At 61.8% G+C, this 56809-nt stretch carries 54 protein-coding genes and 2 tRNA genes (1 of these 56 cut by a window edge); 8 read left to right on the top strand and 48 right to left on the bottom strand.

Translation table 11 applies throughout. The features are described 5' to 3' along the window. The 14 genes in view from AAA069_RS07405 to cobM are tightly spaced (at most 42 nt apart) and all read right to left on the bottom strand, a layout consistent with a single transcriptional unit that may run on beyond the window. Nucleotides 1–1391: the 5' portion of a cobyric acid synthase gene (locus AAA069_RS07405; RefSeq protein ID WP_349127981.1), read on the bottom strand. It extends 109 nt beyond the left edge of the window; only the first 1391 of its 1500 coding nucleotides appear in the window; it begins with the start codon at nt 1389–1391; its stop codon lies beyond the left edge, outside the window. After that, nucleotides 1384–2607, bottom strand: a complete 1224-nt coding sequence (locus AAA069_RS07400; protein WP_349127980.1) for a histidinol-phosphate transaminase — start codon at nt 2605–2607, stop codon at nt 1384–1386. Before AAA069_RS07400 ends, AAA069_RS07405 begins: the two co-directional genes overlap by 8 nt. Continuing rightward, nucleotides 2604–3578 (bottom strand): adenosylcobinamide-phosphate synthase CbiB, encoded by a 975-nt coding sequence (gene cbiB, locus AAA069_RS07395; RefSeq protein WP_349127979.1) that lies wholly within the window; start codon nt 3576–3578, stop codon nt 2604–2606. Before cbiB ends, AAA069_RS07400 begins: the two co-directional genes overlap by 4 nt. Continuing rightward, a complete protein-coding gene (locus tag AAA069_RS07390) occupies nt 3578–4579 on the bottom strand; it encodes a histidine phosphatase family protein (protein WP_349127978.1) in 1002 nt (333 codons plus the stop codon). Before AAA069_RS07390 ends, cbiB begins: the two co-directional genes overlap by 1 nt. Continuing rightward, nucleotides 4576–5385 carry an adenosylcobinamide-GDP ribazoletransferase gene (locus AAA069_RS07385; RefSeq protein WP_349127977.1) on the bottom strand — a complete coding sequence of 270 codons (810 nt, stop codon included), beginning with the start codon at nt 5383–5385 and terminating at the stop codon, nt 4576–4578. The genes AAA069_RS07390 and AAA069_RS07385 overlap by 4 nt, the downstream gene beginning before the upstream one ends. Further along, nucleotides 5340–5882: a bifunctional adenosylcobinamide kinase/adenosylcobinamide-phosphate guanylyltransferase gene (locus AAA069_RS07380; protein WP_349127976.1), complete on the bottom strand. Its 543-nt coding sequence runs from the start codon at nt 5880–5882 to the stop codon at nt 5340–5342. The genes AAA069_RS07385 and AAA069_RS07380 overlap by 46 nt, the downstream gene beginning before the upstream one ends. A 2-nt stretch (nt 5883–5884) precedes the next feature. Then, on the bottom strand, nt 5885–7105 hold the full coding sequence (cobT, locus tag AAA069_RS07375) for a nicotinate-nucleotide--dimethylbenzimidazole phosphoribosyltransferase (protein ID WP_349127975.1): 1221 nt from the start codon (nt 7103–7105) through the stop codon (nt 5885–5887). Continuing rightward, nucleotides 7020–8402, bottom strand: a complete 1383-nt coding sequence (locus tag AAA069_RS07370) for a cobyrinate a,c-diamide synthase (protein WP_349127974.1) — start codon at nt 8400–8402, stop codon at nt 7020–7022. The genes cobT and AAA069_RS07370 overlap by 86 nt, the downstream gene beginning before the upstream one ends. After that, nucleotides 8399–9646 (bottom strand): precorrin-6y C5,15-methyltransferase (decarboxylating) subunit CbiE, encoded by a 1248-nt coding sequence (cbiE, locus tag AAA069_RS07365; RefSeq protein WP_349127973.1) that lies wholly within the window; start codon nt 9644–9646, stop codon nt 8399–8401. The genes AAA069_RS07370 and cbiE overlap by 4 nt, the downstream gene beginning before the upstream one ends. Next, nucleotides 9634–10377: a precorrin-3B C(17)-methyltransferase gene (gene cobJ, locus AAA069_RS07360; RefSeq protein WP_349127972.1), complete on the bottom strand. Its 744-nt coding sequence runs from the start codon at nt 10375–10377 to the stop codon at nt 9634–9636. The genes cbiE and cobJ overlap by 13 nt, the downstream gene beginning before the upstream one ends. Then, entirely contained in the window at nt 10377–11468 is a 1092-nt protein-coding gene (locus tag AAA069_RS07355; RefSeq protein ID WP_349127971.1) for a cobalamin biosynthesis protein, read from the bottom strand. The genes cobJ and AAA069_RS07355 overlap by 1 nt, the downstream gene beginning before the upstream one ends. Nucleotides 11469–11510: 42 nt before the next feature. Next, nucleotides 11511–11744, bottom strand: a complete 234-nt coding sequence (locus AAA069_RS07350) for a hypothetical protein (RefSeq protein WP_195363986.1) — start codon at nt 11742–11744, stop codon at nt 11511–11513. Further along, on the bottom strand, nt 11737–12921 hold the full coding sequence (gene cbiD, locus AAA069_RS07345) for a cobalt-precorrin-5B (C(1))-methyltransferase CbiD (protein WP_349128001.1): 1185 nt from the start codon (nt 12919–12921) through the stop codon (nt 11737–11739). Before cbiD ends, AAA069_RS07350 begins: the two co-directional genes overlap by 8 nt. 1 nt (nt 12922) lies before the next feature. Next, on the bottom strand, nt 12923–13714 hold the full coding sequence (cobM, locus tag AAA069_RS07340; protein ID WP_349127970.1) for a precorrin-4 C(11)-methyltransferase: 792 nt from the start codon (nt 13712–13714) through the stop codon (nt 12923–12925). Nucleotides 13715–14172: 458 nt separating this feature from the next. On the opposite strand from cobM, the gene AAA069_RS07335 reads away from it, so the two are divergent. The 6 genes from AAA069_RS07335 (at nt 14173) to AAA069_RS07310 (ending at nt 21236) form a co-directional block, all read left to right on the top strand. Next, nucleotides 14173–15099 (top strand): sirohydrochlorin cobaltochelatase, encoded by a 927-nt coding sequence (locus tag AAA069_RS07335; protein WP_055286465.1) that lies wholly within the window; start codon nt 14173–14175, stop codon nt 15097–15099. Between the two features lie 145 nt (nt 15100–15244). After that, nucleotides 15245–15778, top strand: a complete 534-nt coding sequence (locus tag AAA069_RS07330; RefSeq protein ID WP_195363984.1) for a hypothetical protein — start codon at nt 15245–15247, stop codon at nt 15776–15778. Nucleotides 15779–15782: 4 nt separating this feature from the next. Then, complete coding sequence (locus tag AAA069_RS07325; protein WP_349127969.1) at nt 15783–17354, top strand: ABC transporter substrate-binding protein; 1572 nt, start codon at nt 15783–15785, stop codon at nt 17352–17354. Nucleotides 17355–17376: 22 nt separating this feature from the next. Next, entirely contained in the window at nt 17377–18399 is a 1023-nt protein-coding gene (locus AAA069_RS07320) for an iron ABC transporter permease (protein WP_195503389.1), read from the top strand. Next, nucleotides 18400–19614 carry an ABC transporter ATP-binding protein gene (locus AAA069_RS07315; protein ID WP_349127968.1) on the top strand — a complete coding sequence of 405 codons (1215 nt, stop codon included), beginning with the start codon at nt 18400–18402 and terminating at the stop codon, nt 19612–19614. It abuts the gene before it with no gap. 188 nt (nt 19615–19802) lie between these two features. Continuing rightward, nucleotides 19803–21236: a radical SAM protein gene (locus AAA069_RS07310; protein ID WP_349074244.1), complete on the top strand. Its 1434-nt coding sequence runs from the start codon at nt 19803–19805 to the stop codon at nt 21234–21236. A 188-nt stretch (nt 21237–21424) separates the two neighbouring features. Here AAA069_RS07310 and AAA069_RS07305 read toward each other — a convergent pair whose 3' ends face one another. The 10 genes from AAA069_RS07305 to AAA069_RS07260 all read right to left on the bottom strand — a co-directional run bounded on the left by AAA069_RS07305 (nt 21425) and on the right by AAA069_RS07260 (nt 32255). Next, on the bottom strand, nt 21425–22036 hold the full coding sequence (locus AAA069_RS07305; RefSeq protein WP_175406030.1) for a TetR/AcrR family transcriptional regulator: 612 nt from the start codon (nt 22034–22036) through the stop codon (nt 21425–21427). 116 nt (nt 22037–22152) lie between these two features. Continuing rightward, nucleotides 22153–23460, bottom strand: a complete 1308-nt coding sequence (locus tag AAA069_RS07300) for a lysylphosphatidylglycerol synthase transmembrane domain-containing protein (protein WP_138112440.1) — start codon at nt 23458–23460, stop codon at nt 22153–22155. A 150-nt stretch (nt 23461–23610) separates the two neighbouring features. Further along, nucleotides 23611–23687, bottom strand: a tRNA-Glu gene (locus AAA069_RS07295). 22 nt (nt 23688–23709) lie between these two features. Beyond that, nucleotides 23710–23786, bottom strand: a tRNA-Glu gene (locus AAA069_RS07290). Nucleotides 23787–23913: 127 nt separating this feature from the next. After that, on the bottom strand, nt 23914–25308 hold the full coding sequence (locus AAA069_RS07285; protein WP_138112438.1) for an HD domain-containing protein: 1395 nt from the start codon (nt 25306–25308) through the stop codon (nt 23914–23916). A gap of 164 nt (nt 25309–25472) precedes the next feature. Next, nucleotides 25473–26405 (bottom strand): 1-phosphofructokinase, encoded by a 933-nt coding sequence (locus tag AAA069_RS07280; RefSeq protein WP_138112436.1) that lies wholly within the window; start codon nt 26403–26405, stop codon nt 25473–25475. Nucleotides 26406–26594: 189 nt separating this feature from the next. Then, on the bottom strand, nt 26595–27527 hold the full coding sequence (locus tag AAA069_RS07275) for a 1-phosphofructokinase family hexose kinase (RefSeq protein ID WP_006233969.1): 933 nt from the start codon (nt 27525–27527) through the stop codon (nt 26595–26597). Nucleotides 27528–27601: 74 nt separating this feature from the next. Continuing rightward, a complete protein-coding gene (gene ptsP / locus AAA069_RS07270; protein WP_035138206.1) occupies nt 27602–29305 on the bottom strand; it encodes a phosphoenolpyruvate--protein phosphotransferase in 1704 nt (567 codons plus the stop codon). Between the two features lie 133 nt (nt 29306–29438). Continuing rightward, nucleotides 29439–29702, bottom strand: a complete 264-nt coding sequence (locus AAA069_RS07265; RefSeq protein ID WP_022094575.1) for an HPr family phosphocarrier protein — start codon at nt 29700–29702, stop codon at nt 29439–29441. Nucleotides 29703–30251: 549 nt separating this feature from the next. Next, nucleotides 30252–32255 (bottom strand): fructose-specific PTS transporter subunit EIIC, encoded by a 2004-nt coding sequence (locus AAA069_RS07260; protein WP_349127967.1) that lies wholly within the window; start codon nt 32253–32255, stop codon nt 30252–30254. Between the two features lie 273 nt (nt 32256–32528). Between AAA069_RS07260 and AAA069_RS07255 the strand changes: the two genes are divergently transcribed. Continuing rightward, complete coding sequence (locus AAA069_RS07255; protein WP_349127966.1) at nt 32529–33386, top strand: MurR/RpiR family transcriptional regulator; 858 nt, start codon at nt 32529–32531, stop codon at nt 33384–33386. A 59-nt stretch (nt 33387–33445) separates the two neighbouring features. Here the strand turns inward: AAA069_RS07255 and AAA069_RS07250 are convergent, their stop codons facing one another. The 14 genes from AAA069_RS07250 to alaS all read right to left on the bottom strand — a co-directional run bounded on the left by AAA069_RS07250 (nt 33446) and on the right by alaS (nt 46620). Next, entirely contained in the window at nt 33446–35074 is a 1629-nt protein-coding gene (locus AAA069_RS07250) for a DNA repair protein RecN (protein ID WP_349127965.1), read from the bottom strand. Further along, on the bottom strand, nt 35064–35924 hold the full coding sequence (locus AAA069_RS07245; protein WP_349127964.1) for an NAD(+)/NADH kinase: 861 nt from the start codon (nt 35922–35924) through the stop codon (nt 35064–35066). Before AAA069_RS07245 ends, AAA069_RS07250 begins: the two co-directional genes overlap by 11 nt. Continuing rightward, nucleotides 35921–36724 (bottom strand): TlyA family RNA methyltransferase, encoded by an 804-nt coding sequence (locus AAA069_RS07240; RefSeq protein WP_349128000.1) that lies wholly within the window; start codon nt 36722–36724, stop codon nt 35921–35923. Before AAA069_RS07240 ends, AAA069_RS07245 begins: the two co-directional genes overlap by 4 nt. 8 nt (nt 36725–36732) lie before the next feature. Beyond that, nucleotides 36733–36999 carry an exodeoxyribonuclease VII small subunit gene (locus AAA069_RS07235; RefSeq protein ID WP_154515533.1) on the bottom strand — a complete coding sequence of 89 codons (267 nt, stop codon included), beginning with the start codon at nt 36997–36999 and terminating at the stop codon, nt 36733–36735. Between the two features lie 2 nt (nt 37000–37001). Continuing rightward, nucleotides 37002–37586, bottom strand: coding sequence for a transcription antitermination factor NusB (nusB, locus tag AAA069_RS07230; protein ID WP_117583457.1), 585 nt, complete (start codon nt 37584–37586; stop codon nt 37002–37004). A gap of 3 nt (nt 37587–37589) precedes the next feature. Beyond that, the gene (locus AAA069_RS07225; RefSeq protein ID WP_117583456.1) at nt 37590–37952 is read right to left on the bottom strand and encodes an Asp23/Gls24 family envelope stress response protein; all 363 of its coding nucleotides are present in this window, start codon (nt 37950–37952) and stop codon (nt 37590–37592) included. 24 nt (nt 37953–37976) lie between these two features. Further along, on the bottom strand, nt 37977–38540 hold the full coding sequence (gene efp / locus AAA069_RS07220) for an elongation factor P (RefSeq protein WP_117583455.1): 564 nt from the start codon (nt 38538–38540) through the stop codon (nt 37977–37979). A gap of 160 nt (nt 38541–38700) precedes the next feature. Then, nucleotides 38701–39831 (bottom strand): Xaa-Pro peptidase family protein, encoded by a 1131-nt coding sequence (locus tag AAA069_RS07215; RefSeq protein ID WP_349127963.1) that lies wholly within the window; start codon nt 39829–39831, stop codon nt 38701–38703. A gap of 131 nt (nt 39832–39962) precedes the next feature. After that, on the bottom strand, nt 39963–41072 hold the full coding sequence (locus AAA069_RS07210; RefSeq protein ID WP_349127962.1) for a hypothetical protein: 1110 nt from the start codon (nt 41070–41072) through the stop codon (nt 39963–39965). Further along, a complete protein-coding gene (locus AAA069_RS07205) occupies nt 41069–41602 on the bottom strand; it encodes a shikimate kinase (protein ID WP_349116686.1) in 534 nt (177 codons plus the stop codon). Before AAA069_RS07205 ends, AAA069_RS07210 begins: the two co-directional genes overlap by 4 nt. A gap of 8 nt (nt 41603–41610) precedes the next feature. Beyond that, nucleotides 41611–42108, bottom strand: coding sequence for a YqeG family HAD IIIA-type phosphatase (locus tag AAA069_RS07200; protein ID WP_349127961.1), 498 nt, complete (start codon nt 42106–42108; stop codon nt 41611–41613). A 2-nt stretch (nt 42109–42110) separates the two neighbouring features. Then, complete coding sequence (gene mltG / locus AAA069_RS07195; protein ID WP_349127999.1) at nt 42111–43133, bottom strand: endolytic transglycosylase MltG; 1023 nt, start codon at nt 43131–43133, stop codon at nt 42111–42113. 391 nt (nt 43134–43524) lie between these two features. Next, on the bottom strand, nt 43525–43953 hold the full coding sequence (ruvX, locus tag AAA069_RS07190) for a Holliday junction resolvase RuvX (protein ID WP_349127960.1): 429 nt from the start codon (nt 43951–43953) through the stop codon (nt 43525–43527). 9 nt (nt 43954–43962) lie between these two features. After that, the gene (gene alaS / locus AAA069_RS07185) at nt 43963–46620 is read right to left on the bottom strand and encodes an alanine--tRNA ligase (protein WP_349127959.1); all 2658 of its coding nucleotides are present in this window, start codon (nt 46618–46620) and stop codon (nt 43963–43965) included. A gap of 194 nt (nt 46621–46814) precedes the next feature. On the opposite strand from alaS, the gene AAA069_RS07180 reads away from it, so the two are divergent. After that, nucleotides 46815–47054: a hypothetical protein gene (locus AAA069_RS07180; RefSeq protein ID WP_118237448.1), complete on the top strand. Its 240-nt coding sequence runs from the start codon at nt 46815–46817 to the stop codon at nt 47052–47054. Between the two features lie 6 nt (nt 47055–47060). On the opposite strand, the gene AAA069_RS07175 is transcribed toward AAA069_RS07180, so the two are convergent. The 10 genes from AAA069_RS07175 to lspA form a co-directional block, all read right to left on the bottom strand. Further along, entirely contained in the window at nt 47061–48473 is a 1413-nt protein-coding gene (locus AAA069_RS07175; RefSeq protein ID WP_349127958.1) for an AI-2E family transporter, read from the bottom strand. After that, nucleotides 48470–49261 (bottom strand): RNA polymerase sigma factor SigF, encoded by a 792-nt coding sequence (locus tag AAA069_RS07170; protein ID WP_118237452.1) that lies wholly within the window; start codon nt 49259–49261, stop codon nt 48470–48472. Before AAA069_RS07170 ends, AAA069_RS07175 begins: the two co-directional genes overlap by 4 nt. 1 nt (nt 49262) lies before the next feature. After that, the gene (locus AAA069_RS07165) at nt 49263–49640 is read right to left on the bottom strand and encodes an ATP-binding protein (RefSeq protein ID WP_161144949.1); all 378 of its coding nucleotides are present in this window, start codon (nt 49638–49640) and stop codon (nt 49263–49265) included. Beyond that, a complete protein-coding gene (locus tag AAA069_RS07160; RefSeq protein WP_238057330.1) occupies nt 49633–50220 on the bottom strand; it encodes a hypothetical protein in 588 nt (195 codons plus the stop codon). The genes AAA069_RS07165 and AAA069_RS07160 overlap by 8 nt, the downstream gene beginning before the upstream one ends. Nucleotides 50221–50320: 100 nt before the next feature. Then, nucleotides 50321–51670: a replication-associated recombination protein A gene (locus AAA069_RS07155; protein ID WP_225093522.1), complete on the bottom strand. Its 1350-nt coding sequence runs from the start codon at nt 51668–51670 to the stop codon at nt 50321–50323. 60 nt (nt 51671–51730) lie between these two features. Further along, complete coding sequence (locus AAA069_RS07150) at nt 51731–52978, bottom strand: HD domain-containing protein (protein WP_349127957.1); 1248 nt, start codon at nt 52976–52978, stop codon at nt 51731–51733. A gap of 31 nt (nt 52979–53009) precedes the next feature. After that, nucleotides 53010–53432, bottom strand: a complete 423-nt coding sequence (locus AAA069_RS07145) for a prepilin peptidase (protein ID WP_349127956.1) — start codon at nt 53430–53432, stop codon at nt 53010–53012. 81 nt (nt 53433–53513) lie between these two features. Then, nucleotides 53514–54809, bottom strand: coding sequence for a glycosyltransferase family 2 protein (locus tag AAA069_RS07140; protein WP_225093520.1), 1296 nt, complete (start codon nt 54807–54809; stop codon nt 53514–53516). Between the two features lie 82 nt (nt 54810–54891). Further along, complete coding sequence (locus AAA069_RS07135; protein ID WP_225093519.1) at nt 54892–55905, bottom strand: RluA family pseudouridine synthase; 1014 nt, start codon at nt 55903–55905, stop codon at nt 54892–54894. Continuing rightward, nucleotides 55905–56432, bottom strand: a complete 528-nt coding sequence (gene lspA, locus AAA069_RS07130; RefSeq protein WP_238057327.1) for a signal peptidase II — start codon at nt 56430–56432, stop codon at nt 55905–55907. Before lspA ends, AAA069_RS07135 begins: the two co-directional genes overlap by 1 nt. Nucleotides 56433–56809 lie beyond the last annotated feature (377 nt).

Raw genomic sequence — 56809 nt, 5'->3', positions numbered from 1 at the left:
GCGCCCTCAGCACCCACGACGCTCTCGGGCAGGCCGCGCATGCGCGCGAGCGAGCGCGCGAGGGCGAGTGCCACCCCCGGTTCGTCGAACAGGCCGTGGAGATAGGTTCCGAACACGTTTCCGCAGGCCGCGCCTTCTGGTTTGCCGCCAATCGTGCCCGCAGGGGCGCAGGAGACGGTCGTTTCGCCGTCGTGAATCTCGTACCCACGCGCCGTCATGCCGTTCCACACCGAGAACGCGCCTTGGGCGCCCGTGATGCGCAGCTCCGACTGGGCGAGGCGCTTTTCCTCCTTGAACACCGTACTTGCAGGGATGAGTCCGAGCCCGCGCGCGGTGCCAGCGCCTTCCCTGCCGTGCGGGTCCGAAAGCTCGTCTCCCAAAAGCTGGTAGCCTCCGCATATGCCGAGCACCGGCGTGCCCGCGCCCGAAAGCGCGCGTACACAGGCTCCGATGCCGCTAGCCGCAAGCCAGCGCGCGTCGTCGACCGTGGACTTCGAGCCGGGAAGCACCACCAGGTCGGGTCGGCCCAGATCGGTCGTCGAGGAAACGTAGCGCACGCCCATGCCGGGCACGCGCGAAAGCGGGTCGAAGTCGGTGAAGTTCGACAGATGCGGAAGGCGCACGACGGCGACGTCGATGACGCCGCGCGCCTCGCGGGCAGTTAGGCGCGGCGCGAGCGAGTCCTCGTCGTCCAGGTCGAGCGTAAGATACGGCACGACCCCCACGACGGGAACCCCGCACATTTTCTCGAGCGGAGCCAAACCCGGGCGCAGGATTTCCACATCGCCGCGGAACTTGTTCACCACAAGCCCCCGCAAAAGCGCGCGGTCCTCGGGCGCAAGGAGCGCGACTGTGCCGTAGAGCTGGGCAAACACCCCGCCTGGGTCGATGTCGCCCGCGAGCAGCACGGGGGAGGACACGGCGCGCGCGAGCCCCATGTTGACGATGTCGTTTTCGGCAAGGTTGATTTCGACGGGACTGCCGGCGCCCTCGATGACGATGACGTCGTTTTCCTCCGCGAGCGAATCGAACGCCTCCAAAATCTGCGGCATGAGCGCCTTCTTTCGCGCGAAGTAGTCCCTCGCAGCGAAGGCTCCCTGCGCCTTGCCGGCCACGATGAGCTGGCTTCGGTGATCGCTTTCGGGCTTGAGCAGGATGGGGTTCATGCGCACGTCGGGCGCGATGCCGCACGCCTCGGCCTGCATGATCTGAGCGCGCCCCATCTCGAGCCCGTCGGCCGTGACACCGCTGTTGAGCGCCATGTTCTGGCTCTTGAAGGGAGCCACGCGCAGGCCGTCCTGCGAAAGCACACGGCACAGCCCCGCCGCAAGCAGGCTCTTCCCCGCGTTCGACATGGTGCCCTGGATCATGATGGGCTTCGCCCTACCCACGGGTATCGACCTCCTTCGCCGAGCCTCGGCCGTCCGCGCCCGCCATAGCGCCGCTGCAAGAAGCGCCGCCCCGTTCGTCGGGTTCGCCTTCGCCCGATGCGCCTTCCGCCCGAAGCGCGCGGCTGAACGCCATCGCAAGCCGGGCGTTCTCCTTGCGCGTGCGCACCGCGACGCGGCACCAGAAACGGGACAGTACCGAAAACGAGTCGCACGTGCGGACCAAAACCCCCTGTTTATACAGGCGCTCGGGGATGTCTTTCGCCGGCGTGCGGACTAAAAGGAAGTTCGCATCCGACGGCACGACGGAAAGCCCGAGCGAGGAGAGCTCGTGGGAAAGCCACGCTCGCTCGCCCGCCAATACATCGCGCGTGCGCGAGACGTATTCGACGTCTTCCAGGGCGGCGATGCCCGCGGCTTCGGCGACCGAGGAGACGGGCCACGCCTGCCCCGCCCGGCGAATCCCCTCGATGAGTTGGGCGTTTCCGCTGATCAGATACCCCAACCGCAACCCTGCCATTCCGTAGAGCTTGGTGAACGCGGAGAGCACGGCCACATGGTGCGAACACGCGGCACGTGCGGCCACGCTCCTTTCGCGGGCGTCGGGCGCAAATCCGAGGAAGCACTCGTCCACGACGAGCAGCGCGCCCACCTGCTCGCAGCGGCAAGCCGCGGCATCGATCACGCGGGGGTCGACGAGGCGCCCCGTCGGGTTGTTCGGATTGCAGAGGTACGCCACGTCTCCCGGCCCCTCGATCGCGCGGGCGAAGGAGGCGGGCACGTCGAAGTCATCCGCTTCGGAGAGCGGGAACTCCTGCACGCATGCGCCGTAGTACGATGCCGCCTCCGCATATTCAGAGAACGTCGGCGCGCACACGACGATGCGTTTCGGGCGCACCGCCGCAGCGAGCCGCCAGATGATGTCGGACGCGCCCGCGCCGCAGACGATAGTATCTTCGGAAATGCCCTGGGTGCGCGCTAGAGCGCGAACGAGGGCGAGGCTTTCCCTATCGGGGTAGGCGTCGATTCGAGAAAGCGCCTTGCAAGCTGCGGCGACGGCGCGCGGCGAGGGGCCTGCCGGATTCACGTTCACCGAGAAGTCGATGAGGTCGGAGGCGCCCCCTTCGCAAGCGATGCCGAGCGATTGCGAGCTGCCCCCATGCGTACGGGCGCGCAGGATTCCCCCGGCAGTCCGGGGCGCGGCGTGGTCTTCCCTCATACCATCGCCCCCACGGCGAGCACGACTGCCGCGCGCGCGACGCCGAAGACGACGAGCGCGCATACGGACGCGGCGAGCATGAGCCTTGTCGCCCGGGCGATGTCGCCCCACTCGATATCACGGGACGCGTCGCCTATCGTCGGTTTCTCAACGAGCTTGCCGAAATACACCGCGGGTCCTGCCAGGCGCAGCCCGAGCGCGCCCGCGCACGCCGACTCGGTCTGCGCCGCGTTCGGGCTCGCATGGCGACGCCTGTCGCGGCGCCAGATGCGCGCCGCCCCGCGCGCGTCGAGCCCGACGATCGGGCACACGGTGATCATGAGCAGGGCCGATAAGCGCGAGGGAATCCAGTTCACCGCATCGTCGAGGCGCGCCGAGGCGCAGCCGAAGTCGATGTAGCGCTCGTTTTTGTAGCCCACCATGCTGTCGAGCGTGTTCACCGCCTTGTACGCCATGCCCAAGGGCGCACCCCCGATCATAAGGTAGAAAAGCGGCGCGATGACGCCGTCGCTCGCGTTCTCCGCCACCGTTTCCACGGCGGCGCGCGCAACGCCCTGCTCGTCGAGAACAGACGTGTCGCGTCCCACGATGAGCCCGACGGCTTCGCGAGCCGCGACAAGGCCGCCCTTCGAGAACGCGCGGGCCACGGCCAGGCTCTGGCGGCGCAGCTCGCATGCCGCGAAAATCTGATAGCTCGCCCATGCCTCGGCCACGAAGCGCAAGCCGGGGTGAACCATGCCGCAAAGATGCAGGATTCCCCAGGTCAAAAGCCCACACGCAAGCGGAAGCGCCACGGCGAGCACAAGCCCTGCGGCGCGCGTGCCCGCGGACGTTTGCGGGAATGCGCCCCGCAGGCGGCCTTCGGCCCACGTAATCGCGCGCCCCATGGCGACGACGGGATGGGGAAGCCAGCGCGGGTCGCCGAAGGCAAGGTCGGCCGCGAACCCGGCGGCGACGGCAAGAATCGTCATCACCGGCCATCGCCCCCCGAAGCGGGGCGAACGTCGCGAAGGCAGCGCCCATCCCAGGTGGCGGCCCATGCGCCGCCCGGCTCGGTATGCACGTCGAAATATCCCATTTTCGGGACAGCTAGCTCGGAGAGCAGCGCTTTCACGGTACCCGCGTGAACGACGAAGACGGCGCGCCCACTCCCCTGGGCGCGCTCCGATTCGCACGCCTCCCGAAACGCCGCGACGACGCGGCGGGTGAAATCGCTCTTGCCCTCGCCATGCGGGCAGCGCGTCTCGCACCAAGAGTCTACCCAGGCGCGGTAGTGCGCATCCTCTTTAAGCTCGGCGGCGCTTCGCCCCTCGAAGTCACCGAAATCCATCTCGCGCAGACCGGGGCACGCCATAAGCTCCGCGTTCGGGAAGAGGATGCGCGCCGTCTGGTCGGTGCGGGCCATGCCGCTCGTGATAACACGGAACACGTCACGATCGCACGCGAGGTCGCGCAAAGCGCGCTCGCCCGCGCTCGACAGGGGCTCGTCGGTACCCGCCCCGCTGTAGCGATGGTCTTCCGTGCCCGCCGTGGCACCATGGCGCACGAAGACGACTTCCAAAGGCGCGCCCGCGCCCTGCGTCCCTCGAGGCGCATCGGCAAGGTTTCCTTTGATGACCTGGGGAATCCCGCACGTCATGCGCACGACGACGTCGGCGCGCGCAGCGAGCGCGCATCCCAGGCGCCCCGCGCGCTCGCGCCATTGGGCGTCTTCCGCATGCATAGGGACGACCCCCGAGCCGACCAAGGACAGAATCACTGCGTCGAAGCCGATCAGCCGCTCGAGCGCCCGGTCAGCGTCGAGCGCGCGTACGAGTTCCTCAGCATGGTACGCGACGCGGCCGGCAAAAGCCGCGGGCACGCCGCCCTCCGCAAGCTGCGCCGCGTCGACGAAATCGTCCGCCGCGAACCCGAGCTTTTCGCGCACGAAGGTCCTCTTCCCCGAATGCGCGCCGCCTACCACGAGAATCATAGGAGCATACCCCCCGCCACCAGCATGGCAAGCATCGCGAGCTCGGCCCATTGCAGAAACCATCCGGCCAAATCCCCCGTCACCCCGCCGAAGCGGGACAGGGCAACATGACGGTACCACGCGAGCGCCAAAAGCCCCGCCACCGCCATAAGGGCGCCGACGGCCTGAGCGCACGCGACCATCCCTGCAGCCGAAGCCGCAGCGAAAGCGCAAAGCGGCACGACGATCGCCGCGCGCTTCTTAGCAGGCGAGAGTCCCGCGGCCATGCCGTCCGCCCGCGCGGCAGGCCAGCATTCTACGGCGAGCCCCGAAAGCGCGCGGGAGAACACGAGCGAGCACAGAAGCGCAAGGAACGCCCCCGCCGTAAGCGGCAGCGCGGTGAACAGGGAAAACTGCAGAATAAGGTACACAACAACACCGATGACCCCGAAGGCGCCCGCCCGCGGGTCGTGCATAATCTCGAGCTTTCGCTCGCGCGGGGCCCAACTTGCAAGCGCATCGGAGGTGTCGCAGAGCCCGTCTAGGTGGATGCCTCCCGTCACCGCCACAGGCAGCGCCGCGAGCACGGCCGCGACGATGGTCGCGGGCACGCCGAGCAGGTTCGCCACGTACCCCCACGCCGTCATGAGGAAGCCTTCTGCAAGGCCCACCAGGGGAAACGCGGCAAGCGCATGGGTTGATCCGAAATCGGTCCAGGCCGATTTCGGGACGGGGATGCGCGAGAACGTTCCGAACGCCGCGCCGATTGCCTCTGCTATCTTCACCTTGTAGGTCCTTCGCCTTTCATCCACACGGGAATCCCGCATACCACTTCGACTGCACGATCGGCCAGCGCCGCCACGCCCGCGTTCACGCGCGCGACCGCGCGCCTCCATACCTCGGTCCCCTCATCGTAGCGCATCCCATCGGCGAACACGTCGACGGTGACCACCACCGTATACGCAGCGGCCTGAGCGAGCCGTTCAATGCCTCCGAGCACCTCGCGCGCCACAGCGTCGGGGTCACGTGGGGACAAGCCGCCTTCCGCGAAAAGCTCGTTTGCAACCAGGTTGCCCACGTCCTCCAAAAGAAGCGTGCAGCCGCGCGGAAGCCCGGGCACTGCGGCGCCCACGTCACGCGTGCGCTCGAGGGTGGAAAACCCCTTGCCCTCGCGCAGCGCCCGATGGCGCGCGATGCGGCGGGCGCCCTCTTCCCCGAAGGGCTCCATCGTTGCCATGTACACGCGGGGGCCGTCGTGCCCGAGGCACAGGGACTCGGCATAGGCGCTCTTGCCGCTCGCTGCGGCGCCGATAACGAACGTCACCGTCATTTCCCAGCCTCGAAATGCTCGTAAGCAGCCATGCCAGTCGCCGTGAACGTCTTCCCATCCCGGTACACGCGCAGCGCCGAATCCAGAAGGGGCAGATACGCCATGGCGCCCGCGCCCTCGCCCAAGTGCATGCCCGCGTCGAGGGGTGCCTTAATGCCGAGCTCGCGAAGGAGCTCCTGGCTTGCGGGTTCGCTTGATGCGTGGGTGCCCACGAAGTAGCCCAAGGCATTGGGGCACAGGCGCGCCGCGCACAGGGCCGCCGTGCAGGATATGACCCCGTCGAGGAGCGCCGGCGCCTTCGAGGCCGCGGCCCCCAGATAGAAGCCGCACATCGCTGCGATGTCGAAGCCGCCCACCTTCGAGAGCACGTCGATCGGGTCGGCGGGATCGGGCGAGTTCGCGTCGATAGCGCGCTCGACAACGTCGCGCTTGCGCGCGAGCGAGGCGTCCGAGAGCCCCGCGCCGCGCCCGACGAGGCTCCGCACGTCCGCCCGGATGAGCACTGCGGCCACCGCCGCCGAGGTGGTCGTGTTGCCGATGCCCATCTCGCCCGCGGCGAGAAGGCGTACGCCGGCGCGGGCAAGCCCGCACGCGACGGCGATTCCGACCTCGATCGCGCGCACGGCCTCATCGCGAGACATAGCGAACCCGTGCGCGATGTTGCCGCTCCCCCGCCGCACGTTCGCGCGCACCATGCGCGCGTCTTCTATGCTCCGGGCCATACCAACGTCGACGGGCACGACCTCGGCACCCGCGAACGCCGCCATGCGGCAGGCGCTCGTGGCCCCCTCGCACATGTTGCGCGCGACGGCTCGCGTCACGTCTTGCCCGCTTTGCGACACGCCTTCGGCAACGACCCCGTTGTCGGAGAAGAATACTGCGAGCGCACGGGGAAACTCGGCCACCTCGGCGCTCCCCTGAGCTGCGGCGATACGCGCGACGGCGTCTTCAAAGTCGCCCAATCCCCCCAAGGGGTGCGCGATGGAGTCCCACGCGGCGTACGCGGCGGCGCGGGCGCACTCGTCTGCGGGCGCGATCCGGGAGAGCGCGGCTTCGAGCACGGCGCCCGGAGCCGACGAGAACGCGCGCTCGACTTCCTCGCGGATGCAGGCAAGCGCGGTTTCGGTTGCTTCAGCCATGCCGTCTCCTCTCTGCGAACGACGCTGCGGCAGACGCGAACGCGCGCGCAACGTCGGGGTTCGCAGGATAGTACACATGCGGGAAGCCCACAACCAGGGACGGGGTAGTCGTCATGCACGGCCAGCCTTTGTCGCGCCGGGGCTTCTGCGCCCAGAAGTCGCCGCCCGGGCAGGTGGACTGCCAGTAGTGGAACTCGTGTGCGCGGATGCGTGTGCCGCGCGGCCCGTAGAGCCCGTCGCGTTGGGAAGTGAGATCCACGTACCCGAAATGGGACAGCCTTCCCCCGTTCTCGCTTGCGCCCTCAAGGGCGCCCGCAACAGGCCAACGCCGCCCCTCGCTATCGGCGATTTCGCGCTGCAGGTACAGAAACCCACCGCATTCGGCGACCGTCGGCACGCCGGATTCCACCGCACGCCGCACCGCCTCGCGCATCGGCGCGTTCTCGGAGAGCTGCCGCGCATGGAGCTCCGGGTAGCCGCCTCCCAGATAGAGGGCGCTTGTCCCCCGGGGCAACTCGCTATCACACAGGGGGCTGAAAAAGGCCAGCTCGCAACCCAGGTCCTCGAGCGCGCGCAGGTTCTCCTCGTAGTAGAACGAGAACGCCTCGTCACGCGCGACGGCGACGATGGGCCGCGCTCCCGCGATCGGCTCCAACCGGTAAGGTTCCTCGCGGATATCGGGTGCCGTCGCCGCTATTTCGAGCAAGCGGTCGACGTCGACGCTCTTTTCCACCAGCTCGGCCATCTTATCGATGCGCGCGGAGAGCTGCTCCACCTCGTCGGCGGTCACAAGCCCCAGATGCCGGCTTTCGAGCGAGAACACCTCGTCGGCGGGGATATTCCCCAAAACCGCGACGCCCGCGTGCTTCTCGATCGCAGGCGCCGCATAGGCGCAGGCAGCGGCGCTCGTCTTGTTCAGCACGACGCCGCGCACGTTCGCACAAGGCAGGAACTCGGCGATGCCGCGGATTACGGCGGCGAGCGATAAAGACGCGCCGCGCCCGTTCGCCACTAAAACGACCGGCGTTTCCGTGTCGCGCGCAACCTGGTAGCTGCTCGCGTCGGCCACGCCGGGCGCCATGCCGTCGTAGAAGCCCATGACCCCCTCGAGCACCGCGACATCCGCGCCAGCGGCGCCACGTGCGAGCAGGGCGCGCAGCGTCGGGGCGTCGGTGAAGAAGCCGTCTAAGTTGCCCGAGCGCGCGCCCACGACGCGACGATGAAAGAGCGGATCAATGTAGTCGGGGCCGCATTTGAAGGCCGCGCATGCAAGGCCGCGGCGCGCGAGCGCGCGCAGGAGCGCGCACGTAACGACCGTCTTGCCGCTCCCGCTCGAGGGCGCAGCGACCATGAAGCGCGGGATGGTCGTGCTCACCGGGCGCCGCCTTCCCCACCTGCACCACGCGCGCTGACGAGGAACACGGGGTTTTGCGCCTTCATGAGATGGTGCGAGCCTACAGCCTCGGCGCGGGCGGCCGACACCTGGCACGCCTCGAACCCCTTAAAGCGCGAACCCGAGAGGAGCGCGCACGCCTCAGTGAGCGTCTCAACGGTGACGCATGGCACGCACAGACGAACCTGCGAGTTCTTCTCGAGCGCCGCCTCCACGATGGAGGGAAGCTCGCCCGCGCTCCCGCCGACGAACACGGCGTCGGGGACGGGCAGTTTCGCGAGCGCTTCGGGGGCGACACCGGGGACTGCATGCACGTTGCCGCACCCGAATGCAGCCACGTTCTCCCGGATGAGCCGCACGCCGGCCGCGTTGCGCTCAACCGCCCATACCGACCCCGCTCGCGCGACGAGCGCCGCCTCGATCGACACGCTCCCCGTGCCGGCGCCGACGTCCCACACGGTGTCGGTCGCGGTAAGGCGCAGTTTCGCGAGCGCGACGGCGCGCACCTCCTGCTTGGTCATGGGAACGTCGCCGCGGATGAAAAGCTCGTCGGGAATGCCCGAGGAAGCGTACGGCCAGCGGGAGCTCGCGGCGCCGCCTGCGAACTCGATAAGCATCACGTTCAAGTCGTCGAACGTCTGACCTGCGATTTCACTTGCGGTCGCGCAGGTGATGCGCTCCTCGGGGTACGACAAGCGCTCGGCCACCGTCACGCGCGCGTCCCCGAAGCCCGCCTGCACAAGCTCGCCCGAAAGCCGCGAAGGGTCTTCCCCGCCCGACGTGGCGAGGAAGAGCTCGCCTGAGCGCTCGGCCTCGGCCACAATGTCGCACGCCACGCCGTGAGCGCTCGCGAAGCGCCAATCCTGCCATGGACGCGCGAGGCGCGCGGCGAGATACGACGCTGAGCTTATGCCGGGAACAACGCGCACGTCCACCTGCGCGTCGCCGGAGAGCGCCTCCACCAGGCGGCGCGCGCCGCTGAACAGCCCCACATCGCCCGTCATCACGACCACGGCGCGCCGCCACGACGCCGCATCGGTGAGCGCGGCGACGATGTCCGCCGTCTTCACGAGCTCGCATCTCACCACGTCGGGCGGCACGTCGATGCCGGCAAGCGCGCGATGAGCGCCGATGACCACGTCGGCGATGTCGATCGCGTCGAGCGCCGCGCGCGAGAGCAAGTCGGGGTTTCCGGGCCCCGCCCCGATGATCGTTACCTTTCGCATGGAATCTCCCGATACCCGCGCGGCGTGACCATACGGCCGCCTACGAGCTTCGTGTCAGCGTTGCCGACGAACACGGTGGTGAACATGTCGGCGTCGATCTCCCCCAGCTCGGAGAGCCTGCACATGCCCGGCTGCTGCCCCTCGCGCCCGATGTTGCGTACCCAGCCGCAGAGCGTGTCGGGGGCCTTCCATTCGAGCATAATCTTCGCCGCGCGCGAGAGCCTGTCGGCGCGCTTTCTGCTGCGCGGGTTGTACAAACAGATGCAGAAGTCGGCGCTCGCCACGGCGGCGAGCCTGCGCTCGATGACCTCCCACGGCGTGAGCAGGTCGGAGAGCGACACGACCGCGAAGTCGTGGGCAAGCGGGGCGCCGAGCACCGCCGACCCGCTCTGAGCCGCGGTGGCCCCGGCGATAACTTCCACGTCTACATCGGGGTAGTCCTCCGCAAGCTCCAGCACGGGGCTCGCCATGCCGTACACGCCCGCGTCACCGCTGCACACGAGCGCCACGGCTTCTCCGCTCTGCGCGCGCGAAAGCGCCAAGCGGCACCGTTCAACCTCGTGCATCATCGGCGTCGCGAGATGCGCCGCGTCGGGCACGGCGGCGAGCGCGAGCTCCACGTATTTCGTGTACCCCACAACGATGTCGGCCGCCTCGAGCGCGCGCCGGGCCGCAATCGTCATGCCGTCGGGGCCGCCCGGGCCGATCCCCACCACGAAGAGCTTTCCCATCACCGCTCCTTAAACGAAAGTTCGATAGTTACCTTGGAAAACGCGACGGTCACGCCGCTGTAAGCGAGCTTCGGGAAGACAAGTTTGCCCCCGTCCGCGAGCGCCGCGCGCTCGCACACGTTGTCGACCCCCACCGTCGCGCGCACGAAATCAGATGGCGAAACGCTGCCTTCGACCTGCGACAACTCATCTGCGGAATACGTCGCAAGCGGAATATTGCGCGCGCGGCAGAAGGCGAGCAGACCCTCCTCGTGCGCCTTCACGTCGATCGTCGCCGCCTTGCGCACGGCCGAAGGCGAGATACCCGCCTGCCCGCACGCGAGAAGAAACGCCTCCTCGATCGCTTCGGCGCACGCACCGCGACGGCACCCTATGCCCGCAACGATGCAGGGCACGACAAGGCGAAGCGGCTCGGACGCAGGCGCCTGCGCCCGCACGCCCGCCGGCTTCCCCGTCTCACCGGCGAGCACGACCTCGCCCGTTGTCTCCGCCGCGCAAACGGACGCACCTGCGTTCGCGCCAGCGAACGGCGACACGACGATATCGGCCCGAGCGCGGTCTGACGCAATGTCAACCCCCTCAGGCGGCTGTCCCGAAATCGGCATGTCGGAATAGAGCGCCACGCGCCCGCCCGAAAGCAGCCGCGCCGACACTCGCTTGATGGCCTCGGGATTCGAAACGGCGAGCCCCACACGGCGCGCCCACGTATCCACCGCCCACACGCCGCGGACGTCAGTCGCCGTGGTGATGGCGGGGATGGCCCCTGCCACGCGTGCCACAGTTTGCGCCAGCTCGTTCGCACCGCCCAAATGCCCCGATAAAAGCGGGACGGCAAAGCGCCCCGCCTCGTCGATCGCCACAACCGCGGGATCGTTTGCCTTCGAGGCGACATACGGCGCGATAGCCCGCACGGCGATGCCCGCCGCGCCCACGAACAGAAGCGCGTCCGACGCTTCCCACGCGAGCGCCGTCCATGCGCGCAGGTCGACCTTCCCCTCGCCGAACCCGCGCGAAACAGAAACGTCCCAGCCAGTGTCATCTTCACCTGTCTGCGCGCAATCGGAAAGCGCGCGTGCGGTGCGCTCCGCCAACGCATACCCCCTCTCAGTGAACGCTATGCAGGAAACCCTCATCTAGCGCACCACCATCGTCGAGAAGTAGCTGCCCCGATCGGGCACATCGTCGAGCGAGCGGTACACGCGCTCACCCGGAAGCCCACAGTCCTCAACGAGCTCGGTGCCGTCGAAGGCGCCCTCCTCGCAAAGGATGCGCTTCGTGTCCGCAAGCGAGCGGCGCGCCTTCATGACCACCTTCGTCCCCGGCCAGCCGATTGCGCGGCCCACCCCATACAGCACGCCTTTACTCATACGTCGCCCCCAATTCCCCGATAACTGCATCGGCGCCCGACGTGCGGAAAAGCTCACGGCGCTCCGCGTCGAACACGACCGCGGCGATGTCGCATGCGCCCGCCGCGCGCCGGAGCAACCTGTCCTCGATTGCCGCAGCGAGCGAGGCGCGCGCAGCGTCCCCCACGCCGGCGGCCTCGATTACCTCGAGCGCCGCCGTGGTCGTGACGGACGTCATGATCTCGCGCACGGTCTTCGCGCCCGCGCCGGCCATGGCCGCGTGGGCGGCCAGAATCTCCGCGCGGCAGTCGGCGGTACGCGAATGGGTGTCCATGATGCCGCCCGCGACCTTCACCAACTTGCCGATGTGTCCCACAAGAAGGACATTGGTGAATCCCTCGCGAACGCAGCAATCAATCGCATCGCCCACAAAGTTGGAGATGAAGACCACCGGCGCACCGTTTAGGTGGAAATGCCCCGAGATGAACTGCCCGCCGTAGTTGCCGGGCGTGAGCACGACTCCGCGCCGCCCCATAGCCGCATGCTGCCGGATCTCGAGCTCGATGCTGTCGCGCAAGGCAGCGAGACTGCGAGGCTCGACGATGCCCGTCGTGCCCAGGATGGAGATGCCGCCCTCTATCCCCAGGTGCGGGTTGAAGGTCTTTTCGGCAAGGGAAACGCCCTCGGGTACCGAAATCGTCACAGCAATATTTCCAGAAAAGCCGTGCGCGGCGCACACCTCGCGCACCGCCGAAGTGATCATCGCGCGCGGCGTCGCGTTGATGGCGGCCGCCCCCACCGGCTGCTCGAGCCCGGGCAACGTCACGCGCCCCACGCCCACGCCGCCATCGACGGAAACTTCCGATTCGTGCGCGGGCACGTCCTTGCTGTCCGCAGCACCCGTGCCCGACCCCGAATGTTCCACGCGCGCGTACACGAGCACGCCGTCGGTCACATCGGCATCGTCGCCTGCGTCCTTACGCACGGCGCACTGGGCACACCCCTCGCCGATGCATGCGTCGACCACGTTCGCCTCGACGGGCAGCCCGCCGGGGGTGACGATCGACACGAGGCCGACGGGCTTTCGTGACAAGAGCATCTCGCAGGCCGCCTTCGCCGCGAGCGCGGCGCAGCTCCCCGTGGTGTAGCCACAGCGCAGGCGGGTCGTCCCGGTATATATGTAGTGCTCGAAGGCCACGCTAGCTGCTCGCCTTCCGATAGCCCGTGGCAAACGAAGGGTCGTAAAGCTTGCTGCGCTCGTACGACTCCGCTTGCGCGCCGTTGTGCGAAAACCCGCCGCGAGCTCCGAGCACGCGGCCCACCACCACAAGCGCCGTGCGGTCGATGCCCTCTCGCGCGCCCGCATCGGCGAGCGTGCCCACTGTGCATCGCACCACGCGCTCCTCAGGCCAGGTCGCCTTGTACACGAGCGCGGCCGGCTCGTCGGAGCTGCGGCCCGCGGCCAAAAGCTCGGCGGAAAGCTCGGCGAGCATACCCGAGCTCAGGAAGATGACCATAGTCGAGCCACTTTCCGCCATGGTGCGCATGCCCTCGCCCGCGGGCATGGGGGTACGTCCGGAAAGCCGCGTGATCACAACCGACTGGCTGATTCCCGGCAGCGTGTATTCCTGGCGAAGCGCCGCCGCGGCACCGCAAAAGCTCGACACGCCGGGCACCACCTCGTAGTCCACGCCGCACGCGTCGAGCGCGTCCATCTGCTCCTGGATGGCGCCGTACAGGCACGGGTCGCCCGTGTGCAGACGCACCACTTCCTCGCCCCGCGCATCTGCCGCGCACATCACGTCGAGCACTTCCTCCAAGGTCATGTGCGCGCTGTCGTAGACGATGCTGGATTCCTTGCACTCAGCGAGCAGCTCGGGGTTCACAAGGCTTCCCGCCCAAACGACCACGTCGGCTGCGCGCAGAAGGCGCGCCCCGCGCAGCGTGATAAGGTCGGCGGCGCCCGAGCCTGCGCCAACGATATGAATCATCCGAGCCTTCCCTTCCCGTTTCTCATCGCAACCGTTTACCCCGCCATTCGCGCAGCGGGCAAAACACGGCGCCTGCGGCGGCAATCGGCGCAAATACGCAGGCAGGAGGCGCAATGCCGCCCGCCCTGGCTTTGACACGTTCACAAGTGCCCACTATCATAGTAAAAGATTCGGCAACGAGCATATGACAATCGGATAAAAGGAAATGACCGGCGCGGCGCCCGCACAGCCCGCGCTGGCTTGCGGAGGGAACCAGGTGGGAATCCTGGGCAAGGGACATTACTGTATAGGACGCGCGGGCGAACCACCTCGCGCCCCAAGCCAGACTGCTTCGCCTTTTCCTCACGGCATCGCCGTGGCGTTAGCTCCTTGTGAACCCCGAGGGGTGCGCTTTTCTTTCGCTTGTGCCGACAAGCAACTGTCGCCGGGGGACCGGCAAACCGAGGAAAGGAAAAACCATGTCCGACCAGATGTCACGCCGCGGCTTCATGGGCGCCGCAGCAACCGGAGCCTTCGCGCTCGCCGGAGTCGCGCTCGCGGGCTGCTCCAACACCTCCGCGAGTTCCGAGAAATCGAGTGAAAAGGAGAAGGCCGTGAAGCCGGTCATCCTCGTCACGAGCTTCGGCACGAGCTACAACGACTCGCGCCACATCACCATCGGCGCCATCGAAGACGCTATCCGCGAGAAGTACTGGCAGGACTACGACATCCGCCGCGCCTTCACCGCGCAGATCATCATCGACAAGCTGAAGAAGCGCGACGGCATCACGATCGACAACATGACCGAGGCGCTCGACCGCTGCGTGGAAGACGGCGTAAAGGAAATCGTCGTGCAGCCGACGCATCTCATGGGTGGCCTGGAATACACCGACGTGAAAGACGAGCTCGACAAGTACGCCGACAAGTTCGACAAAATCTCGCTCGGCGACCCGCTGCTCACCTCCGACGACGACTACAAGAAGGTGGCCGCAGCCATTAAGGAGAACATGGCGTCCTTCGACGACGGCAAGACGGCGCTGTGCCTCATGGGCCACGGCACCGAAGCCGATTCCAACGCCGACTATGCCAAGATGCAGGAAGTGTTTAAGAACGAGGGCTTGACGCAGTTCTTCGTCGGCACCGTCGAGGCTGAACCGACCTGCGAGGATGTTATCGCCGCCGCGAGCGCCGCAGGCTACAAGAAGGCCGTGCTCGCGCCGTTCATGGTGGTCGCGGGCGACCACGCGAACAACGACATGGCAGACGAGACCGACCCCGACAGCTGGGCTGCGAAGTTCGTGGCTGCCGGCTTCGAAGTGACGTGCCTGCTCCAGGGTCTGGGACAGAACGTCGCGGTCGACGACATCTACGTCGCGCACGTGGACGACGCCATCGCCAAGCTGTAAACTCGCCGCGCACGGGGGCGCCGGTCGCGTCCCCGTGCAACGGGCATGCGCCTTCCCCGACTGACGGCGCATGCCCGTTGCATTCGCATCCCGCCCGCCCACCGCACGGCGCGGGCGGTCGAAGCGATTGAAAGGAACCCCCTCCATGTTGAAGAAAACCCTCGCCTTCGCCCTGTCGGCGGCGCTTTTCGCGTTCTCGCTCGCCGGCTGCGGCGGAAATTCAATCGACAGCGCAAAGGCAAGCGATGCCGATTCCCAGGAAAAGACCGAACAGGCGGCCGATGCGCCCGAGGGCGCAAGCGCTGCCCCCATCACCGCCGACAAGGTGGCCGACGGCACCTATCCGATCACCGTAGATTCCAGCTCGAACATGTTCAGGATTGTGGATGCCCAGCTCATCGTGGAAAACGGCTCCATGCACTGCGTGATGACACTTTCCGGCACGGGCTACGGCAAGCTCTTCATGGGCACGGGCGACGAGGCTGCCGCCGCGAGCGAGGCCGACTTCATCCCCTATGTGGAAAACGCGGAAGGCAAGTACACCTACGACGTGCCCGTTGATGCGCTCGACGAGGACACCGCCTGCGCCGCGTGGAGCATTAAAAGGGAGCGGTGGTACGACCGCACGCTCGTATTCGAATCCGCCGGCGTCGATCTGCGCGCCGACGCACTGAAGTAACGCCATGCGGTCGATTCTTCCCAAGGGGGAAAACAGGAAGCGCCGCAGCATCGCGGCGCGCGCGATCGCCTGCGTTCTCGTCGCCCTGCTCGCGCTTCCCTTCGCGGGGTGCAGTGCGAGCCCGAACGTGACCGGTGCCACGGCGGGCTCTCAGGAATACACTGTGAGCGTCTCGCTTTCCGGCGGGTCAGGGCGCGCAAGCATCGCCTCGCCCACCACAATTGTGAAGGATGGCGACACCTACACCGCGACCATCACCTGGTCGAGTTCGAACTACGACAAGATGACCGTCGACGGCGTGGACTACGCGCCCGTAAACGACGGCGGCAACTCCACGTTCGAGATACCCGTCACGCTCGACGAGGACATCGCCGTGTCGGCCGAGACCGTCGCCATGTCGACGCCGCACACCATCGACTACACGCTCCACTTCGACTCATCCACCATGAAGGAGAAATCGGGCGACGATGCAAGCGGCGGCTCCCCTGCGGGAACGGCTTCAAGCGCCGCGGCCGACTTCCACAACGCTGATTTGGGCTGCGGCTGGGAGCCGACGGGGGCGCTTCAGCTTGAATACGCCAAGCACTTCACTGTCGACGAGTTCGAAGGCGGCTTGCGGCTTATCTGCGTTTCGAACGGGGAGCGCTTCCTCGTGGTGCCGCAAGATGCGAAGGTACCTGACGGGTTGAGCTCCGACATCGCGGTCATAAGACGCCCCGCCGACAAGGTGTACCTCGTGTCGTCGGCGACGATGTGCCTGGTCGACGCGCTCGATGCGAACGACAATATCTTAATGTCGGGCACGAAGGCCGACGATTGCTCGGTCGCGGGCTTCAAAAGCGCGCTCGAAAGTGGGGCGATCGCCTACGGCGGCAAGTACAGCGCGCCCGACTACGAGCGAATATCGGCCTCGGGCTGCACGCTCGCCATCGAGAACACCATGATCAACCACACGCCCGATGTGAAGGAAAAGCTGCAGAAGCTCGGGCTCGTCGTGCTCACCGAACAGTCGTCGAGCGAGCCCGAAGCACTCGGACGCGTCGAGTGGATTAAGCTTTTCGGCGTCCTGTTCGACAAGGAAGAGGAGGCCGCGCACCTGTTCAACGAGCAGAAGGCCCGCGTCGAGCAAACGTCGGGGCTCGCGTCGTCAGGTAAAACCGTGGCGTATTTCTACATTAACTCGAACGGGGCCGCCGTCACGCGGCGGAGGGGCGACTACGTGGCGCAGATGATCGAGCTCGCAGGCGGCAGCTACGCGCTCGATGACGCACAGACGGCGTCGACGTCAGGTTCGTCAGTAACGCTCGAAATGGAGCGCTTCTATGCGACGGCGAAGGATGCCGACATCATCGTCTACAACGGCACCATCGACGAATCGGTTGCCACCTTGAGCGACTTCGTAAGCAAAAACGCGCTATTGTCGCAGTTCAAAGCCGTGAAGAACGGCAACGTCTGGGTCACAAGCGCCGACATGTACCAGCAGATGACTTCTACCGCCGACATTATCGACGAGCTGCACGGGGCGTTCACCGGCGATGACACGAGTGACTTCCATTATCTGAGGAAGCTCGGCTAGCGCCATGAGAAGCCGGCTTACCATGGCATACGACGAATCGGGGCGCGCCGCGCGGTGTCGCGTCGTGACGGCGCTGCTCGCTGTTGCCCTCATCGTGCTCGTCGGGGCCAACCTGTGCATCGGGAGCGTGCTCGTGCCCGCAGACCACATCCCCGACATCCTTTCGGGCGGCGCGGCCAATTCCATGGAAAGCCAGGTCATCTGGGAGATTCGCCTGCCGCGCGTGCTTTCAGCCATACTTCTCGGCGGGGCACTTTCGCTCTCCGGGTTCCTGCTGCAGACGTTTTTCAACAACCCCATCGCCGACCCGTTCATCTTGGGCGTCTCCTCGGGCGCAAAGTTCGTCGTCGCGCTTACGATGATCGTGCTTCTGGGCGCGAACCAGGCCATGTCCTCGCCGGTCATGGTGGCCGCAGCGTTTCTGGGATCGCTTATCACCATCGGCTTCGTGCTCCTCATCGCACGGCGCATAAGTTCCATGGCCATGCTCATCGTGGCGGGCGTCATGGTGGGATACATCTGCTCGGCGGCGACGAACTTCCTCATCGCCTTCGCCGACGACCAGTCCATCGTGAACCTGCACAACTGGTCTTTGGGTAGCTTCTCGGGTTCGAGCTGGGACGACGTCGCGGTCATCGCGGTCGTGGTGATCACCGTGAGCGCATGCGTATTCGCGATATCGAAGCCCCTTTCCGCCTTCCAGCTGGGAGAAGCCTACGCAAAAAGCGTCGGCGTGAACGTCGCACGCTTCCGCGTGGTGCTCGTCCTTCTAGCAAGCATGCTCTCCGCCTGCGTGACCGCGTTCGCTGGTCCGGTGTCGTTCGTAGGCATCGCGGTTCCGCATCTCGTTAAGTCGGCGCTGAAGTCGTCGAAGCCCATCCGCGTGATTCCTGCGTGCTTCTTGGGAGGCGCCATCTTCTGCGCGGGCTGCGATTTGATCGCACGCACGCTGTTCTCCCCCGTCGAGCTTTCCATCAGCGCCGTCACCGCCATCTTCGGCGCGCCGGTGGTTATCGCACTCATGTTGAAGAAGCGGGTGAGGTAGATGGGGAAATTCGAGCCGCAGCCCAAAACGCTCGGAGGGGAGTCGAACCTCGAAACCCCGGTCGAAACGCAGGCTGACGGAGCGCCGCTTTTCCGCATAAGCGACCTGTCGGCGGGTTACGACAAGAAGGTCGTAGTCGAAGGCGTCGATCTGGAGGTTCGCGCGGGCGACGTCGTGGCGCTCATCGGGCCGAACGGCTCGGGCAAGTCGACCATCTTGAAAACAATCACACGCCATCTGGCACCGCATGCCGGCACGGTCGAGCTCGACGGGCGAGAGATTTCCCGATGGAAGACGGCGGAGTTCGCAAGGAACCTTGCCGTTATGCTGACAGATCGCCCCCGGACCGAGCTCCTCACCTGCCGCGATATCGTAGAGGCGGGAAGGCATCCCTACACCGGGCGAATGGGCACACTCACGCCCGATGACCATAGTCGGGTCGACGAGGCCATGAAAACCGCACATGTGGAAGGGCTCGCCGAGCGCGACTTCATGCAGATAAGCGACGGGCAACGCCAGCGCGTCATGCTCGCACGCGCCATCGCGCAGGATCCGCGTGTGCTCGTGCTCGATGAGCCCACGTCGTATCTCGATATCCGCTACCAGATCGACCTGCTGCGAATACTTCGCCACCTTGCGAAATCGCGGAATGTTGCTGTCATCATGTCCATCCACGAACTCGAGCTCGCGCAGAAAAGCGCCGACAAGGTGATTTGCGTGAAGGACGGCCGGGTCTTCCGCGCCGGCGCACCCGAGGACATATTCACGCGCGAGACGATTGGCGAGCTCTACGGCCTTCAACATGGCACCTTCAACGAGCGCTTCGGCAGCGTGGAAATTGGGCGCCCACACGGCGATGCGCACACGTTCGTCATCGCCGGCGCAGGTACGGGGTCAGCTGTGTTTCGCCAGCTCATCCGGCAGGGCAAGGCGTTCTACGCGGGCATTCTGCACGAAGGGGACATCGACTGCGAGCTCGCGCGCGACCTGGCGACGGAATGCGTGGCCGAGCGCGCCTTCGAGCCGATCGGGGATAAAACCATAGCCCGCGCCAAAGAGCTCCTCGTCCACTGCGCGCGCCTTATCGTGTGCCCCGCCGCCTTCGGCACCATAAACGCCCGCAACGCAGAGCTCGTCGAGTTCGCACGATCGCATGGTATCGAGGTCATGCAAGCGTGCGAAGGCGCATCGGAGGATTCCAATGGATACGCCTAGGCGCGGTCCAAGAAATCGTCCGCATCCCCATCTGACACTATTTCACCGCAACTTAGAAGGTGTCGGCGTATAACGCTTCACCCCAAATTAAATTGATTCGTTGAATAGACACACTACAAATCTTTAGACTTCGTTTAATCCACAAGTGGGTATTATCACACATTAAGCACACGTGAAAGGATATACCCATGTCGCTTACACGGTCAGCAGAGCGTGCAGCGCTCAACAAGCTCATCGATTATCTCGACGACAACCCGCAAGAAAACATCGACAAAATCATGGACCTCGTGAACAAGCTGGTCCCCAATCGCGTATTTCCTGTACAGCGAGAGGCATTCACCAATGTCATCAAGAGCCGCGGCAATTGGTATGACCTGATCATGCGTGTGTTCAGCCTTAATCCCCAGATGCGAACCAAACTGCTTAAGACCCTCATTGTCGACGCCAACCTGCTAGCTTGGCCAGAGCAGGAAAAGAACCGCGAAAAGTACCAGTGCAACGTTCCGTGGGCCATCCTGCTCGATCCCACGAGCGCCTGCAACCTGCATTGTACGGGCTGCTGGGCCGCCGAGTACGGCTACAAGCAGAATCTCTCGTTCGAAGACATCGACTCTATCGTTACGCAGGGCAAAGGGCTCGGTACGCATATCTACATCTATACCGGCGGCGAGCCGCTCGTCCGCAAGCACGACCTGATCAGAATTTGCGAAAAACATCAGGACTGCGTGTTTCTCTGCTTTACCAACTCCACGCTGATCGACGAGGCCTTCTGCGACGATATGATTCGCGTAGGTAATTTTGTCCCCGCCATCAGCGCCGAGGGCAATGAGCACACCACCGACGCCCGTCGCGGCGAGGGTACCTACGCAAAGATCGAGCACGCCATGAAACTCCTGCGCGAGCGCGACTTGCCGTTTGGTATCTCCACCTGTTGGACCAGCGCCAATGCCGATACGGTTGCTACCGAGGAGAACATGGACTGGATGATCGGCGAGGGAGCACTCTTCTGCTGGTACTTCCACTTTATGCCGGTTGGCCGCAATGCAACCCCCGAGCTCATGCCCACGCCCGAGCAGCGCGAGCACATGTATCACTTTATCCGCGAAATGCGTGAGAAGAAGCCGCTGTTTACGCTCGACTTCCAAAACGACGGCGAGTTTGTAGGCGGATGTATCGCCGGCGGCCGCCGCTACCTGCACATCAACGCCGCCGGAGACGTGGAGCCGTGCGTGTTCATCCACTACTCAAACGCCAACATCCACGATGTGAGTTTACTCGACGCGCTGCGCTCTCCCCTCTTTATGAAGTACTACGAGAACATGCCGTTTAACGACAACTACCTCAAACCATGCCCCATGCTCGAGAATCCCGACGTGCTGCCCAAACTGGTCGCCGAGAGTGGCGCAATGAGCACCGACCTAATCGAGAAGGAGTCACCCGAGCAGCTGCGCGAAAAGACCCAGGCTGCCGCCGAGGCATGGTCACCTGTCGCCGACCGCATCTGGAACGACTCCGACGATCCGTTATACGCCAAGCGTCACGAGGACAAGTCGCAGGGCATGGCCGATAGCGACATGCACAAGTTCGAAAAACAGGGCCGCATACTCAAAAACGGCGATTAATGCTGCCCTACACGACAAACGCTCAGAAATGAAGCGGAGCAGTCTCGAGGCTCATCTTCGAGGCTGCTCCGCCTTACCATCAAAACAGTTTTACTAAGTTGCGGTGAAATAGGGACCAGAACGGCCTTCCAATAACCAAAACAATCCCTATTCCACCGCAACTTCTATAAGTTGTTGAATTATCGATGCTATTCGAAGCGAGATTCCAGACTCGACAGACCGTTGAGAGTCAGATCGTTGGCGACCCCAGAGACGCGCTCGATAGGAACCGAACCGTCAGACAGCGCCCACGTGCGATAGATACCGATAATACCCGACAGCAAAAACGCCAGATAGTAGTCGAACATCTCGTCCTTGAGACCTTGGGGCAGCAGATCGCGTTCGGCAATCTCGTGCTCGAGCGGCGCACGAAGACGAGCCATAAAATCATCGAGCGGAATGTTCTCGATCAGCTGACGATTGAGCACCAAGTTGTTGCACAGTGCCTCGTTAACGGTTTTAAAGAAGGTCGCCGCCGCGCCCAGGGCGCGCTCGTTGGTGTCGCCGTCCATGGAAGCAAGCGTTTTCTCGACCGAGTCGACAATCATCTCCACCACATCGACGGCAATGGCATCGAGCAGGCCGTCAACCGTGCCAAAGTGAACGTAAAAGGTCTTGCGGTCGACATTGGCCTCGCGCGCGATGGCACTCACCGTAATGTCTGCCAGCGGCTTTTCCATGAGCAGGCGCTCGAAAGCGGAAAGGATGGCATTGCGGCTGCGAACGATGCGGCGGTCAAGACGCGGTTTGCTGGTTGCCATGGGCATGTCCCTTCGATATGCGAGCATTCATCAACAGATGAGAGATAATCTACGTAAGAGGATTATCCCCCATACAGTACAAATATGCCCCGCATCATGAAGAACGCACGACTGCCCTACTGCGACTTAGGGTGCTTCTTCTTATTGAGTGCCGACGGAGATACGCGAATACCATCGCCTGTCTGGCGCACATAGGCCTTATGAGCCGGCTTAGCGGTCCCAGAAGCCTTCTGAGCGTGCTTCTTGGGATCAACGGTAACAGCATTAGTGGGGTGCGGCTTAGTGGGCGCAGAGGGCGTCTGAGGCGTGCGGCCGAGCTTGCGCATCACGCGATCCCAGCGCGCATGGATGCTCTCGTTGTGGGCGCTCTTAAGTCCCAACAGGGGCGCAGCCAAAATGGTCGGCGCAATAAACGTAATGAGACGCCACAGCAGATAGCCGGCGGTCGAAGCCGACCCAAAGAAATGACCCAAGAACAATGCAAAGCCGCCCTCAGCGCCACCAGTTCCACCGGGCAGGGGGACCGCAGAGCTCAACAGCTGGACAAAGGCGCTCGCGGCCATGACCGAGAAAAAGTCGACCTCATGGTGGCCAAAGGCAAGCATCAGGAAATACGGCACGAGGTAGAAAAACGCGAGCTGCAGCATGGTGATGACCACCGTGAGCAGCATGGACGAAAAGTGGCCAGCCGAAAGCTTGAACTTCTCAGAGAACGAGTAGATCTCGCCATCGACAAACGTGCGCCAACCCTCGATCTTAGTGGCCGAGACACCAATGCGCTCGAGCCAATTGATGATGCAATGGGCGACGCGCGTGACGGTCTTAGGCATGAGCGCGACGGCGAAGATGCCAAGCAAGATGCAGCAGTGCCCACCAAAGCTAAAGACACACAGCAGCGTCATGTCGCCATAGCGCTCGGCAAAAAAAGGCATGCGAGCAAGCAGTAGGATAGCGCCCCAGGCAACGAGGCCAAACTGATACACGATAAAGCGCGTGAACTGCGTGGCGCCGGCCTCGCCCACGTTTTGGCCGGCCTTGGTCAGGCGATAGATCTGAGCCGGGGTGGAGCCCATCATCATGGGCGTCAGGTTGCCAAAGAAGATGCCACTCGCCTCGACCGAGATCAGGTCGCGGATGCCGACGGGCGAATTGGGATCGAGCCAGACGGCGATCGCATAGGCCACAATGCCAAAGAACAGGTACATGAACATGCAAAGACACGCGACAATGAGCCATGACGCCTGGACGCTCGACATAGCGGCCCAGAACTGCCCCATCTGCCCGGTTACCACCAGATAGACGATATAACCTACCAGCACGACGCCGATAAAGATGGCGCCGCGGCGTGCGCTCTTATTGTCATCTCCGCCCGAGGCCTCAACCTCGACCTGGGGCTTAGACGTATGCTGAGAGGACTCCGTCATGAGACTCCTTCTAACAGTCAAAATATCTTGGATATTGTACCCGTAAGGGCCATAGGCAGAACGCAAAGCTCTGGTTCAAACGGGAATTGCAGACGGTTGTTTAAAAATAAAAAACCCGGCCTTCCATAGGAAGTCCGGGTATCAGATGCGTGGTAGCCCGTACCAGATTCGAACTGGTGATCTCCGCCTTGAGAGGGCGGCGTCCTAAACCGCTAGACGAACGGGCCATAAGCCTCAGCAGAAAAGAAGTGGTAGCCCGTACCAGATTCGAACTGGTGATCTCCGCCTTGAGAGGGCGGCGTCCTAAACCGCTAGACGAACGGGCCACATGACATCTGCACTGCCGTGCTGCAGGGTAATATATTACGGGACAAAAAACGTCAGCGCAAGAAGAAATTCCAAATTGCCGAAAAATTGTCGGCAGGTTATGGAACACGCAGGTAAACTAGGTAGCTAATTCAAGTTGAGATGGACCAAAAGAGCTTCGCGATCGTTGGGAATGTTGTCTTCGATCACGGCGTCGAGGGCGGAGTTGAGAAGCTGCCCCAGTTCCGGCCCGGGCTTGACTCCAGCACGGATCAGGTCGCCGCCGTTGATGGCGAGCATCTTGAGCGTATAGGGCTCCCCCGCCCTCAGCAGCTCGTGCGCCATCGCGCGCATCTCCTCAATCGTCTCAACGTAATAGAAGCACGATGGGGCCTTGCCAAGCGTGTCAGCACGCTTGAGGTCCATGAGCTCGTCAATCAGGCGGGCCGTGTCGACGCCCTCACCCGAAAGCGCGCGCATCATATTGAGCAGGCAGGAGCGCTCGGGGCGCAGCGGCTTATCGTGATATTTGATGAGCAGGCAAACGTCGCGCACCAGGTCGTGCGAGAGTGCCAGGCGATCCATAATGACGCGCGCTTTCTTGGCGCCGAGCTCGGGATGACCGTAGAAGTGTCCGCTGCCGGCGTGATCGACCGTAAAGCACTCGGGCTTAGAGACATCGTGCAAAAACGCCGCCCACATAAGGCTCGACGATGGCGCGACGCCGTCGCACAGCGCCAGCTCCCCTGCCACCGTCAGCACACGGGCGATATGCTCGTAGACGTTAAACGCATGATAGACACTTCGCTGATCAAACCCGCGACCCGCTGCCAACTCGGGCACAGCGGCGCAGATGAGCTCAGGGTAGCGCAACATGGCGTCTCCCCCGTGACCGGTCGAAAGAATGCCCTCGAGCTCAATACCCACACGCTCACGCGCCACGGCATCGAGCAGCGGCGCGCACTCGGCAAGCGCACGCTTGGTCTCGGGCTCAATCATAAAGTCCAGACGGCAGGCAAAGCGCACCGCACGCAGCATGCGCAGGGCGTCCTCGTTAAAGCGACGCTTGGGATCGCCGACAGCGCGAATCAGCTTGCGCTCCAAGTCACCCTGGCCGTCGTAGCGGTCGACAAGCCCGCGCTCGGGATGCCAGGCCATGGCATTGACGGTAAAGTCGCGGCGCGCCAGATCGTCCTCGAGCGAGGCGGCACGCTCCACACTCTGGGGATGGCGACCATCGGTGTAAAAGCCATCCAGACGGTACGTGGTGACCTCGATACGCTCGCCATCGGAAATAGCCGTGATTCCGCCAAATTTAATGCCCGACTCCACAACCGCGATGCCGGCGGCCTCGAGCGCCGCTTTGGACTCCTGCCACAGGCCGCTACAGCACATATCAACATCGTGGCTGGGGTACCCCATCAGGGCGTCGCGCACCCAACCGCCCACGTACCAAGCCTCAAGACCAGCCGCCTCAAGCGCGCGCAGGACGCACAGGGACGCATCGGACGGTTGAGTACCGTTGAGCGAAACATTGCACATGCCTATGGCCTCCTGCGACTATCAAATTGGCTATCGATTGCGTCTGCAAGAAGTCTAGCAAGAAACAGCCTCCACTGCACACGCAAGTCCGATAAACAAAAACGCATCCGTCCTAGTCTAAGACGGATGCGAAATAATCAAACTATTCAGACAAGGTGCCGGAACTAGCAGACCTGGCGAACCTCGATGTGCTTCTTATATTCGTCCACCTTGGCAAAATCACCCAGACCGGGGCACTCGACCACGTTGGCGCCAGTGGCCATCGAAAGGCGCAGGGCGTCCCCGACGCGCTCGGGGGCGTCGTGCCACACGGACAGGAAGGCAGCGAGCGAGGAATCGCCGGCGCACACCGTCGACAGCAGCTTGACGTCGAAGGTGCGGTTGGCAAACCAGATATGCTCGCCGTTGGAGAAGTATGCACCGGCGCCACCAAGGGTCAGCAGCACGTTCTTGGCGCCCTTGGCGTGCAGCTCGGCCATAGCGCCCTTGACGGACTCGTCGTCGCCACCGCTCACCTTGATGCCAAAGATGTCAAGCAGCTCGTCGTCATTGGGCTTGATCAGCAGTGGCTCCAGAGCAATGAGGTCTGCCAGCTGATGGCTCGAGATGTCGAGGACGAACTCGGCCCCCTTGGCCTTGACACGGCGCAGGACCTCGGCCAAGAAGCCCTCGGAAGTGTTGGGAGGCAGCGAGCCGCTGATGACCAGGCAGGTCATGTCATCGAGCGAATCGATAAGTTCAAACATCTCCTGCTCGTTGGCCTCATTGATGGCGGCACCGGCATTGACCATGTTGTACTCGGTGTCGGGACCGGCGTTGAGGAACACATTGACGCGCGTAATACCGTCGGTCCACACGGGCTTGACGGGCACGCCCAGGGCCTCGGCGCCCTTGACGATGAACTCACCCGAGAAGCCGGCGAAGAAACCCAGGATCGTGGTGTCGACACCATAGTGGTCAAGCGTAAACGAGACGTTGAGGCCCTTGCCGTTGGGCGTGTAGACGGCATTGCGGGTACGCGTGACGGTATTGGCAGTAAGGCCGTCGCAGGCGATGTTGTAGTCAATGGCGGGATTTGCAGTGAGCGTGTAAATCATGGATGTTCCTTTCACGAAACAACGTGTTAATGAAAGTATATTCCACGCATCGGTAAAAGGCTAGGACAACTCGGTGAACGGTGTGGAAGCGATGAAGTACGGCAGGACACCTCTCCCCCATGGCGGAACAAAAAAGGCGCCCCGACCGAAACCGGGGCGCCGCATGCGCACGAATATGTCTCGATTCGATTACTGACGATCGAGCTTGCGGACGGCAACGCGCTTGCTGTACTCATCGACGTGACCAAAGTCGCCAATGCCGACGGACTCGGCAACGTTGGCGCCGGTGGCCATAGCGAGCTTCATGGCCTCCTCGACGTTGTCGCGATCCCTGTACCACTTGTGCAGGAACGCAGCGAGGGTGCAGTCGCCGGCGCAGACGGAAGAGACCAGCTTAATGTTGAACTCACGCTTGGCGTACCAGATGTCCTCGCCGTTGGAGAAGTAAGCGTCGCCGCGGCTACCACGGGTGAGCAGCACGTTCTGAACGCCGGCGTCGTGAGCCATCTTCATGGCAACGCGGACCTCGTCGTCGGTGTCGACCGGCACGCCGAAGATGGCCTTCATCTCGTGATGGTTCGGCTTGATGAGCAGCGGCTTCTTGTGAGCGAGCTCCTTGAGCTTGTCGGAGGACAGGTCCAAGACGACATCGGCGCCACGAGCCTGAGCGTGCTCCATGACCTGAGCCAGGAAGTCAGGCGTAGCTTTGGGAGGCACGGAGCCGGAAACGATCAGGCACTCGAGATCGCCCGCGGTGTCCAGGATGTTGTAGAGCTCCTCCTGGTGCTGCGGCGTGATCGGAGCACCCGGGTTCAGGATGCCGTACTCGTGCTGGCCATCGTTGACATAGGTGTTAATGCGCGTGATACCGTCGGTCCAGACCGGGCGGCAGAGGCAACCCAGGTTCATGACCTCCTCGACGATGAACTTGCCCGTGAAGCCGGCGAAGAAGCCGAGCGCGACGGTGTCGACGCCCATCTTCTTAAAGGCGAAGGACACGTCGAGGCCCTTGCCGTTAGCCGTGTAGCTGGCCGAGCCGGTGCGGACGTTCTCGTCGGGCTCAAGCGGAGAGCTCGAAACCGTCATGTCGACAGCCGGGTTAGCGGTTAGCGTGTAGAACATTTACAGTACCCCCTGTATATGTGAGGGCCGCGTGGCCGGCCCATTCCAACCACGCGGTTACCTCTGATACCAAATTAGCGAGCTGCGGACTCGAGCAGTGCCTTGACCTCGGCGGCGGTGTTGCAGGCGAGTGCCTTCTCGGCGAGCTCGTCGCACTCGGCCTTGGTCCACTGGCTGATGGTCTTGCGGGCGCGCAGGATCGACGGAGCGCTCATCGAGAACTCCTCCAGGCCCCAGCTGATCAGCAGCGGCTCGAGCAGCGGATCGGCAGCGGCCTCGCCGCACATACCGACCATGATGCCGGCCTTCACGCCGCTCTCGATGATGTTCTTGAGCGAGCGGAGCACGGCGGGATAGTAAACCTGGTACAGGTTGGAGATGGTGTCGTTACCACGGTCGGCGCACATGGTGTAGCCGATCAGGTCGTTGGTGCCGATGGAGAAGAAGTCGGCAACCTCGGCAAGACGGTCTGCGAGCAGCGAAGCGGCGGGTGTCTCGACCATGATGCCGACCTCGATGTTCTCGTTGAACTTGCGACCCTCTTCGGTCAGCTCGGCCTTGCACTGCTCGACGAGCTCCTTGACAGCCAAGACCTCCTCGACGCAGGTGACGAGCGGGATCATGATCTTGACGTCACCGAAGGCGCTAGCGCGCAGCAGAGCGCGGAGCTGGACCTTGTACTGGTCGGGATTGGCCAGGCAGTAACGCACGGCGCGGAAGCCCATGAAGGGGTTGTCTTCCTTGACCATATGCAGATACGGAATCTCCTTGTCGCCACCCACATCGAGCGTACGGATGATGACCGGAGCACCCTTGAGCGCGCTGGCGACCTTACGGTAGGCGTTGAACTGCTCCTCCTCGGAAGGAAGCTCGGCAGAGTCCATGAACAGGAACTCGGAGCGGAACAGACCGATGGCCTCGGCATCGTGATCGAGCGCGTTGGGCACGTCATCAGGGTTACCGATGTTGCAGGCGATGATCTTCTTGATGCCATCGGCAGTCACGGACGGCTTGCCACGGAAGGCCTCGAGGGCTGCCTTCTCGGCAGCGAAGGCCTCGGCCTTGGCGGTGTAGGCAGCGAGCGTCTCCTCGTCGGGATCGGCCTCAACGATACCCTTGCCACCGTCGACGACAACGGTCATACCGTTGCGCAGCGCGGTGCAGCTGTTGGAAACCGAAAGGACAGCCGGGATCTCGAGGGCACGCGCGATGATCGCGGAGTGCGACGTGCGGCCACCGGTCTCGGTGACGATACCGGCAACGTGGGCCTTATCGATCGTGGCGGTCATGGACGGCGTGAGGTCATGCACGACAACGACGGTGTTCTCGGGCAGGACGGAGAGGTCGACGACCTCCTTGCCCAGCAGCTCGGCCAGAATACCGGTGCGGATGTCGGCGATGTCGGCCGCGCGCAGACGGAACATCTCGTCGTCCATGGACAGGAACATGTTCTCGAACATGGTCGAGGTGTCCATGAGCGCCTGCTCGGCGCAGGTACCGCCGTCAATGGCGGCGTTGATGGCGTCGGTCATACCCGGATCCTGAGCCAGGACAATATGTCCGCTCATGATCTCGGCCTCGGCCTCGCCCACCGTCTCCTTCATGTGGTCGGCCTGAGCCTGGGTCTTCTCGCAGAAGACCGAAAGAGCGGACTGATAGCGCTCCTTCTCTGCTGCCGAATCAGCAACCTCATGCGGCTCAAACGTCAAGTCGGGATCGACGGCGACCATGACGGTGCCGATACCGATGCCCTCGGAAGCGTTGACTCCCTGATACATTCCCATTCCTCTCTCCGTGTCATGTGATAAAGCGTTTTGCCATATCCATGACAAAAGAGCGCAGTTACCTTACAACAGGTCACTGCGCCCCCAAATATGAACTTAGTTGTTCAACATGCGACCCGTTTGAGTTCTACTCGCCAAGACCGCTCTTGATGAGCTCGATGGCAGCAGCCAGAGCCTCGGCCTCGTCAGCGCCGTCACACTTGACCTCGACCTCGGTGCCGCAGGGGATACCAGCAGCCATGAGGGCCATCGGGGACTTGCCGTTGACCTCCTTCTCGGGGGTGACGACCGTCACGTCACAGGCGTACTTGCCCATGGTGGAGGCGAACAGACCAGCCGGACGCATGTGCAGACCCTGAGGATTAACGAGGGTAGCCTTCTCAGAAACCATAGTTGACTCCTTTTTTGTGTTTAACCCCTGTCATGTATGTGGCAGGAGTCAGATTCACGACGTTGTTTATATTAACTCACATCAAACGGTTTTTCATTATGTTTCGGACGAATTGTTGGACAGATGTGTTTGTCGTCCGCTTGCTCGCCCACAGGGGGCCGGGTGCGGCCAGTGAGATTTCCTGCTCTACAGTCCTGCTCGCACGAAGAGCACATTAAGTGCTCTTCGGCTCGTGCGGAACTCGCGATAAATCTCACTGGCCGCGCCCGGCCCCCTGTGGGCGAGCAAGCTGCAGAAACTCGGTCGGTCCAGAGCAATATCGTGCGAACGGAATTCTGGCTAATGATCTGTTCGCGACAAAGACTCGATAGGTAGCCCCCTCTATGCCCTTTTGTAAGTTGCGGTGAAATAGGGACTGCATTTGGAGTTGAATCGTTTAAACAGTCCCTATTTCACCGCAACTTATGGGAGGGATAGAAAAAAGGCGGAGGCCCTGGGGAGGGACTCCGCCTTATATACAGGGGGCGATGTTATTCGCGGGCTGGGGGATTAGACCAGGCGGGCGTTGATCGTCTTGGCGATCTCGGCGGCGTCGGTGGAACCCTTGACGGTGGCACGGAAGTCCTCGTCCATGAGCGCCTCGGCGACCTTGGACAGGATCTTGAGGTGCGTGGTGCCAGCCTGGGCACCCGGGATGAGCAGGGCGATAGCCACGTTAACGGGAGCGCCGTCCATGGTGTCCCAACCGGTCACGCCGGACTCGTCCTTAACGACGATGACGGCAGCCTCGGTAATGGCGTCGGACTTGGCATGCGGGATGGCGAAGCCCTCCATCATGCCCGTGGTGCCCTCGGCCTCGCGAGCCAGGAAGGCGTTCATCACGGCGTCGGCGTCGCTGGCGATACCTGCCTTGACGGCCTGGTTGGAAACGAAGCTCAGAGCCTCGTCACGAGAAGCGAAGTCCTCGGCGACAAAGACATTCTCGACCTTCACGAAGTCGGCAGCCTCGGCCTTGGGGGCCTCGACGGCAGCGGCCTTGGGGGCCTCAACGGGCTTGGCTACAGGAGCGGCCTTCTGATTCTTCTCGAAGTCGTACTTCTTGAAGGCCACGAACAGGATGCCACCGACCACAGCGCCGATGAGGATCGCGAGGACCCACAGCGGACCGTTCTCGACAACAGGCAGGACCAGGAAGCCGCCGTGAGGCGCCGGATCGTGAACGTTGAAGAAGATGGTCAAGATGGAAGCGATGGAAGAACCGAGCATCATGATGGGCATGACGGGCCAGATGTTCTTGGTCATGAACGGAATGGCGCCCTCGGTGATGTGGGTGCAACCAAGGATGAGGTTGACGATACCGGCGTCATGATCCTCCTGGCTGAAGTACTTCTTGCCGACAACGACGGCGAAGGTGGTGATCAGCGGCGGAACGATGCAAGCGGCGGAGACGGCAGCCATGAAGTTGGTGCCGAAGTTGTAGGTCTCGGTGCCGACGCCAGCTTCGAGAGCGGTACCGAGCAGGAAGGTGCCAGTAGCGTAAGCAGCCTTGTTGACCGGGCCGCCCATATCAAAGGCGCACATGCAGCCGATGGCCAGGCCAAGAATCACCGGACCGGAGTTACCGAGGCTCTGCAGGAAATCCATCATACCCTGGTTAATGGCAGCCATGGGGCCGGAAATACCGAGCATGACCAGGCCGACGATGGCGGTAGAGCACAGCGGATACAGGAAGATTGCCTTCAGGCCATTAAGGCTCGCGGGAATTTTAGAGAAAACCTTCTCGAGCAGCAGGATGACATAGCCGGCGAGGAAGCCGCCGACGATGCCGCCCAGGAAGCCGAAGCCCACGCCGGCGCCACCGGCGTCGATCATGCCGGTCTCGGCGTTAACAGGCAGGCCCTGGATGGCAATCATACCGGCAACGAAACCGGGGACGAGCGCCGGGCGCTTGCCGATGGATTCGGCGATGTAGGCGGAAAGCACCGGAACCATAAGGTTCATGGCGATGCCGCCGATGATCTTGAGCATCGCAGCAAAGCTGTTGTAGTCGGCAGCCGTCGAATCAAAGGACGTGATGCCCCACAGGAACGAAATGGCGGTCAGAACACCACCGGCAACGACGAAGACCAGCATGTGGCTGACGCCGTTCATGAGGTGCTTGTAGATGACGTGGCCGATGGACTCCTTCTCCTCGACCTCGTCCTCGACATCGGCGGCAGCGGCAACCGTGTCGTCGCCCTTGGCGGCGAGGGCGCGGTCGATCAGCTTGCCGGCAGTCTCGACGGACAGGGCCTTGGAAACACCAACAGAAACCATGGGCTTACCGGCGAAACGCTCCGCCTGGACATCCTTGTCGGCTGCGACGACGACGGCCTTGGCACCAGCGATCTCACTCTTAGTGAGCTCGTTCTCGACACCGACCTGGCCATGGGTCTCGACCTTAATGGTCAGACCGCGCTCGGCAGCTGCCTTCTCCAGCGCCTCCTTCGCCATGAAGGTGTGCGCAATGCCGGTCGGGCAACCGGTGGCGGCGATGATGTCAAACTTAGCCATGTGTCCCTCCTTCTTGAGTACTGCGCCCGCAGGCGCTCCCCTACACGCGCTTCCATGCGCGTTTTTCCACACCTGAAAGATACCAACCCACCGCTTATATGAGAAGCAATACAGCTCATTTCTCCGGTGAAAGGTTCTTTCATTACCGTAAACGGTCGATGAAAGTTTACCATCAACTATTGAAACGGCAAGGTGTATCTTGTAATCGAAAATGCCCGTATATTACGACATTACAAAACAAGTCCGATTTTCATGCCAGGCAGGAGCCATCCCATGTCCGATAGCAGCAAGAGCGCACTCTCCCTTATTAGTATGCACAGGGGGTACAGCGAGTCCGAGCAGCGCATTGTCGACTATATCCTAGAGCACCAATCCGAGGCCCCGCGTCTGACAGCCGCTCAGCTTTCGCGCGCCGCTGCAACCTCCGAGGCAACCGTTTCGCGCTTCTGCCGCAAACTGGGTTTTGGCAGTTTTCGCAGTTTCCAGTTTTCACTAGCGCGCGATCTGGAAAGCCAGCGCAATGAAGGCCTCACCGACGAGGTCTCGCTCGACAATATGGAGCAGAGCCTCAAGAATATTCTCGCTGCCAAGGTCAGCGAACTCAATGCGACTATCGATGGCATTGATCACGACACGCTGACAGCCGTCGTGCACGCGTTTAAGAACGCAGGGGCTATCGAGTTTGCAGCCGTAGGCAACACCAACGCCGTCGCGCTCGACGCGACGTTTAAGTTTTCGCAGCTGGGCCTTCGCTGTATGGCAAGCACCATCAGCGAGACCTCGATTGGTTTTGCGCTTACGCTGCGCCCCGGAGATGTCATCGTGCTGATCTCGAACTCCGGCAAGTCGCGTCGACTGAATCGCATGGCAAAAGCGGCTCGCGGCTGTGGCGCCACCGTTGTCGTCATCAGCAGCGATAGCAAGTCTCCACTTGCGCGCCTCGCCGACTACACCTTTAATACCGTCAATCACGAAGCGCTGCTGACAACGGGTGACTTCGCATTCTCCAAGATGAGCGCCACGATGATCATAGAGGTCATCTACAACTTCCTGCTGCCCGAAATCGAGGACGCCCGAGAGCATATCAGCTACTACGAAGAGCTCATCCAACCGGATAAGGTCGTGGAGTAAAACGCGAAGTGGGACAAAAAATTCAGTCTATTTTGTCCCACCAACACCGCTGATACGACCTAACCTCGAGCTTCTTCGAGCATCTGCTTTGCGTGCGCCAGGCTAGCCTCGGACTGATCGCCGCTCAACATGCGGGCGATCTCGGCGGTACGCGCTTCGCCGGTTACCTCGTCCAAATGCGTCTGGGGAACATCGCCTGGTTCCTTGCTGACAACATAATGCTTGTCGGCCATGACGGCGACCTGCGCCAAGTGGGTTACGACAATCACCTGATGCGTAGAGGCGAGATCTGCCAGCACGCCCGCGAGTGCACGCGCCGTGGAGCCACCGACACCGGCATCGACCTCGTCAAACACCAGCGTATCGACACCGTCCGCGTTACCGAGGACAACCTTGCTTGCAAGCATGACGCGGCTGAGCTCGCCGCCCGACGCAATGCGGCGCAGGGGGCGCGGCGTCAATCCGGCACCACTGCGATACAAAAGCTCATAGCTCGAAGGCCCCGCCAGCGTCCATTCGGCACGCGGAAGATCGCGCGACTCCCAAACGAGCTCGGCGTCGCCCATCTCCAGGCGCGCCATCTGACGGCCAACCTCGTGGCAAAAGCGAGGGGCTGCGGTATTCCGCACGCGTTTAAGCGCCTTGGCAGCAGCAAAAAGCTCGCGTTCGGCACACCCGAGCGCCTCGCGAGCCTTCTTGATCCGCTCATCACCATCATCGACCAGCGACAACAGCTCTTGTGAGCGGTCGCGCATGGCAAAGACATCGTCCATGGTGGGCCCCCACTGACGCAGCAGGGCCTTAAGATCTGAATAGCGTTCGCGCATACGAGCCAGCTCGCGCGGATCGAAGGCGACTCCATCGCGATAGGTGCGCAGCTCGTTGGCACAATCCTCAAGCGAGATACAGGCATCCGAAAGCGCATCGGCAATGTCGCCCAGCTTTCGATCGACAGTAGCCATACGAGAGAGCTCCGCCACGGCACTGTTCACGGCATCGAGCGCTCCCCCTTCGGCAGCAAGCGATGCATGGGCATCATTGGCCGTGGCCACCAGCACCTCGGCATGCTCGGAGCGCGGCAGCAGCTCCTCGAGCTCCTCATACTCGCCCGGTTTGGGGTCGACCTCGGCGATGCGCTCCAGGGCGAAGCGCGCCTCCTCGACGCGACTCCCCTGCGCACGCGAGGCCTCTTCGACGCGACGGACCTCCTTGGCAGCCGCACGCGATGCCTTAAAGCAAGCACGGTAGTGCTCGAGCGCCTCGAGTGCCGGGCGCCCTGCCCAGGCATCGACCATGGCAACATGATGCGCCGGGTCGAGCAGGCGCTGGTGCTCGTGCTGACCGCAAAGATCCATCATCACGCCGACGCGCTCCGAAAGTTCGCGCACGCTGGCGATGCGGCCGTCAATTTTTACGCGGCTGCGGCCCTCGGCAGAAAGGCTGCGCTGCACGGTGACGCCCTCCGTGTCATGCGGGCCATCAAACAGGCGCGCCTCGACGCTGGCAAGTGCCTCGCCCTCGCGCACCGTCGACGAATCCGCGCGCTCGCCCAAAATGAGCTTGAGTGCCGAGAGCAGCGCGGTCTTACCGGCGCCGGTTTCTCCAGTCAGAACCGTTAGACCCGTGCTCGGAACCAACGTCGCCTCGCGAATGAGTGCAATGTTGGAAACCTGCAGCTCATCGATCATGACGCACTCCATAGAACACGCGGCTCACCGAGTTATAGAAGCTCTCGGGGCCGTAATCCAGCAGCAGCACATCGCCGGGACCACGGCGCACAGCCACACTCTCGACCGTGCCATCGCAGGTAATAAACTGTCCATCGATGGCGATCGCCGGAACGCTCGGGCGATCATCGGACATAAAGATCTCGACGACATCGCTCGGCGAGGTCAAAAAGGCGCGAGCCTGAATGGTATGCGGAGCGATGGGCACACAGACCATGCCCGTGTAATCGGGGCTGACGATGGGGCCGCCGGCGGAAAGCGCGTAGCCGGTGGAGCCGGTCGCCGTCGATACAACCACGCCGTCACCGCGCAGGCGATCGATATGATGGCCGGACACCGTGATGTCGAATTCGACCATATCGGACAGGGGCCCGCGCGTAAGCGCCATATCGTTGAGGGCAAACGTGCGCACGACATCCTTCGTACCGTCTTCGCGCACGGACACGATATCCGCGGCGATGGTAGCGCGACGGCTCACATGCAGCTCACCGGACAGAGCATCGCTCACAACCTGCAAAACGTCGCGCTCCTCGGGGCTCGCGGCCGTCAAAAACCCAAGGTGACCGTAGGACAGACCAAGGATGGGAATCTCGCGGTAGTTGAGAATGCGGGCCGCGCGCAGCAGCGTGCCGTCGCCGCCGAGCGTAATGACCAAGTCGGCATCGTCAACATCGGGCGTACTCTGGATCTTGGAGCGCTGGTCGGCAGCCCATGCGACCTCATAGCCCTGACGCGAAAGCCAAAGCTCAAGCATCAGGCCGCTCTCGACCGCCTCTTGCTTGTAGTAATTGGGAACCAGAAAGACCTTCATAGCGTTGCAGCTTTCTCGCTCAAAAACGATACCTGGGATTGCAGCTCATTGTCGGTGCGTTCGCCGGGGGCAAACCTCGTGCCGTACAGGAAAAACTCAACGTTGCCCTTAGCGCCATGGATAGGCGACACGCACACGTCGCGCGGGAACAGGCCCTTGGCGGCAAAGAGCTCAATCGCCGCCACGAGCGTATCGCAGCGGACGGCGGGGTCGATCACGATACCGCCCTCGCCCACCAGCGCAGACGGTGCCTCAAACTGGGGCTTTACGAGTGTGCAGAACGAACCCGAAGGCTTCAGGCACGCCAGCACGGCATCGATGATATTCGCGATACTCGTAAACGAAACGTCGCACACGGCCAGGTCGATAGCATCGCCGTAGCCGAGCTGAGGCAGCTGCGTCACATTGGTGCGCTCATGGAGCATTACGCGCTCGTCTTGGCGCAACGACCAATCAAACTGGGCGCGACCCACATCGACCGAAACGACTGTGGCGGCACCGCGCTTGAGCAGGCAATCGGTAAAGCCGCCCGTGGAACAGCCCACATCGAGGCAAGCAAGGTCCGCCGGATCAATCCCAAACGCATCGAGTGCACCCTCGAGCTTGAGCCCGCCGCGCCCCACGTAGGGAATACGACCCTTAACGTGCAGAGGCAGACCGGGCGTCACCTTAAGGCCCGGCGAGGTTAAACGCTCGCCGCCACTCGAGACCAAGCCGGCCATAAGAGTGCGAAGGGCATCCGCGCGATCGGCGCAGATGCCCTGTGAAATCAGTTCGTCATCAAGACGCACACGTTTCATGAATGCCATCAACCATTCGTATCAGGAGACGCGGCCTGACTATCCTGGGATTCGTTTGCCGCATCCTCATCGTATTCCTGCTCAAGCTTATCGGCCTCACGAGGCGTCAGCTCAAACTTGTCGACCATATCGACCGCACGGGAGCCCAGCTCGATCGCCTCGTCAAACAGATCGAGCGAACGCTCCAATGAAGTATCCTTGGAGCGAACGGTAGCGATGATCTGGTCCAAGCGGTCCGAGATCTCGTCGAAGTTACGGACGGAACCCTCTGGCATGGCTACTCCTCGACGGTACCGGTCTCGGCCTCGGCGACCTCAGCATCCTCGTCGAGAACGCCGGCCGCAGCCTGAGCGGCGGCAACCTTGGCGGCAGCCTCGGCGGCCTGGGCCTCCTCGCGGGCACGATCCTCGGCCAGCAGTTCCTGATACAGGTCCTCGCCCGGCAGCTCCTCGCTACGAGCGATCTTGCCCAGCACACCGTTGACAAACGACGCGGACTGGTCGGTGCCATAGGCCTTGGCAAGCTCGACGGCCTCGTTGATCACGATGGCGTCCGAGACCTCCTCGTCGGTGAGGAAGCGCATCTCATAGACGGCGATACGCAGCAGATTGCGGTCGGCGCCGGGCATGCGCATAAGATCCCAGTTCTTGGCGACGGAGCGCAGGGCGCAGTCGATGCGGTCGATGTGCTCGTAGGCACCGCGGCACAGCTCCAGCGCGTAGGGGTCGAGGGGACCCTTCGAGATCAGGAAATCGCCCTCGAGGACGCGCTCGAGCGGGCTGTCCGTGGCCTCGGCCTGGAACAGCAGCTGCAGCGCCTGACTGCGGGCAAGCGTACGCCCGCGATAAACCTTAAGGCTCAAAGGTTACTCCTTGGGGAAAACGAGGCCGTCGATGCAAACGTCAACGCGCTCGACCTCGACGCCCACCTGGGCGTCGATGGCGGCGACCACGGCGGCGCGAACAGCCTCGGCGAGTTTCTTGAACGGATAGCCAAAGAACACCACGACGCGCACGGTAAGTGCGAGCTTGTCGCCGATGACCTCGGCCTCGACCGCCGGCTCGGAAGCCGGGGCCTTGGACGAAAGCATCATGGAGACAAGGTTGGTGGCAAGGTCCTTGACGCCCACGGAGGCGATGCCCTCGACATCCGTGACGGCGCGCGAGACGATGGCGGTTAGAACATCGGGCGAAATGCCGATGCCGTCAATCTTGATTTCCTGGGGCATGAGTCCTCCTAGAAGAGTTGGTTGCTAGACGCGGGAGACGAACTTGCCGTCGCGGGTGTCAACCTTAATGACCTCGCCCTCGTTGAGGTACATGGGGACCTGGATGACAGCGCCGGTGTCGATGGTGGCCGGCTTGGTGGAACCCTGGACGGTATCGCCCTTGAAGCCCGGGTCGGTCTGGACGATGGTGGTCTCGATGAACATCGGCGGGGTCACGCCCATGAGCTCGTCGTCGGCGAAGAGCAGCTGGCAGGTGTCATTCTCGCGCAGCCACTTGGCGTTCTCGCCCACCATATCCTCGGGAACGGGAACCTGCTCGTAGGACTCGTTATCCATGAAGATGTAGTCGGCGCCGTCGTTGTAGAGGTACTGGAACTCACGGGTGGTGAGCATGACGCTCTCGAACTTGGTGCCGGCGTTGCAGGTGTTCTCGACGACGCGGCCGCTCTTGATGTCGCGGGTCTTGTAGCGCACGAAAGCGCCGCCCTTGCCCGGCTTGACGTGCTGGAACTCGACGATGGTGTAGACCTTGTCCTTAATGCGGAGACCGAGGCCATTCTTGAAGTCGGCGGTAGAGATAGTAGGCATAGCGACCTTTCTTGTTATTGGCTAGACGCACAAACGTCCAAATTACATACGAGCGAAATTATACACTTGCAGACGGCGGCTGCGGCGAGCGCATAAAAAGAGAACGCGGGACGCCCGAATCGATCCGGACGCCCCGCCTCCAAAAACCCAAATGGATGGTTTAGCAATCGATAATATGCAGGTCGTGCGGGGTCTTGGTGAAGGGCTCATAGCCGTTCTCGGTGACGACGCCGTAGTCCTCCAGGCGCACGCCGCCCACGCCGGGCAGGTAGACGCCGGGCTCCATGGTGATAACCGAGCCGACCTCGATGATATTCTTGCTGCGGTTGAAGTTAGGCAGCTCGTGGATGTCGATGCCCACGCCGTGGCCCAGACCATGGTTGTAGTAATCGCCATAGCCGGCATCGCCGATGATCTTCTTGGAAAGCTTGAAAATGTCGTTGCCCTCGACGCCCGGATGGATGGCGGCGACGCACTCCTCATGGGTGCGGCGCACGAGCGCGTACAGGTCGAGCTGCTCCTGGGTAGGCTCGCCCATCACGACGGCGCGCGTCATGTCGGAACGATAATCGCAGTAACCCGCGCCGTAATCCATGAGGACGAAGTCGCCCTTCTCGATCACGCGGTCACTCGGCACGGCGTGCGGGTTGGCGGTGTTGGGACCGCTCGCAACGATGGAGCCAAAGGCCAGGCTGTCGGCGCCGTTGGCGAACATAAAGTTCTCGAGCTCGTTGCGGACCTGTTTCTCGGTCATACCGGGCTTAATAAAGCCGAGCATGTGCTGGAAGGCGGCATCGGTGATCGACTGCGCGTGGCGCATGAGCTCGATCTCCTCTGCATCCTTGATGGCACGCATCTTGCGGATGTCGTCATGCATCAGCGGCAGCATGCAGGCAACGGAGCGGTCCTCCAGACCACGCTGAATACCCTGGTAGAAGTTAATCTGCATGTCATCCTCGACGGCGCAGACGCGGCATTTGTTGGCCGCAATCTTGCCGGCGACCCAGCCGGGGATGGTGCCCTCGTCCATGTCGTAGACCCAGGGGCTGCCGGCGGGCGTGTTCTCCTCAAAACTGTTGAGATAGCGCGAGTCGGTGTGGAACAGGCACTGATCGGCCGTAATAAACGCGGCGTGAGGGAACTCGAAGGTGTAATCGAAGACGCCCTTCACGCCCGTGAGCCAACGGAGATTGGCCTCGTCGCGCACGACGATGGCGTCGTAGCCGCGCTCGGCCATCAGGGCACGGACGCGCTCGATACGACCGGCAGGACCGGCAGCAAACTCAGACATGCAGATTCCTTTCTTGTTGTCCTCATAAAAGCGGGACGGGTCCCGATCGAAAGACGGATTTGCACGCGATCCGCAACCGATTGAAAACCCGTCCCTCAACATGATACGAAAGACGATGGATGTCAATAAAATTAGAGAAGTTCTTTGCGAGAAGCCAAGTAGGCGTGAGCATGGCGCTCAAGAACCTCGTCCTCAACGCTCGTTAGACGAATGGCGCCAAGTGCCGCGGGCAGCGGCAACATACTGCGGTTCGAGCGGACAAACTGCTGCCTGCGGAACTCCTCGATATATGCGGCGGGCTCCAGATCGAAGGCAAACTCCTCGATACCAAAGTCCTCCAGGCAGTCATCGACCTCAAAGACGTAATCGATATCGAAGTCGCAGGCATCATGTGCTAGGCGCGCCTCAAAGCGCATACCTTCGGACAACAGCTGGTAGGCAGGGACCTGCGAAGCGGCATCGCCCAAGCAGGCGCGCAGGGTACGCTCCCCCGTCTTGCCAAAATCGAGCGCATGGCGGGCGCTCGGGTTCGTGGCCATCAGTACGTCCTTGCGGGCAGTCTGAGACCACTGAACGGCATTGACGAGCGCGACTTCCTCGCCAGCGAGAATCTCGGGGACGGTCTCGGTAAACTGATTCCAACGGGACTTGCTGCTCGAAAGCATGGTGCCAACAAGTACCGCATAACCGAGCTTGAGGTCCTCAGGGTCCGCTTCGCGAACAAGTTCGAGGTCACACACGACCAAGCCCGGCTCGGGACGGAACGCGATAGCGGGAAGCGCATTCGCCGACGAGGCGACGAGTGACTTCATAGTCGTCGCGACCGTGAGCATGGCGTCGAACGTCGTCGGCAGCAAGGCGCACTCGGTGCGACCGCACCACTGATTGGCACACCAGCAAACGACCGAGCAGGTCGCCGTGTCGCCGACAGCGACAACGAGATCGTCGCAGGTAATGCCGTTAGCCGACAGGGCGCCAAAAACGGTATCGGCATCGGCCAGCGTAGCACCGGCAGGCGAAACCTCGAGGACAAGCAGCGACACGGCAAAACCGGCGTCGACCAGCGCATGCTCGACAACCTCGCCAAAACGCTCGGATGTGGCGCTGTTCCAAACCACCATCGCCCGCTTGGGTTTGCCCACAGCCGAGGCAAACATGCGCGACAGCTCCTCGAACGCGCCCAATCCGACGCGGACATCGACACTGCGGTTTTGGAAATTGATAAGTTGACGGCGAATCATAGCAGTCCACGCTCCAAAAGCATCTCGGCACAAAGGTAGGAAACGTCCTCGAAGGACTTGTTGCGAATATCAAGGGTAAGATCGGCAGCTTGACGATACAACGGACGGCGATGCTCAAAGAGCAGCGCCGCGTGCTCGGGCGAGCGGAAATCGGGACGCGTGTCGGAGCGGCGGATCTGGCGCATCGAATCCTCAAAATCGCCCTCGAGGTACACACAGGTACCCATCTGGTGCATGAGCTCGATATTGACCGGCGTCTCGACAATGCCGCCACCGCACGAAACCAGCAAGCTGCGCTCGCTTTGGAGCGAACGGAGCGCCGAGGTTTCGAGCTCGCGAAAGCGCTCCTCGCCCTCGGTTTCAAAAATCTCGGTTACCGATTTGCCGCAACGGCGCACGACAAGGCGGTCGGTATCAATAAACCGACGCTTGAACATCGTGCCCACGTTGCGTGCGAGCGTCGATTTGCCCGCACCCAAAAACCCGATAAAGAAAATATGGTCGCAGCCGTGCTTGGTGTGCTGGGACATGACGAAACCTATTCCTCGCAGGGAAGGTCGCGCAGGGCCCGGCGCTCAAAGATACGGAAGATCTGCGTATACCACAGGTCCTGAGTTGCCTGCGGCTTTACCAAGATCGTGTCGACGCCGGCAAAGTTACCGCTCCACACGTCCGTGTACAGCTGGTCACCGATCAGCACAGCCTCATCGGCCGTGGCGCCCAAGCGCTTAAGACCGGCCTTGAGAGCAAACGGTGCAGGCTTCATGGCATGGCTGATGGCCTCGAGCCCCAGCTCGCGTGCTGAGCTCATGACCTGGTCGCGATGCCAGTTGTTCGACACCATGCACAGCTTAAAGCCCTTGGCATGGGCGGCGTCGAGCCAGGCCGAGACGGCAGCGGGGACCTGCTCGGTATCACGCGGCACCAGGGTGTTATCGCGGTCGAGCAAAATGGCGCGCTTGCCGTCGGCCCACAGGGTATCAAGGTCGATGCGGTCGACCGAGGCAACATATCGTTTGGGGCTGAAAATCCTCATGTTTAATTCCAAGACTGTTGGTGCTCTTCGTAGGTCTGAGAGAAATACTCCTCGTCCTGCGTAATGTAGAAATACAGGTCATCGGAGTCGGTGGGCTCAAGGGTTGCCTTGAGCGCCTCGAGTGACGGAGAGCAGATGGGCGTGGGCGGCAGGCCCTCGTGCTTATAGGTGTTATACGGGCTATCGCTCTGCAGGTCGTCGGCGGTAACCTCGCCGCCGGTGACATACATCATGGTCGCATCGCTATTGAGGTAGCGTAGACCGTCGAGCTTGCCGGCAAGACGGTTGTAAAACACCGAGGCCACATGCGCGCGCTGCTCGGCGTTGAGGCCTTCACGCTCAACGATGGAAGCGAGATTGATGATGTCGTAATCAGACATCTCCACGCCGTAGCGCTCCTTGATTTTGGCCTCGCAACCGGCAAAATCGAGCGACTTGTACTCGGTGTTGAATTGATCGAGCATGGCGCGGATGACGTCATCGGCACTCGGGTCCTTGCCCAGCGAATAGGTCTTGGGGAATAGGAAGCCCTCGAGCGAATCGTTGGCAGCGCCTTTCAGGAACGGATAGTCGTTTACATAATTGCTAGCCTTGGCCTGATTGAGGAAGTCCTCTTTGGAGATGCTGTCGTACGCCTGGGCCACGCGGTCGGCAACCTGGTCGACCGTCAGGCCCTCTGGGATTGTCAGTGCATCGGAGCCGGCATTGGGCCCCTCCATGAGCTGCTGAACGACCTTGGTCGCATCCATCAGCGTCGTGAACGAGTACGTGCCAGGCTTAAGCGACATGTCCGCGTTAAGCTTTTTAACCGCCGCGTAGTAATCCTTGGGATTCTCGACAATATGGTTCTCGGAGAGAATCGAGGCGATCGTGTCGCCCGAGGCGCCCTCGGGAATCGTAACGGTAACCTGCTGGCCAGCGGTGACTTTCGCATCCTCACCGGCAAAAAAGCCCTTGACGGCCGGTACGGCGAAGAAGGCGATGGCAGCAAGAACGATCGCCGCAACCACAGCACCGATAATCATAGGCACCGGCGAGCTTTTCTTTTGGGCACCACGGCGAGCGCGCGTGTTATAGCTCGAGCGCGTGGCCGGAGCAACGCCGTGCGAGCCATGAGCATGATGTGCGTGGGAGCGTGATTGCGGTGCCTGTCCCTCCGTGCGCTGGGCAGGAGCCTGCTGCTTAAAGCGGGAACCGCCCGCGGGCTGGGCTGTATGGGCAGCAGACTGCTGAGCAGGACGACGAACAGGCTGCTGGCCTGGACGCTGAGTAGGCTGAGTGGGGCGAGAAGAGGGCTGCGCCGAACGTGCGGCGGGTTGGGCCGCGCGCTGAGTCGGTTGCATCGGACGCTGACCGGACGATACAGGGCGTGGCGCAGGCTGTCGTGTACGATTCGGCTGGCGCGGATCGAAAGCGCTAGACATGCGAAACCTCCTCGTTTTTGCGATCGAGCCACGTCTGCAAGAACAGGCTGGCGGCGATCATGTCGATCTTGCCCCTCATCTGCTTTTCGTTGAGTCCCTGCTCGCGCAGGATACGCTTGGCCTCTTGCGAGGACAGGCGCTCGTCCTCAAACTCCAGCGGAAGATCGAGCTCGTCGGCGATCTTTTGCGCTACGGCGGCAACGCGCTCGGCCTGGGGGCCAGGCTCGCCGGCCATGGTCAGGGGACGCCCGCTTACCAGGATGTCGGGCTCATAGTCCTCGACCAGGTAACGGAACGTCTTGGCCATACCAATGACCTCGGCGGCCGGGAGCACCTTGACGGGCATCGCCATCTTGCCATCACGGCTCGAGACGGCGATGCCGATCCTGGTCTCCCCTATGTCCAGCGCGAGCGCGACCACAGCGACAACTTAGGCGCCGAGCGCGGTCTTGGCTGCCGCGAGGGCATCGGCGATACCGGCGGCGTTCTTGCCACCGGCCTGGGCCATGTTGGGACGGCCGCCACCGCGACCGTCGACCAGGCCCGCAATCTGCTTAATCACGTTACCGGCGTGGAAACCGGCCTTCACGGCGTCATCGGAGCCGGCGGCGAGCAGGGCCGGGGTGCCCTTCTCGGTCACGCTGGCAACGACGCAGGCGACAGGGCCGGCGACCTTCTGGTGCACGGTATCCCAGACGTTGCGCAGGTCAGCAGCCTCAAGGCCCTGGAGCTCAGCGACGACGAGCTTATAGCCGTCGAGCTCGACGGCACCCTCGATGGCGCTGGAGATAGCGTCGGAGGAGCCACCGGTCAGCGCCTTCTTGAGCTTGTTAGACGTCTCGCGAAGCTCGGCCTGCAGGTTCTCCACACGAGCGGGAACCTCGTCAACGCGGCACTTGAGCGCAGCGGCAGCGGCGTCAACGAGTGCCAGGCGGTCGGCCATGTAGTCGAGGGCGCCCTTAGAGGTAACGGCCTCGATACGGCGGACGTTCGAGCCCGTGGAGGACTCGGAAATGATCTTGAACAGGCCGATCTCGGCGGTGTTGGCAGCATGCGTACCACCGCAGAGCTCGCGAGAGAACGGCTGGTCCTCGGCACCCACGGAGACGACGCGGACGACGTCGCCGTACTTCTCGCCAAACAGGGCGACAGCACCGGCGGCCTTGGCCTCGTCGATGCCCATAACGCGGGTCACGACCGGCTTGGAAGCGAAAATCTGCTGGTTGACCAGATCCTCGACAGCCTTGAGCTGCACGGAGGACAGAGCCTCGAAGTGCGTGAAGTCAAAGCGCAGGTGCTCGGGCGTCACCAGCGAACCGGCCTGGGAAACGTGCTCGCCCAGGACCTGCTTAAGGGCAGCGTCGAGCAGGTGCGTGGCGGTGTGGTTGCGGCGCAGGAAACCACGGCGCTCGGCGTCAAGCGCGGCGGTCACGGTAGCACCGACGGTCAGCGTGCCCTCGGCGACGTGCGCGACGTGGGCATACAGGCCGTTGTGGTTCTTGGTATCGGAAACGGTCAGCGAAACGCCCTCGGCGGAAAGCTCGCCGGCATCGCCCTGCTGGCCGCCCATCTCGGCATAGAACGGGGTGCGGTCGAGCACGACCTCAACATCCTCGCCCGCGGCAGCGGACTCGACGGACACGCCGTTGCGCACGATGGCGACAACCTTGGCGCCCTCGATCACATCGTTGTCATAGCCGTCGAACTCGGTCGCAGCGACCTTGTCCGAAAGCTCGACCCACACGTCGTTGAAGCTACCCCAGGCGTCGCCCTTGGCATTGGCGCGAGCACGGGCCTTCTGGTCCTCCATGCAGACGGTGAAGCCGTCCATATCGACGTCATGGCCAGCGGTGCCGGCAATCTCGATGGTCAGGTCGATGGGGAAACCAAAGGTATCGTGCAGCTTAAAGGCGACATCGCCCGGAAGTACGGCGCCCTCGGCAAGCGCTGCCAGGGCCTCGTCCAGGTAGACGCGGCCGTTGTCCAGCGTCGTGGAGAAGCGCTCCTCCTCAGAGGCGACGATGCCCTTGACGAGCGCAACGTTCTTGAGCAGCTCGGGGTAGGCCTCGCCCATCTGAGCGTTGACCTCGTCGATGAACTTGGTCAGGAAGGCGCCCTCGATGCCCAGCAGGCGACCGTGGAACACAGCACGGCGGAGCAGGCGGCGAAGGACGTACTCGCGACCCTCGTTACCGGGGAGGATGCCGTCAGAGATCATGAAGTCAACGGCACGGGAGTGGTCGGCGATGATGCGCAGGGAGCGGCTGGCACCGGAGTAATCGTCGGCGTCATAGGTCTTGCCGCTGATCTCCTCGCCCAACTTGATGAGGTGCTGCATCAAATCGCCGTCGTAGTTGGCGGTCTTGTGCTGCATGATGGCGGCCATGCGCTCCAGGCCCATGCCCGTATCGAGGTTGCGGTGCGGCAGCTCAGGCATGGAGCCGTCCTCCTGGCGGTCGTACTGAGTAAACACGAGGTTCCAGAACTCAAGGAAGCGGTCGCAGTCGCAGCCGGGCTTGCAGTCGGGGCTGCCGCAACCGACCTCCTCGCCCATGTCAAAGTAGATCTCGGAGCACGGACCGCAGGGGCCGGTGGGGCCGGCGGCCCAGAAGTTGTCGTCCTCGCCCAGGCGGGAGATGTGGTCCTCGGCAACGCCCAGAGAACGCCACACGTCGTGGGTCTCGTCGTCCTCGGTAAAGACGGTAAAGTACAGGCGATCGAGCGGCAGCTTGAACTCCTTGGTGATGAGCTCGAAGGCCCAAGCGCAAGCCTGCTGCTTGGAGACGCCGCCAAAGGAGAAGTCACCGAGCATCTCGAAGAACGACAGGTGACGGCCGTCCTCGCCGATACAGTCGATGTCGTTGGTGCGGACGCACTTCTGGCAGGAGATCGCGCCGATCTCCTTCATGGTCTTCTTGCCCTGGTAGTACTCCTTAAACTGGTTCATGCCGGCGTTGGCAAGCAGCAGCGAGGGGTCGTCGGGAACAAGGGACGAAGAAGGATAGAGCTTAAGACCGCGCTCCTCAAAGAAGTTGAGGAACTTGGAGCGGATCTCGGCCGTAGTCATTGACGGGTAGTCAGCACTCATAGAGGGAATCTCCTCGGTTTCACATCGAAACAGTTCAAACGTAACGATATTACCATCCCGCCGCGCAAGTGCAAAAAAGAGGGCCGACATAAAGCCGACCCTACAGCGAAAGTGCACGTTATTTAGGAGTATGCGATGCTTTGAAAAAGGCTACTGTAGAATTACATATAAGATTCACCCGGAAGGAGCGATCGATGAAAAGCAAACGATTTGTCCTGAATGCACTTCTGGTTGTAGCACTTTTAGCGCTTTTGGCTTTCTCCTGCTGGTACGCAAACCAACCAGCATTTGGCTACGTATTGTATGCAGTAATGTCCGGCGATAAAGCTTATTACACTCTACGCGCAATTGACGTTCTCTTTTTCTATGTAGCCGGCCCCTTATCAATCGCTTTGCTCGCGTTTCTTGTCATTTACAACTTCAAGAAACGCTAGCAGTGCCTATTTGGAATCCGAATCGTCCATGGAGCCGTCGATGCCGGTTTTGGTATCGTCGTCCGAGTTGGAGTCATCGTCCTTGGCGAAGGGATTCTTGAAAAAGCTCGTCGCATCGGGCTGCAGGCCCGAGAGCTTGATCCAGGGATTCTCGAGCTCGGGCTTGGGCATCGCCTGGGCCTCGGGCGCGGTTTCATTGCCGATGAGCTCGGACTCGTAAATGAACGTATCGTCTCCAAGCGCGTCATAGGCGGCGACCGGGTTGCCCTCGGCATCGCGATACGGCGTGCCCTTAAACACAGCGCCGTCGTATGCCACGATCTGACGGCCGGTCTCGTTCTCAAAGTAGTAGACGAAAATGCCCTTGAGGGCCGCGCATAGCGGAATGGCGATGACCATGCCGATGGGACCCATGAGTGCCGAACCAATAACGAGGGCCGTCAGGCTCATGATGGGATGCACCTGCACCGAACTCTGCATGACCTTGGGGGAAATGACGTTATCGGTGACGTTTTGAGCCACCACGGTCACAACGAGCGTCCACAACGCCAGCATGGGGCTGAACATAAAGCCGAGCACCGTGGCGATCGCCGCGCTTACCCAGGGACCGACAACCGGGACCAAGTGCATGATGCCGGTAAAGATGGCCATGAGAGCCGCGTAGGGATGGCCAATGAGCGTAAAGCCGATAAAGGCGAGGATGCCACCGCAGATGGACGTCACGACCATGCCGCGCATATAACCGCCGACCGAGCGCGAAAGAATCGCGACCATAAAGCGGTACGAGGTCTCTTTTTCCTGTCCGATGATGGTACAGACCTCGTGGTGCATACGGGGATAATCGCAGGCAAGCCAGTAGGCAAGCACCAAACCCAGGAAGATTACGAACAGCTGCGAGGCCGTGTTGGTGATCAGCGGGAACACGCCGCGACCGAGCTCGGCGGCGATTTGCGATACGTACTTGGACGCCACAGTAACCAGCGAGGACAGATTATCGTCCAAGTACTCCTTGAGCGGCGTGTTGTTGAGCGTCTTAGCGTGCGAAATCATCTCGTTGAGATCACCGCCCGCAACGCGAAGCTGCTCAGGCAGACGGCTCAGGACTTCCATAATCTGACCGAGCAAAATAGGCGACAGGATGCAGACGACGCCGACGAGCACTGCCACAACCACGATCAGCGCGATGAGCGAACCGATGCCACGGTTGACGCCGTGATGCTCGAGCCAGTTAGTGATCGGCGACATCACAAAAGCGATGATGGAACCGACAGCGAGAAACTCGATAACCGGCGCCAGGATACCCATAAGGTTAAAGATGACGGCGGCGATGACAATGCAGCCGACGACAGCCCAAATGCGAAGCGTCAGAATACGGCTATCGCGCAGCGTGCGGTCGGTTTGTTGGGGGTGCTCACTCATGAACGAACCATCACTCCGTCGGGGTCGATCTTGTCCTGAATCTTCTTAAGGGTACGGCGCAGCAGGCGCGAAACCTGCACCTGCGAGATACCCAACTTCTTAGCGATCTCGATCTGGGTCATGCCCTTCACAAAGCGCAGCTCGATAACCTCACGCTCACGCGGCGAGAAATCGCGGATGGCTTCCTCGATCACCAGGCGGTCATCGGTAAAATCGAGCTCGTTGTCGTCATCGGCATAGCGGTCGAGAATCGAGGGGGCATCATCGGAATCGGACGCGCCAGGAGCCTCGATGGGCACCGAGGTATAGGCCGAAGACGATTCCATGGCCTCCAGCACCTCGTCGACGGTCACACCCAGGTACTCAGCGATTTCTTCAACCTTAGGCGAGCGCTGCAGCTCGTTAGTGAGCTTGTCGGTAGCTTGGTTAACCTTGGCAGAAAGCTCCTGCAAACGGCGCGGCACGCGCACGCTCCAGCCCTTATCACGGAAGTGACGCTTAATCTCGCCCAGGATGGTAGGCGTGGCAAACGTGGTGAACTCGAGTCCGCGCTCAGGGTCAAAGCGGTCGATAGCCTTGAGCAGGCCCAAATAACCAACCTGCATCAGGTCATCGAGCGGCTCGCCGCGGTTCTTAAACTTGTTGGCAAGAAACCTTACCAGGTTCATGTGGGACATGACGAGCTGCTCGCGTGCGTCCGGGTCACCGGTCTCTTTATAGCGACGAAACAGCTCGCGGGTTTTCTCCTTGTCCCAAGCGGTCTTACCGCTCCGGGAACGTTCGGTCATATTAGATATCCGCCTTGAGGTCGAGGGAAAGCGTCAGGGGCGCCGTAGTCTTTTCGTAGGAGTCGCACACGCTCGCGAGGATGAGCTCGGCATACACCGCAGCCTGGTCGTCTTCATCGACCGTAGCCTGGTCCCCAAAGGTAATAGTCATGCCAACGTGGGTCTCATCGACATCGAATTTGATGGTGATGTCATCGCAGTCGACCGCGGTGCAACCAAAGATGAAAGCCTCCTCAGCAGCCATGCGGATGTCCTCGATGCGATCGACAGACATAGAGCACAGGGCACCAACGTTGGCTGCCGTCATGCGCACAAGGCGAGCGAGACGCGGGTCACCGGCAACGGTCAGCGTGATAGGGCAGTTTGCTTCGCTACTCATCGCAGGACTCCTCAGAGGTCTCGGCGGGCGTATAGGTGTAATACTGAGCCGGCTTGGATACAGACTTCTGACCATCATCGTCGCCCGCGGCGGCCTCGTCCTCGCCAATTAGGACGCGCTCGGTAGGCTGCTCGGCCTCCGCAGCGGCAGCGGCGAGCTTGCGATCGGCGTCGGCTGCAGGAGCCTTCACCTTATTGAAGAGCTTCTGCACAGCACCGGCGGCAGAGTCGGTCACGCTCGACACAGCATTGCTGGCCTCGGCCATGCTGCCCGTAACCTCGGAAATGTCGCGAACCACGGCTTCGACCTCTACGAGATTGGAGGTAAGGGCATCAACTGCCGTCTTGCTCGACTTAAGCAGCGGCTCCATCTGGGCAAGCGTCGGCGTAAGCTCATCGACAGCGCCATCGAGCTTTGCCACCACAGGCTGAGCCTCGGCGATGGTGTTGTTGAGGTCGTTCACGGTCTTATCGAGCGAGTCGACAACATTGCGGGTCTTGCGCAGGGTAAGCGCGAGCTCAGCGATGGCCCACACGCCGGCAACGGCGAGCAGCAGCAGGGCGATTTGAATGGGACTCATACAAGCCTCCCGGAAGAATCGAAATACAGACGCTTTTCATGGTACCCCAAAGGGGACCGAACATGCCAAGAGCAGCAACGTGGGACAAAATTATCAGCAGCTACTTCGGTGCATTCCCGCTGCGGTCGCGTTCGCTTTGCTCTACGCGCCATTCTTCCCAACCGCGGCCGGCAGGCTGCCAGAACACGCCGCGCTCCAGTCCCTCGGGCAAATAGCGCTGATCGACCCAGCCTTCGGGATAATCATGTGGATACTTATACACACCGTATTCATCGCTGCCCGGGCGATGGCGATCGCGCAGATAACTCGGCACCTCGCGAAGCCCACTAGAATGGATATCGGCCAGCGCCGCATCGATCGAAGCCTCACACGCGTTGGATTTTGGCGCCAAGCACACATAGAGTGCAGCCTGAGCCAGGTTAATGCGGCACTCGGGATAGCCAATGACCTCGGCAGACTTAAACGCGGCATGCGCCACCAAAAGCGCCTGCGGGTCGGCGTTGCCAACATCCTCAGAAGCGTGAATCATAATGCGGCGAGCGATAAACTTAGGATCCTCCCCAGCATCGATCATGCGCGCGAGCCAATAGATCGTGGCATCGGGGTCACTACCGCGCATGGACTTGATGAACGCACTGATGATGTCGTAGTGCATGTCGCCGTTTTTGTCATACGTAAAGCCGCGACGCGGGTTGGCAATCTTCACGTCATCCACGGTGATGGGATAGCGCTCCCCCGCCGCAGGCGCTGGCGTTCCCTCGGTATCGGGACGCGTGACGGCAATCTCGCTCGCAAGCTCGAGCGTCGTGAGCGCCGAGCGAGCGTCACCCGCTGCCAGCGTGCAAATGGTCTTGACCGTATCCTCATCGGCCGAGAACTTTCCGTTCAAGCCCTGTGGTGCCTCGAGCGCACGCTCAATAAGCGTGGCGATAGCCTCATCCTTCAGATGTTCAAGCTCCACCACGCGCCCGCGCGACAACAGTGCCGAGTTGACCTCAAAGTACGGGTTCTCTGTCGTAGCGCCAATCATAATGACGGTACGGTTCTCAACTGCATGCAGCAGGGCATCCTGCTGCGACTTAGAGAAGCGGTGAATCTCATCGATGAATAGAATGGTGCGGCGGTCGTAGGTATTCAGGCGCGTCTTGGCCTCGTCAATCACGCGACGCAGGTCCTTCACAGTACCCGTGACGGCGCTGACCTCGACAAACTCGCTCTTGGTATGGTTGGCGATAATGTGGGCCAGCGTCGTCTTACCCGTACCGGCCGGCCCGTACAGAATCACGCTCGAAAGCACGTCGTGCTCGATCGCGGCACGCAACCATGAGCCCTTACCGACGGCCTTTTGCTGGCCCACATACTCGTCGAGCGAATTGGGGCGCATGCGCACCGCAAGCGGCGCATTTTTAAAGGAACGCTCGCGCGTCGAGGCAGAAAAAAGGTCGTCCATAGCCATCCCGTGCATCCATCAAAATCGTTGTTCCTCAACAGTATACCGAAAATATACGAACTACCGTTCGTTAATATAGGTACGATGCGGAAACTTCAGCCCCGGGAACAGCTTGCTCGTCAGCTCACAGAAATAGCCGTCCGTCATGCTCGAAATGTAATCCACTACGGTCTGATCTTTATCATCCTGCCATGCATAGGTGCGATTGTAGTAGGAAAGCTGCCGCTCAATGCGCGAAATGTGATGCTTAAAGATATACGAAGACTCGTCGCCTTCGTTTATATCCTGCAGGCAACGGTCATAGAGCTTTTCGAACGCCTCGCGCAGCTCCGTTTCGGAGTCGCCCTCGATGCCGCCCTTGCTATAGATCTTCTCGTAGTTCTCGCGCTTAGCGCGGCGGATTTCCTCGAACAGGTCCTCGCTCATCTCGATGCGCGGCTTGCCATAGCTGTGCTCGACGATATCGATAGAGGCATGCGTGAGAATCCAGCTGTTGTATGCTCCGCCAAGCCCATCGTCAAAAGCGTCGGGTGACAGCAGGCCCGCCGCAATGGCGTCTTGGCGATCACGCCCCGCATAGGCAAGAATATCCGAGATGCGAACGACACAGCCCTCAAGCGTCATGGGGCGCAAGTGCTCAATTGCGCGATAGCCTGTGGCAATGCAATCCTCGACGGTTCGATCGAACTGGTCAAAGGAACCCATGTCCGAGAGCTCGAACACACGCTGCTCGTACTCGCCGTTGTGGCAGAGCACGCCATCGAGCGTCTGAAGCGACACGTTGCGACCGTACAGCGCATCGAGCACGCGGACCGACTGCACGTTATGGAAAAAATAACGACCCGTGCGCTCGTGATAGATATCGTTGAGGAATCGCTCGCCGGCATGGCCGAAAGGCGTGTGCCCCAAGTCGTGACCCAGACCGATCGCTTCAATCAGATCGCAGTTGAGCCCGAGGGCGCGACCGATATCGCGCGCAATGCGCGAGACGAGCTGCACGTGTAGACCACGACGCGACAAGTCGTCGTTGCTTCGAAAGCTAAAAACCTGCGTTTTGCCTGCATAACGGGTGTACGCCGGTAGATGGAGGATTTTTTCGGTATCGCGCATAAACGCCGGACGCATAAGCGTGCCTTTGTCCGCATCGCGATCGACACGACGAATGACCTGGTCGTCGTTGCAACGATACGGATTGACAGTGCCCGAAGCACGATTGGCGGCAATGCGCTCGACGAGCTCGGGCGACAACGCCGAAGGAATACGGTCCATACGCGCCTTGATGGCGGCCGTTTCTTGATTAGTTGCCATGGCATGCTCCTTAAGAACGATGCGCAATCGGTTACAGAGTGCAGCCCACGACCTCGATTATGGCAAAAATCAGCACTAAAAACGGGAGCAATGGCAGGGAGCGCGATTTTGTGAAGAGGCAGGAGAGGGCCAGGGCCAGGAGTGCGACGGCAAATGCCACGATGCCACCCATAGGGTCGAGCGTGCAAAGCGCGAAGAGTGCTTTGGCGTCCCCCATGCCAATCCCCGGGGCTTGACGAAGGCGCCGCCAGAGCGACTCAGTAAGCATAAGGGCAAGGTAGACGATGACCGCAAGACCGGCATGATCAAGTGCAGTGTTAACGCCCCTGTCGAGCCAAACGCCTGCTAACGCCGCCACGGCACATGCGCCGGCAAGCTCATTGGGAAACCGCCGCTCACGGGCATCAATCCACGCGCCGGCAAAGATGCAAATCCAAAACGGGATATAGATCATCGAAAACCTCCTTGAGCAGCTGCTCAAAAGCAAAAACCACCACAAAGGTGCCTGTCCCCTTTGCGATGGTTTTGGTGGTGGTTATTTGGCGCCTTGCATGACCTCGTCAAGGGTAACGCTGACGGCGTGCTGCGTCGGGACCCAGTCGACCTTCAGGAACAGCGCGGCCACCGTGATGGGGATATAGCTGAACATAAAGATCGGGAAGGTAAACAGGTTAGTCACCAGACGCCACTTTTGCGGGCAGTGAATGTGCTTGTACTCAAAGATAGTCGTGAGCAGCGCCAGGATAAAGAAAGTCAGATACATCATGGCGAAGGTCATAATGAGCGAAGCGGCACAGGCCTGCATCTCGACTTCGGTAGCCAAAAAGCCGTGCGAGAGTCCACCCACGATCAGGAACGTCGCATTGGCGAGCATCAAGATGAGCGACAGCAGCATACCCGGGGCGATCGTCATGAACATGTCGTAGGCGGCAAAGCGATGGTAGCGGAAGGTCGACTTGACCAGGTGCTTACCGTAAGTAAAGAACACCTGGTAGAAGCCCTTGGTCCAACGCATGCGCTGTTTCCAGGACGCCTTAAACGTCACGGGTTGTTCGTCAAAGAACTCCGCCGGCGCATAGCCAATGCGAATGCCGTGAATGGCGCAGAACGTGGTGAACTGAATGTCCTCGGTCAGCGTGTGGAACTGCCAACCGTGCATGCCCTCGATAACGCTGGCGGAGATGAGGTAGCCCGAACCCGAGACAGCGCAAGAAGTCTTGCAGATATTGCGCGCGTTGTTGAGAAAGCGCGCCTCACGCAGGTACCAAGTGGCATTAGCTGCCGAGATCCACGAGCTGCCGAAGTTCTTGGAGTTACGATAGCTCGTGACCACGTGGAATCCCTGGTCAAAGGCATCGTTCATCTTGGACACGTAATCGCGGGAGATGACGTTATCGGCATCGAAGATAAAGTAGCCCTCAAACGTGTCGGGATACTCGTTAAGGATGCGATCAAAACCAAAGTCCATGACCCAGCTCTTACCCTTGCGGGCCAGGTCGTTGCGCTCATAAACGATGGCGCCCGCCTCGCGCGCGAGCTGCGCCGTGTTGTCGGTGCAGGCATCGGCGACCACGAAGACCTCGATAAGCTCGGACGGATAATCCTGATCCTTGATGGAGCGAACGAGGTTGGCGATCACGGCCTCCTCGTTATGCGCCGCGATAAAGAAGGCATAGCGGTGAAGTTTTTTGGCCTTGGGAGGCGCGACCTCGCCACGAAGAGCGCCAATGACAAAGAAGACCACCTGGTACAGAAAGCAGACCGTGAGCAGCGTAACCACAATCTGGTTAAAGATCACGATGGGCGTGTTAGTTTGTAAAAAGGCGAGCATGCAGGCTCCCGAGAACGCGTTACGTAAACAACCGTATATCATACCGCAGGCTTACCGAGTTCAAGAAACCACCTAATACCGGCTAGGCTTCGAGAAGGCCAAGCTGCGGGACGATGTCGTCGCCGGCGGCGGTGCGGCCAAGCGAGCGCGGGGCCAGGTCGTCAAGAACCGCAGCAAGATCCCAAGGCAGCTCGTCGCGGCATTCGATGCGCTCACCCGTCACGGGATGGTCGAATGCGACGCGCCAGGAATGAAGGAATTGCCTGGTCAGACCCTGATCGGCACGCGCATCGCACTTACCGTAGAGCGGATCGCCCACGCAGGCGTGGTTGATATGGCGCATATGCACGCGAATCTGATGTGTGCGGCCCGTAAACAGGTGGCACTCGACGAGCGTATAGCCGTCGTCGAAACGCGTGGAATCGAAGCGCTCGAGGACTTTAAAGGTCGTAATGGCCTGACGGGCAAAGGGGTCGTCCGAAACCGCCATCTTGACGCGGTCGCGCGTAGAACGGGCGATACCGGTATTGATGGTGCCCTCGTCCATGGCGATGTGCCCGTGAACGAGCGTGATATAGCGACGATCGAGCGTGCGCGTGCGAATGAGATTTTGAAGCGCGCGCTGCGTGTCGTCGTCCTTTGCCGCAAGCATGAGACCCGAGGTATCGCGATCCAAACGATGCACGATCCCGGGGCGGTCCTCACCCTGTACGGTACCAAGATGGTCGATGCCGCAGTGGTAGACCAGAGCGTTCGCAAGGGTGCCGCTCTCGTGGCCATGGGCGGGATGGCACACCAGGCCCCGCTGCTTGGAGAGCACGATAAGGTAGTCGTCCTCGTAGCGGATATCGAGGGGAATGGCCTCGGGAATCACGTCGGTCGGGTCGTGCGGCTCGGGCAAGTCGACCGAGATGCGATCGCCGGCGCGTACGGCGCACTTTTTAGAGAGACAAGTCTCACCGTTGACGGCAACGGCGCCTCCCTCGATCAGATGCGCGCAGGCAGAGCGCGTGGGACAGCCATCGTTGGCGCCCAAATAGGCGTCAAGACGCTGACCAGCGGAATCGTCGGCAACAAGAATATGGATGTCGGCCATTAACGCTCATTCCTTTCGCGAATCTTGCGGGCACGCTCCCCACGCTGCTTGGCCTTGCGCTTAGCGCGGGCCTCATCACGGGCATTGAGCTCGGCAGTCGCATCAACCTCGCGGGCCGCGGGGCTCAAGAACATGTATCCGAAGAGGGCGAGCACGACGCCCAAGGTAATGCCGATATCGGCCACATTGAAGACGGGGAAGTCGATGAAGGTGGTGGCAATAAAATCGGTCACGAAGCCAAAGGCCAAACGATCGATAGCATTGCCGATAGCACCGCCCGCAACCATCGCCATGCCCACAACCTCAAGATGGGCGAGCTGGGGTGCACGAATGAGGTACGCGGCAATAGCGACAATGACCGCCAGCGCCAGCACGGCAAACGCGATGCCATGCCCCTCGCCCATGCTAAAGGCAGCGCCGATATTGCGGACAAACAGGAAGTCGATCACGCCGGGGATAACAGTCACATGCAAAGCGTCGCCCACGGCACGAACCGCAAGCTTGGTCAACTGGTCAACAAGCAGCACAACGAGCGCCACCCCACCAGCAACACCCAACCGCCAACGCAAAGGCGGCGTCATATCCCCAGCACGACCCAAATCAATCCCCTACCCTCAAGAACATCGAATTACGTTTAATACAAAGAACTATCTTATATTGCCATACGCAGAACGCACGACATATCCACCAACGCAAGCGAAATAACCAGCTAAAAACGAAAGCGACATTCCGAATAACGGAATGTCGCTTAATAGCTTTCGACTAAAAACGCAAGTCGAAAGAAAGCCTCTAGCTCCAGCAATGGAAATGCCGCGTTATCGTCACCTACAGACACTATGACCCAATCCGAGGGCACTAAAAAGATAGGAGCCCCCGCTCGTGGCCGCGGGTCGGGGCTGCGACA

Origin of the sequence: Collinsella sp. CLA-SR-H006, assembly GCF_040097075.1 — a bacterium.
In the GTDB taxonomy this organism is placed as follows: Bacteria; Actinomycetota; Coriobacteriia; order Coriobacteriales; family Coriobacteriaceae; genus Collinsella.
This window is presented reverse-complemented; position numbering and strand designations above follow the sequence as displayed.

Bases quoted from the DNA above. Each gene is read 5' to 3' on its own strand.
- AAA069_RS07315 (WP_349127968.1), top strand. From the start codon at position 18,400: ATGGGGAAATTCGAGCCGCAGCCCAAAACGCTCGGAGGGGAGTCGAAC.
- AAA069_RS07235 (WP_154515533.1), bottom strand. From the start codon at position 36,999: ATGCCAGAGGGTTCCGTCCGTAACTTCGACGAGATCTCGGACCGCTTG.
- AAA069_RS07140 (WP_225093520.1), bottom strand. From the start codon at position 54,809: ATGCTCGCCTTTTTACAAACTAACACGCCCATCGTGATCTTTAACCAG.
- AAA069_RS07170 (WP_118237452.1), bottom strand. From the start codon at position 49,261: ATGACCGAACGTTCCCGGAGCGGTAAGACCGCTTGGGACAAGGAGAAA.
- efp (WP_117583455.1), bottom strand. From the start codon at position 38,540: ATGCCTACTATCTCTACCGCCGACTTCAAGAATGGCCTCGGTCTCCGC.
- alaS (WP_349127959.1), bottom strand. From the start codon at position 46,620: ATGAGTGCTGACTACCCGTCAATGACTACGGCCGAGATCCGCTCCAAG.
- AAA069_RS07200 (WP_349127961.1), bottom strand. From the start codon at position 42,108: ATGAGGATTTTCAGCCCCAAACGATATGTTGCCTCGGTCGACCGCATC.
- AAA069_RS07275 (WP_006233969.1), bottom strand. From the start codon at position 27,527: ATGTTCTACACGCTAACCGCTAACCCGGCTGTCGACATGACGGTTTCG.
- AAA069_RS07260 (WP_349127967.1), bottom strand. From the start codon at position 32,255: ATGGCTAAGTTTGACATCATCGCCGCCACCGGTTGCCCGACCGGCATT.
- AAA069_RS07305 (WP_175406030.1), bottom strand. From the start codon at position 22,036: ATGGCAACCAGCAAACCGCGTCTTGACCGCCGCATCGTTCGCAGCCGC.
- cobT (WP_349127975.1), bottom strand. From the start codon at position 7,105: ATGTGTACTATCCTGCGAACCCCGACGTTGCGCGCGCGTTCGCGTCTG.
- AAA069_RS07175 (WP_349127958.1), bottom strand. From the start codon at position 48,473: ATGAGTGAGCACCCCCAACAAACCGACCGCACGCTGCGCGATAGCCGT.
- AAA069_RS07400 (WP_349127980.1), bottom strand. From the start codon at position 2,607: ATGAGGGAAGACCACGCCGCGCCCCGGACTGCCGGGGGAATCCTGCGC.
- mltG (WP_349127999.1), bottom strand. From the start codon at position 43,133: ATGATTATCGGTGCTGTGGTTGCGGCGATCGTTCTTGCTGCCATCGCC.
- AAA069_RS07160 (WP_238057330.1), bottom strand. From the start codon at position 50,220: ATGAGTCCCATTCAAATCGCCCTGCTGCTGCTCGCCGTTGCCGGCGTG.
- ptsP (WP_035138206.1), bottom strand. From the start codon at position 29,305: ATGTATCAGGGAGTCAACGCTTCCGAGGGCATCGGTATCGGCACCGTC.
- AAA069_RS07240 (WP_349128000.1), bottom strand. From the start codon at position 36,724: ATGAAACGTGTGCGTCTTGATGACGAACTGATTTCACAGGGCATCTGC.
- AAA069_RS07330 (WP_195363984.1), top strand. From the start codon at position 15,245: ATGTTGAAGAAAACCCTCGCCTTCGCCCTGTCGGCGGCGCTTTTCGCG.
- cobM (WP_349127970.1), bottom strand. From the start codon at position 13,714: ATGATTCATATCGTTGGCGCAGGCTCGGGCGCCGCCGACCTTATCACG.
- AAA069_RS07325 (WP_349127969.1), top strand. From the start codon at position 15,783: ATGCGGTCGATTCTTCCCAAGGGGGAAAACAGGAAGCGCCGCAGCATC.
- AAA069_RS07205 (WP_349116686.1), bottom strand. From the start codon at position 41,602: ATGTCCCAGCACACCAAGCACGGCTGCGACCATATTTTCTTTATCGGG.
- AAA069_RS07265 (WP_022094575.1), bottom strand. From the start codon at position 29,702: ATGGTTTCTGAGAAGGCTACCCTCGTTAATCCTCAGGGTCTGCACATG.
- AAA069_RS07255 (WP_349127966.1), top strand. From the start codon at position 32,529: ATGTCCGATAGCAGCAAGAGCGCACTCTCCCTTATTAGTATGCACAGG.
- AAA069_RS07335 (WP_055286465.1), top strand. From the start codon at position 14,173: ATGTCCGACCAGATGTCACGCCGCGGCTTCATGGGCGCCGCAGCAACC.
- AAA069_RS07390 (WP_349127978.1), bottom strand. From the start codon at position 4,579: ATGATTCTCGTGGTAGGCGGCGCGCATTCGGGGAAGAGGACCTTCGTG.
- AAA069_RS07250 (WP_349127965.1), bottom strand. From the start codon at position 35,074: ATGATCGATGAGCTGCAGGTTTCCAACATTGCACTCATTCGCGAGGCG.
- AAA069_RS07310 (WP_349074244.1), top strand. From the start codon at position 19,803: ATGTCGCTTACACGGTCAGCAGAGCGTGCAGCGCTCAACAAGCTCATC.
- AAA069_RS07150 (WP_349127957.1), bottom strand. From the start codon at position 52,978: ATGGCAACTAATCAAGAAACGGCCGCCATCAAGGCGCGTATGGACCGT.
- AAA069_RS07210 (WP_349127962.1), bottom strand. From the start codon at position 41,072: ATGATTCGCCGTCAACTTATCAATTTCCAAAACCGCAGTGTCGATGTC.
- AAA069_RS07155 (WP_225093522.1), bottom strand. From the start codon at position 51,670: ATGGACGACCTTTTTTCTGCCTCGACGCGCGAGCGTTCCTTTAAAAAT.
- AAA069_RS07225 (WP_117583456.1), bottom strand. From the start codon at position 37,952: ATGCCCCAGGAAATCAAGATTGACGGCATCGGCATTTCGCCCGATGTT.
- AAA069_RS07320 (WP_195503389.1), top strand. From the start codon at position 17,377: ATGGCATACGACGAATCGGGGCGCGCCGCGCGGTGTCGCGTCGTGACG.
- AAA069_RS07385 (WP_349127977.1), bottom strand. From the start codon at position 5,385: ATGCGGGATTCCCGTGTGGATGAAAGGCGAAGGACCTACAAGGTGAAG.
- AAA069_RS07145 (WP_349127956.1), bottom strand. From the start codon at position 53,432: ATGATCTATATCCCGTTTTGGATTTGCATCTTTGCCGGCGCGTGGATT.
- AAA069_RS07285 (WP_138112438.1), bottom strand. From the start codon at position 25,308: ATGTGCAATGTTTCGCTCAACGGTACTCAACCGTCCGATGCGTCCCTG.
- AAA069_RS07350 (WP_195363986.1), bottom strand. From the start codon at position 11,744: ATGAGTAAAGGCGTGCTGTATGGGGTGGGCCGCGCAATCGGCTGGCCG.
- AAA069_RS07165 (WP_161144949.1), bottom strand. From the start codon at position 49,640: ATGAGTAGCGAAGCAAACTGCCCTATCACGCTGACCGTTGCCGGTGAC.
- cbiB (WP_349127979.1), bottom strand. From the start codon at position 3,578: ATGACGATTCTTGCCGTCGCCGCCGGGTTCGCGGCCGACCTTGCCTTC.
- cbiE (WP_349127973.1), bottom strand. From the start codon at position 9,646: ATGCGAAAGGTAACGATCATCGGGGCGGGGCCCGGAAACCCCGACTTG.
- AAA069_RS07135 (WP_225093519.1), bottom strand. From the start codon at position 55,905: ATGGCCGACATCCATATTCTTGTTGCCGACGATTCCGCTGGTCAGCGT.
- AAA069_RS07180 (WP_118237448.1), top strand. From the start codon at position 46,815: ATGAAAAGCAAACGATTTGTCCTGAATGCACTTCTGGTTGTAGCACTT.
- AAA069_RS07300 (WP_138112440.1), bottom strand. From the start codon at position 23,460: ATGACGGAGTCCTCTCAGCATACGTCTAAGCCCCAGGTCGAGGTTGAG.
- AAA069_RS07215 (WP_349127963.1), bottom strand. From the start codon at position 39,831: ATGTCTGAGTTTGCTGCCGGTCCTGCCGGTCGTATCGAGCGCGTCCGT.
- cobJ (WP_349127972.1), bottom strand. From the start codon at position 10,377: ATGGGAAAGCTCTTCGTGGTGGGGATCGGCCCGGGCGGCCCCGACGGC.
- AAA069_RS07245 (WP_349127964.1), bottom strand. From the start codon at position 35,924: ATGAAGGTCTTTCTGGTTCCCAATTACTACAAGCAAGAGGCGGTCGAG.
- AAA069_RS07280 (WP_138112436.1), bottom strand. From the start codon at position 26,405: ATGATTTACACGCTCACTGCAAATCCCGCCATTGACTACAACATCGCC.